43 protein-coding genes and 3 pseudogenes (1 of these 46 running past the window's edge) are annotated in these 57,671 nt (G+C 61.0%); 19 read left to right on the top strand and 27 right to left on the bottom strand.

From position 1 onward, the window contains the following. The 3 genes from NKH28_RS22180 to NKH28_RS22170 form a co-directional block, all read right to left on the bottom strand. On the bottom strand, window positions 1–1,513 hold the 5' portion of the coding sequence (locus NKH28_RS22180; protein WP_352980433.1) for a thiamine pyrophosphate-dependent enzyme. Its footprint begins 200 nt before the window's first position; 1,513 of the gene's 1,713 nt are visible here — the first part of the coding sequence; its start codon is at window positions 1,511–1,513; its stop codon lies off the left edge, out of view. 155 nt (window positions 1,514–1,668) lie between these two features. After that, the gene (locus NKH28_RS22175) at window positions 1,669–2,223 is read right to left on the bottom strand and encodes a helix-turn-helix domain-containing protein (RefSeq protein WP_352980432.1); all 555 of its coding nucleotides are present in this window, start codon (window positions 2,221–2,223) and stop codon (window positions 1,669–1,671) included. Window positions 2,224–2,465: 242 nt separating this feature from the next. After that, a complete protein-coding gene (locus NKH28_RS22170; protein ID WP_352980431.1) occupies window positions 2,466–3,104 on the bottom strand; it encodes a response regulator transcription factor in 639 nt (212 codons plus the stop codon). 346 nt (window positions 3,105–3,450) lie between these two features. Here NKH28_RS22170 and NKH28_RS22165 point away from each other — a divergent pair, with 346 nt between their 5' ends. Next, complete coding sequence (locus NKH28_RS22165; protein ID WP_352980430.1) at window positions 3,451–3,840, top strand: response regulator transcription factor; 390 nt, start codon at window positions 3,451–3,453, stop codon at window positions 3,838–3,840. Here NKH28_RS22165 and NKH28_RS22160 read toward each other — a convergent pair. From NKH28_RS22160 to NKH28_RS22105, 12 genes are all read right to left on the bottom strand, one after another. Then, window positions 3,746–6,127, bottom strand: a complete 2,382-nt coding sequence (locus NKH28_RS22160; RefSeq protein WP_352980429.1) for a PAS domain-containing protein — start codon at window positions 6,125–6,127, stop codon at window positions 3,746–3,748. The genes NKH28_RS22165 and NKH28_RS22160 overlap by 95 nt on opposite strands. A gap of 353 nt (window positions 6,128–6,480) precedes the next feature. Beyond that, window positions 6,481–7,416 (bottom strand): sugar-binding transcriptional regulator, encoded by a 936-nt coding sequence (locus NKH28_RS22155; protein ID WP_352980428.1) that lies wholly within the window; start codon window positions 7,414–7,416, stop codon window positions 6,481–6,483. A gap of 261 nt (window positions 7,417–7,677) precedes the next feature. Next, window positions 7,678–11,646: a PAS domain-containing protein gene (locus NKH28_RS22150; RefSeq protein ID WP_352980427.1), complete on the bottom strand. Its 3,969-nt coding sequence runs from the start codon at window positions 11,644–11,646 to the stop codon at window positions 7,678–7,680. Window positions 11,647–12,180: 534 nt separating this feature from the next. Continuing rightward, entirely contained in the window at window positions 12,181–13,824 is a 1,644-nt protein-coding gene (locus NKH28_RS22145) for a fatty acid--CoA ligase (RefSeq protein ID WP_352980426.1), read from the bottom strand. Between the two features lie 98 nt (window positions 13,825–13,922). Further along, window positions 13,923–14,903, bottom strand: a complete 981-nt coding sequence (locus tag NKH28_RS22140; protein WP_352980425.1) for a 3-hydroxyacyl-CoA dehydrogenase NAD-binding domain-containing protein — start codon at window positions 14,901–14,903, stop codon at window positions 13,923–13,925. A gap of 2 nt (window positions 14,904–14,905) precedes the next feature. Beyond that, window positions 14,906–15,850 (bottom strand): 3-hydroxyacyl-CoA dehydrogenase, encoded by a 945-nt coding sequence (locus NKH28_RS22135; RefSeq protein WP_352980424.1) that lies wholly within the window; start codon window positions 15,848–15,850, stop codon window positions 14,906–14,908. Window positions 15,851–15,925: 75 nt separating this feature from the next. Then, window positions 15,926–16,762 carry an enoyl-CoA hydratase gene (locus tag NKH28_RS22130; protein ID WP_352980423.1) on the bottom strand — a complete coding sequence of 279 codons (837 nt, stop codon included), beginning with the start codon at window positions 16,760–16,762 and terminating at the stop codon, window positions 15,926–15,928. A 19-nt stretch (window positions 16,763–16,781) separates the two neighbouring features. Continuing rightward, window positions 16,782–18,008 carry a CaiB/BaiF CoA transferase family protein gene (locus NKH28_RS22125; protein ID WP_352980422.1) on the bottom strand — a complete coding sequence of 409 codons (1,227 nt, stop codon included), beginning with the start codon at window positions 18,006–18,008 and terminating at the stop codon, window positions 16,782–16,784. Window positions 18,009–18,048: 40 nt separating this feature from the next. Beyond that, a complete protein-coding gene (locus tag NKH28_RS22120) occupies window positions 18,049–18,852 on the bottom strand; it encodes an enoyl-CoA hydratase-related protein (protein ID WP_352980421.1) in 804 nt (267 codons plus the stop codon). Between the two features lie 67 nt (window positions 18,853–18,919). Continuing rightward, window positions 18,920–20,140, bottom strand: coding sequence for an acyl-CoA dehydrogenase family protein (locus NKH28_RS22115; RefSeq protein WP_352980420.1), 1,221 nt, complete (start codon window positions 20,138–20,140; stop codon window positions 18,920–18,922). 453 nt (window positions 20,141–20,593) lie between these two features. Beyond that, on the bottom strand, window positions 20,594–21,946 hold the full coding sequence (locus NKH28_RS22110; protein WP_352980419.1) for an NAD(P)/FAD-dependent oxidoreductase: 1,353 nt from the start codon (window positions 21,944–21,946) through the stop codon (window positions 20,594–20,596). Window positions 21,947–22,078: 132 nt separating this feature from the next. Continuing rightward, complete coding sequence (locus tag NKH28_RS22105; RefSeq protein ID WP_352980418.1) at window positions 22,079–22,822, bottom strand: sensor histidine kinase; 744 nt, start codon at window positions 22,820–22,822, stop codon at window positions 22,079–22,081. Window positions 22,823–23,228: 406 nt separating this feature from the next. Here NKH28_RS22105 and NKH28_RS22100 point away from each other — a divergent pair, with 406 nt between their 5' ends. Then, window positions 23,229–23,534 carry a hypothetical protein gene (locus tag NKH28_RS22100; protein ID WP_352980417.1) on the top strand — a complete coding sequence of 102 codons (306 nt, stop codon included), beginning with the start codon at window positions 23,229–23,231 and terminating at the stop codon, window positions 23,532–23,534. Window positions 23,535–23,880: 346 nt separating this feature from the next. Here the strand turns inward: NKH28_RS22100 and NKH28_RS22095 are convergent, their stop codons facing one another. The 5 genes from NKH28_RS22095 to NKH28_RS22075 form a co-directional block, all read right to left on the bottom strand. Beyond that, entirely contained in the window at window positions 23,881–25,395 is a 1,515-nt protein-coding gene (locus tag NKH28_RS22095) for a cyclic nucleotide-binding domain-containing protein (RefSeq protein WP_352980466.1), read from the bottom strand. A 274-nt stretch (window positions 25,396–25,669) separates the two neighbouring features. After that, complete coding sequence (locus tag NKH28_RS22090; protein ID WP_352980416.1) at window positions 25,670–26,653, bottom strand: HlyD family secretion protein; 984 nt, start codon at window positions 26,651–26,653, stop codon at window positions 25,670–25,672. Continuing rightward, the gene (locus NKH28_RS22085; RefSeq protein ID WP_352980415.1) at window positions 26,643–28,985 is read right to left on the bottom strand and encodes an ABC transporter permease; all 2,343 of its coding nucleotides are present in this window, start codon (window positions 28,983–28,985) and stop codon (window positions 26,643–26,645) included. Before NKH28_RS22085 ends, NKH28_RS22090 begins: the two co-directional genes overlap by 11 nt. Next, on the bottom strand, window positions 28,985–29,956 hold the full coding sequence (locus NKH28_RS22080) for an HlyD family secretion protein (protein ID WP_352980414.1): 972 nt from the start codon (window positions 29,954–29,956) through the stop codon (window positions 28,985–28,987). Before NKH28_RS22080 ends, NKH28_RS22085 begins: the two co-directional genes overlap by 1 nt. A 284-nt stretch (window positions 29,957–30,240) precedes the next feature. Then, window positions 30,241–31,434 carry a patatin-like phospholipase family protein gene (locus NKH28_RS22075; protein WP_352980413.1) on the bottom strand — a complete coding sequence of 398 codons (1,194 nt, stop codon included), beginning with the start codon at window positions 31,432–31,434 and terminating at the stop codon, window positions 30,241–30,243. A gap of 531 nt (window positions 31,435–31,965) precedes the next feature. Here NKH28_RS22075 and NKH28_RS22070 point away from each other — a divergent pair. The 5 genes and pseudogenes from NKH28_RS22070 (at window position 31,966) to NKH28_RS22050 (ending at window position 36,179) form a co-directional block, all read left to right on the top strand. Continuing rightward, window positions 31,966–32,619, top strand: coding sequence for a hydrolase (locus NKH28_RS22070; protein WP_352980412.1), 654 nt, complete (start codon window positions 31,966–31,968; stop codon window positions 32,617–32,619). Window positions 32,620–32,690: 71 nt separating this feature from the next. After that, window positions 32,691–32,978 (top strand): XapX domain-containing protein, encoded by a 288-nt coding sequence (locus tag NKH28_RS22065; protein WP_352980411.1) that lies wholly within the window; start codon window positions 32,691–32,693, stop codon window positions 32,976–32,978. Between the two features lie 27 nt (window positions 32,979–33,005). Next, entirely contained in the window at window positions 33,006–34,895 is a 1,890-nt protein-coding gene (locus NKH28_RS22060; RefSeq protein WP_352980410.1) for an amidohydrolase, read from the top strand. A gap of 15 nt (window positions 34,896–34,910) precedes the next feature. After that, window positions 34,911–35,393 (top strand): annotated as a pseudogene (locus NKH28_RS22055) (DoxX family protein). Window positions 35,394–35,498: 105 nt separating this feature from the next. After that, window positions 35,499–36,179, top strand: coding sequence for a YoaK family protein (locus NKH28_RS22050; protein WP_352980409.1), 681 nt, complete (start codon window positions 35,499–35,501; stop codon window positions 36,177–36,179). 151 nt (window positions 36,180–36,330) lie between these two features. On the opposite strand, the gene NKH28_RS22045 is transcribed toward NKH28_RS22050, so the two are convergent. From NKH28_RS22045 to NKH28_RS22035, 3 genes and pseudogenes are all read right to left on the bottom strand, one after another. Then, window positions 36,331–36,849, bottom strand: coding sequence for an MFS transporter (locus tag NKH28_RS22045; RefSeq protein ID WP_352980470.1), 519 nt, complete (start codon window positions 36,847–36,849; stop codon window positions 36,331–36,333). Between the two features lie 52 nt (window positions 36,850–36,901). Next, window positions 36,902–37,501: pseudogene (locus tag NKH28_RS22040) on the bottom strand (MFS transporter); the annotation flags it as partial. 206 nt (window positions 37,502–37,707) lie between these two features. Beyond that, window positions 37,708–38,310, bottom strand: a complete 603-nt coding sequence (locus NKH28_RS22035; RefSeq protein ID WP_352980408.1) for an NADPH-dependent FMN reductase — start codon at window positions 38,308–38,310, stop codon at window positions 37,708–37,710. Window positions 38,311–38,452: 142 nt separating this feature from the next. On the opposite strand from NKH28_RS22035, the gene NKH28_RS22030 reads away from it, so the two are divergent. Continuing rightward, window positions 38,453–39,364, top strand: coding sequence for a LysR family transcriptional regulator (locus NKH28_RS22030; protein WP_352980407.1), 912 nt, complete (start codon window positions 38,453–38,455; stop codon window positions 39,362–39,364). A gap of 381 nt (window positions 39,365–39,745) precedes the next feature. On the opposite strand, the gene NKH28_RS22025 is transcribed toward NKH28_RS22030, so the two are convergent. Next, the gene (locus tag NKH28_RS22025; RefSeq protein ID WP_352980406.1) at window positions 39,746–40,339 is read right to left on the bottom strand and encodes a type II toxin-antitoxin system VapC family toxin; all 594 of its coding nucleotides are present in this window, start codon (window positions 40,337–40,339) and stop codon (window positions 39,746–39,748) included. Further along, a complete protein-coding gene (locus NKH28_RS22020; protein ID WP_352578990.1) occupies window positions 40,329–40,625 on the bottom strand; it encodes a hypothetical protein in 297 nt (98 codons plus the stop codon). The genes NKH28_RS22025 and NKH28_RS22020 overlap by 11 nt, the downstream gene beginning before the upstream one ends. A gap of 275 nt (window positions 40,626–40,900) precedes the next feature. Between NKH28_RS22020 and NKH28_RS22015 the strand changes: the two are divergent. From NKH28_RS22015 to repC, 4 genes and pseudogenes are all read left to right on the top strand, one after another. Further along, a pseudogene (locus tag NKH28_RS22015) lies at window positions 40,901–42,026 on the top strand (site-specific integrase). 961 nt (window positions 42,027–42,987) lie between these two features. Further along, a complete protein-coding gene (gene repA / locus NKH28_RS22010; protein ID WP_024927411.1) occupies window positions 42,988–44,169 on the top strand; it encodes a plasmid partitioning protein RepA in 1,182 nt (393 codons plus the stop codon). Next, window positions 44,166–45,200, top strand: coding sequence for a plasmid partitioning protein RepB (gene repB, locus NKH28_RS22005; protein WP_352980405.1), 1,035 nt, complete (start codon window positions 44,166–44,168; stop codon window positions 45,198–45,200). Before repA ends, repB begins: the two co-directional genes overlap by 4 nt. A 154-nt stretch (window positions 45,201–45,354) precedes the next feature. Further along, the gene (gene repC, locus NKH28_RS22000) at window positions 45,355–46,698 is read left to right on the top strand and encodes a plasmid replication protein RepC (RefSeq protein WP_352980404.1); all 1,344 of its coding nucleotides are present in this window, start codon (window positions 45,355–45,357) and stop codon (window positions 46,696–46,698) included. 289 nt (window positions 46,699–46,987) lie between these two features. On the opposite strand, the gene NKH28_RS21995 is transcribed toward repC, so the two are convergent. Continuing rightward, window positions 46,988–47,920, bottom strand: coding sequence for a recombinase family protein (locus tag NKH28_RS21995; protein WP_352980403.1), 933 nt, complete (start codon window positions 47,918–47,920; stop codon window positions 46,988–46,990). 284 nt (window positions 47,921–48,204) lie between these two features. On the opposite strand from NKH28_RS21995, the gene NKH28_RS21990 reads away from it, so the two are divergent. The 3 genes from NKH28_RS21990 (at window position 48,205) to scpB (ending at window position 51,141) form a co-directional block, all read left to right on the top strand. After that, complete coding sequence (locus NKH28_RS21990) at window positions 48,205–49,335, top strand: RHE_PE00001 family protein (RefSeq protein ID WP_352980402.1); 1,131 nt, start codon at window positions 48,205–48,207, stop codon at window positions 49,333–49,335. A gap of 157 nt (window positions 49,336–49,492) precedes the next feature. After that, on the top strand, window positions 49,493–50,443 hold the full coding sequence (locus tag NKH28_RS21985) for a DUF1403 family protein (RefSeq protein WP_352980401.1): 951 nt from the start codon (window positions 49,493–49,495) through the stop codon (window positions 50,441–50,443). 2 nt (window positions 50,444–50,445) lie between these two features. Then, window positions 50,446–51,141, top strand: a complete 696-nt coding sequence (gene scpB, locus NKH28_RS21980) for an SMC-Scp complex subunit ScpB (protein ID WP_352980400.1) — start codon at window positions 50,446–50,448, stop codon at window positions 51,139–51,141. Window positions 51,142–51,286: 145 nt separating this feature from the next. On the opposite strand, the gene NKH28_RS34515 is transcribed toward scpB, so the two are convergent. Next, window positions 51,287–51,817: a hypothetical protein gene (locus NKH28_RS34515; RefSeq protein WP_502906651.1), complete on the bottom strand. Its 531-nt coding sequence runs from the start codon at window positions 51,815–51,817 to the stop codon at window positions 51,287–51,289. Between the two features lie 90 nt (window positions 51,818–51,907). On the opposite strand from NKH28_RS34515, the gene NKH28_RS21965 reads away from it, so the two are divergent. The 4 genes from NKH28_RS21965 to NKH28_RS21950 all read left to right on the top strand — a co-directional run bounded on the left by NKH28_RS21965 (window position 51,908) and on the right by NKH28_RS21950 (window position 56,943). Then, entirely contained in the window at window positions 51,908–52,990 is a 1,083-nt protein-coding gene (locus tag NKH28_RS21965) for an AAA family ATPase (protein WP_192250261.1), read from the top strand. Between the two features lie 61 nt (window positions 52,991–53,051). After that, entirely contained in the window at window positions 53,052–55,331 is a 2,280-nt protein-coding gene (locus NKH28_RS21960; RefSeq protein ID WP_352980398.1) for a S8 family peptidase, read from the top strand. Between the two features lie 969 nt (window positions 55,332–56,300). After that, on the top strand, window positions 56,301–56,570 hold the full coding sequence (locus NKH28_RS21955; RefSeq protein ID WP_352980397.1) for a hypothetical protein: 270 nt from the start codon (window positions 56,301–56,303) through the stop codon (window positions 56,568–56,570). 19 nt (window positions 56,571–56,589) lie between these two features. Next, window positions 56,590–56,943: a HigA family addiction module antitoxin gene (locus tag NKH28_RS21950; RefSeq protein ID WP_192250267.1), complete on the top strand. Its 354-nt coding sequence runs from the start codon at window positions 56,590–56,592 to the stop codon at window positions 56,941–56,943. Window positions 56,944–57,671: the final 728 nt, after the last annotated feature.

Raw genomic sequence — 57,671 nt, 5'->3', positions numbered from 1 at the left:
CGTCCGCCTTGGAAACCGTTTGGCCCCAAAGACCGAGCGCTCGTGCAACGTCGCCAAAGTTTGGGTTTTTCAGCCGCGTGAACGTATCGAGCATGCCCTCGGCCTTCTGCTCGATTTCCACGAAGCCGAGCTTGCCATTGTCATACACCGCAATCTTGATCGGCAGTTGCTCCTGGACCACGGTCATCAGGTCGCCGAAGAGCATGGAGAGCCCTCCATCACCGGCCAGACAGATAACCTGGCGGCCTGGCTGAGACTTCTGCAGCCCAATGGCCGACGGCATGCCGCCAGCCATGCTTCCGTGCAGCAGACTGGCAAACGTGCGGCGCTGACCATTGGTTTCGATGTAGCGGACAAGCCAGGCGGCCGGTGTGCCGTCGTCCGCCGAAAAAACCGCGTCTTTCGCTGCGTGGCGGTTGATCGCTTCGGTCAAATAGGTTCCGGGAATGCAGCCGTCACGACCAGCCACGGCCTTCGTCTTTTCCGATTGTCTGGCTTTGGCATAGCGCCGAACGTATTGGTCGCGGAAGGAGGCGTCGGTGCGCTCGACCAGCTTCGGCAGCAATGCTTCCAGGGTTGCCTTGACGTCGCCGACAACGCCCTTTGTGACTGGATGCCGTCGCCCGAGATGCGTCGGGTCGATATCGACCTGAACGATCCTCGCCTTGTCGGGATAGAACTGCCGCCAGGCAAAATCGGCGCCCAGAAGCAGCAGCGTGTCGCAGTCGAGCAGGGCGTGATAGGCGGCCTCGTTGCCGAGCATGCCGGTCATGCCGATATTGTAGGGATTGTCGAACTCGAGAAAGTCCTTGCCGCGCGAGGTATGAGCGATCGGGGCCTTCAGCCTCTCGGCAACGGCCAGGATTTCCTGATGCGCGCCTTGGCAGCCGGCTCCGCCATAGATGGCAAGGTTGCCGCTGCTGTTGAGTATCCCTGCGATCTCATCGAGATCGGCTTCGCTGGGACGAACAATGGGCGCTGAAACGTGAACTGCATAGGGAATGTCGTCGGCCACTGTCGAGGCGGAAACGTCGGCCGGCACGATGAGAACGGCGACACCCCGCTTCGACAAGGCGGTCTGGCAGGCGATGACGGTTTTGCGTCGCGCCTGGTCCGGCGTATGGATCATGTCGCAGAAGACACTGCAGCTCTGGTAGATCTGTTTGAAATCGACCTCCTGGATGAAGTCGAAGCCCAGTTCGTCGCGGACAATCTGGCTTGCAATGAGAATGACGGGCGCGCGGTTTCGGTTCGCTTCAAAAATCCCGTTGATGAAATGCAGGCTGCCCGGGCCGCAACTTCCGGCGACGGCCGTCAAATGACCCGTCAGCTGTGCTTCGGCCTGCGCGGCGAAAGCGCCGGCCTCCTCGTGCCTCACCGACACCCACTCGATCTTGCTTCGCTCGAGCGAACGCGCGATCAGATTGAGCGTGTCGCCGACGACGCCGTAACAATGTTCGACGCCTGCGTTCTGCAGCGTTTCAACGATGATGTCTGCTACCTGCCTGCTCATGCCGCCTAGCACCTGTTAAGACCCTTTTGAGCCCTCAATATGCGGCGTCCCCGATGGCCGATCTTGGTTGGAACTGCGAGGATTTGGAGCGGATTGCTGCGGTGGTCCGCAGTTGCTTTTAAGCGCAGCAACAGGGGTCTGTCGGGCTGATGCAGTCAGCGGCGCCACAGGGTCTCGCGTTCGCGCCGCCAGTTGGCGGGGCTTTCGCCAAAGGCATGCCTGAAAAGCTTGGACAAATGCGCCTGGTCGGAAAATCCGACGCTCAAAGCGATCTCGCTCAGCGAAGCTGCGCTGGTCAGCATCAGGTGACAGGCCTCCTCAAGTCGCCGCCTCACGATGTAGGCATGCGGCGGTTCTCCGAATGCCTGTTTGAACGAGCGTGAGAAGTGGGCTGTACTCCGCCGCGCAACCTCGCTGAGATCACTCGCATGGATCGTTCGATGCAGGTTCCGGTCGATGAAGGAACGGACCCGGGCGATCTGCCAACCCGCCAATCCACCCGTTCTGGAACTGTTGACGCCAGAACGGCGCTCGATCTCCAACTGGAGGATGGATGACGCCGCAGCCAACGAGGTCCTTGCGGCATCCTGGTCATGCTCGAGTTCGCTTTGGGCTGCTTCAAGCAGCAACACGAGGCTGTTCGCCAGCGAGCCAAACTCAAGATCGATTTGAGATGAAACATCTGCAGCCTCGCTGTATTGCCTGTCCATATCGAACCCTCAACAAACATCGGTACCAGCCGGGCCGAACGTCATGCGCCGCCTCTCAAGGAGGGCCGGAGCATGGAACTTTCCGTGGTGACGGGCAGTTTGACGGTCCGCAATGCGGCGATCTATTGCACGCGGGTGGCGCGCAATAGCGTCATGGTCTCACTGGACTGAACTTTGGCTTACACCGGGAATAACCGCAGACCAAATATCGTTGGAGCCACCCCGGTCGATGCGGCTTCGCTTCAGGAGTATTGCGGTTCCTGGTCGGGAACCAGTTGCAGCTTTTCCGCCATTCGGCTGAGTGCGAGAAGCGAGTTGGCCTTCATCTTTCGCATCAGCCGGCTGCGGTGCACCTTCACAGTGGCTTCGGCGATGCCGATATCGCCGGCAATCTGTTTGCTGAGTCGACCGCGCGCGACCTCGATCATGATCTCGCGCTCCCTGGGACTCAGCGACGCGAACCGCTCCCTGAGGACGACCAGACCTTCTTCATTCTCCCGCCGGGCACGATCGCGAGCGAGACCGAGCTGGATGGCATCGAGGAGTTCCTGATCGCGAAACGGCTTTGTCAGGAACTCAATGGCGCCGCCCTTCATCGCCTGCACCGACATGGCGATGTCGCCATGGCCGGTGATGAAGATGATCGGGATCTCCCGGTTCGCCATCGCGAGCTGGCGTTGAAGATCAAGGCCGCTTCGTCCCGGCAATCTGACGTCGAGCACCAGGCAAGTAGGACCGTTCGGCGGATCCGCCTTGAGAAACTCCGGGATTGAGGCAAACAGCCGGGCCTCCAGGTCGAGCGATCGCAACAAACGACCGATCGAGGCTCGCAGGGCCGCATCATCGTCGATGACCAGGATGGTAGCGTTCGCATCCGACATCACTGCTGCTCACGATCAAAGGGCGTGCAAATGAGCCTTTGTCTCGGCTTGCAAGGTTCGCGTGGCTCCTCCGCTGCAAACTTAGTCCCGACCGATGGCCATGAACAGTCTCATTTTCCCTCCGACGTGTGCGCGGGCGTAAACGAAAGTTTATGCGCGCCGCGATCCGCTTGACGGGCATCCCGCCATACGGCGGCGGAATTTGCGTCCCGGCATAAGCCAAAGTTTACGAACACCAGTATTGCTCCTGCCTCACTCTTGGGCGCAGGCTGACCCATCGCATGGGGGGTGCGGGGGCGTTGTCGGGGCGCCGCACCGCAATTCCTGCGCATTCCGGAGCACACCTATGCCGGTAGTGTCGTTGGTCTCGGTCGTCGAAGACGACCAGTTCTTTCGCGAATCCATGAAAAGGCTCATGAGATCGCTCGGTTACGACGTTGCGATCTTCCCTTCGGCAGCCGATTTCCTCGCGTCGCCTTGCCTCGGCAAAACCGCCTGCCTGATCGCTGACGTCAATATGCCGGCAATGACAGGGCTCGAACTCCATAACCACTTGATCGAGGCTGGTTACGCGATCCCGACGATCCTCATTACGGCCTACCCCGATGACCTTGACCAGGCCCGCGCGATGAACGACGGCGTTATTTGTTACCTTCGTAAGCCGTTTGATGAGCGGCATCTGATACGGAATCTCCGTCAGGCTCTCCAGTTCGGTCGTCCGGGTGACGAGAAATAGTGGGTTCCTTGTCTGGGCTGGGCAAGGAGAACCGAAGCATGGCCCCACCTGATGCGTTCTTGTCTGCCCACAGCCGGCCACCGTGGGCATCGATGATCGACCGGCAGATCGACAGTCCCATCCCTACGCCGCTCGACTTCGTCGTGTAGAAAGCGTCGAAAATACGATCAATGTGGTCGGCATCAATGCCAGGCCCTGAATCGCGCACCGACACAAAAACTCCACCGGTCTGGGCTTGGTCAGTGCTGATTAACAACTCCCGGGGCCCTGCCTCGATTGTGCTCATGGCTTCGACCGCGTTCAGGATCAGATTCAGCACGACCTGTTGCAGCTGAACACGATCCCCCTGGACGTCAGCCAGCGCCTCCGTCAGAAGAGTACGGACCGAGACTCCGTTCGTGTTGATCGCGCCCTGCGCCAACCCGATCACTTCATCTATCGCCCCGTTCAGGTCGAAACGAGACTTTCGCGGCGGCGCTTTCTTGATGTGGTCACGTATGCGGTCAATGATATCCCCGGCTCGGTCGGAATCGCTGACGACAGAGGCGAGCGCTTCTCGGATTTCGTCCAGATCCGACGGATGTCTGTCCAGAAAATGCATCGCCGCACGGGCGTTGTTGCGGGCGGCGGCAATCGGTTGCGTGATTTCGTGGGCCAGTGAGGCGGCCAGTTCTCCCATCATGCTCAGGCGATTCATGTGCGCTAGATTCGCCTCCAGCTGACTCAGCCTCTCATGCTCCTCCTGGGCGTGCTTGCGTTCGGTCACGTCGAGGAGTGTGCTGACAACCTCCACAAGGTCTCCACTTGCCGAGAACTTGGGATAGGAGGTCGATTCGATATATTTGATGAGTCCTGCCGGCAGTGCGATTCTGTACTGGAGTTCATAGTTTTTCTTCTGCCGCACCGCTCGCAGGGCCTTTTCGCGCGCCCGTTCCAGATCATCGGGATGTATCCTTCGCTCAACGGCTTCGCGGCTCGGGAGACCGTTGCGCGGATCAAACCCAAAAATTCGATACGTCTCGTCCGACCAATAGAGAATCTTTGTATCGTTGTACGCCGCGGAACCGGTGTGACTCAGGCTTTGCGCTTCAGCCAGATAGGCTTCGCTGCGGCGCAACCGCTCTTCGGCCTCCTTGGCCTCATCGATGTCGACGGACAAGCCGTACCACTGGACGATGCGTCGCTGATGGTCGCGCAGCGGCTCACCCCGAGTATGGTGCCAGCGAAACTCGCCGTCTGCCCGACGCAGACGATTCACAGCCTGGTACGAAGTTCCGGTCTGAATTGCGTGCTGGAGAGCGCTTGCGGTTTCTGGAATGTCATCAGGATGCAGGAAGACCTCCCAACCGCCATGCTTGAAGTCCTCAAATCGCATGCCGGTATAGTCCAACAGGCGTTGATTGAGTTGGGTCGGTTCGCCGGCGGGGTCCGCTGACCAGAGGAGACCTGGTACCGTTTCGAAGATTTGACGGAGCTTGTATTCGCTTTCCCGAAGGGCCTCCTCGGCGTGTTTGCTTTCCGTCACATCGATCTGTGTGCCGATCATCTCGACAAGCTCCCCGCTTGGCGAGAATACGGGTTGGGCGATTGATTCGAGGTGTTTGGCCGTTCCATCGGGCAGTACGATTCTGTACCCGTGCGAGTAGCCTGTTTTCTCGCTGAACGAATGCTCGGCCTTCGCGCGCACCCCGTCCCGGTCGTCTGGATGGATCCGTTGCCACACCGCTTCGCGGCTCGGCATACCCAGTGCCGGATCAAATCCCCAGATCCGGTAAGCCTCCTCCGAAAAATAGAGAATCGTCGACTCGTTGCCAACCGACACTCCGGTATGACTCAGCCTCTGTGCCTCGGCCAGATGGGCTTCGCTACGGCGTAGCTGATCTTCGGCCCTCTTGCATTCATCGACATCGACACACAAGCCGTACCACTGGACAACGCGTCCCTGCCGGTCGCACAGAGGCTCGCAACGAGCGTGATGCCAACGAAACTCGCCGTCCGCCCGGCGTAGACGCGTCAGACCCTGGTACGCCGTGCCGGTCTGAATTGCGTGATAGAAAGCCTTCGCGGTTTCCGGATAGTCATCCGGGTGTACGAATGCCTCCCAACCGCCCTGCTTGAACTCCTCAAATCGCATGCCGCTATAACTCAACAGGCGCTGACCTACATGGGTCGGTTCGCCGTCGGGGCCATTTGACCAGATGAGGCCTGGTACCGTTTCGATGATTTGACGAAGCGTGAATTCGCCTTCCCGAAGGGCCGCCCGGGCTCCGTTGCAATGCTTTGACATAGATCGCTCCATGGCCGGCAGGTAGGAAGCGGGGGCACACACCGTGAGCGTATGCGCGGCGGCTTTGCGACCTAACCTGAAAGACCGCTGCCGGTGGCCAGAACCTTGCGCCTGCTGCCGCTAGTAGCCCGTTGATCGAACGAAGGCCCTGTCGATAGCGTCGAGCGAACGGCCACGCAGACGTGACGGTAACAATCGATTGTAAATTCGTCAATAGAGCTCAATATCGCTCATTTGAGCGGATAAAATGACGCCGAATTCCGGCTCGATATTTCGGTCGGAAGAGGTCCACTGGATTGGATGAAGCTGCTGCGTCCGGAAGAGGTCTGTTGGATTGAATGAAACTGCTGCGTCTAGCTGACTAGGCGTCGCGCAACACCCGCGTCGGTAATGAGCGTATTGATCCAGCGGCCGCGCAGAACCGCCGCAATCGCGTCTGCCTTTTCGAGGCCGCCGCCAATTCCGATGACATCGGGGATATGGCGTATTTGTGCACTGTTGATGCTGAGACCACGGTCGTCGAGCTCGCTTGGGACTTCGCGACCGTCCGCGGCGATCAATGTACCGCAGACGTCGGCCCGCACGCCCGCCGCGATCGCCTTTTCTCTCCATGCCTTCGGAAAGCCGGCCGAAAGGCAAGATTCCTCGGGAATCCAGGATCCCAACCCAATGACCAATACATCGAGGCTGTCATATTTGCCGATGGCGTTTGCCACCGAGGGTTCGTTGCGCAGGCTCTGGATCAGTTTGGGGTCTTCAGACCACATCGGGCTGTAGACCGGATACGCGATGCCGCCGCTTAAGCCGGCAAGGCGGTGTACCAGTTCCACCGGTGTCTGCGAGGTGTCGAGGCCGGCAGGCGTGCCGGCGACCTGTACCACATCTACCTTTGGCAGATGGGTCAACGCCTTGGCCATGGCTGCCAGTGTCCGCCCCCAGGCAATGCCGAGAAGCTGGCCATCGACAAGCGTCTCGTCGAGAAACGAAGCGGCCAAATTGCCGAGCGGTGTGGTCAGAGCGCTGGTCGAAAGGTCGGGCCCATCCAGCACCAGTACGGCCTTGAGGCCATAGATGCGACGGACCGCTTCTCCGAGTTTGGCATTCAAGTCCTCAGGCTCGGAAATGACGAACTCGATGATCTTCTGTTCTATCGCCGCATCGATAAGCCGAGCGACCTTGAAACGCGAGATGCCAAGATCATCGGCGATCTCGGATTTTGTCTTCCGCTCGACGAAGAAGAGCCGAGCGGCTAGCGAAGCCTGAACTCGCTGAAGTGGACGGCGCGGCATTCCGATCTCTCGATCCTGATTCCGATCGACCGAGTGCGAAACGCCTGGACGTCGCCAAGTCAGTCGTAAAATCGTCGTTTCTGCAAGATTCCAACTAACCATCGGCCGTAGAATCCCGCCCGAATGTACCTTGCGCTCGTATGAGCAGCAAGATGCTCACATATCAGAGGCTCGAGAATCGTTAGCACGTATGTCGTGATGACGGGTCGCCAACCCATAGACACTTGATCGAGGCGGGTCACGCGATTCCGACGATCCTCGTTATGGCCTACCCCGACGACCTTGATCAGATCCACGCCCTGAGCGTCGGGGTCGTTTGCTACCTTCGTAAGCCGTTTGATGAGCGGCACCTGATAGGGTGGCTTCGTGAGGCTGTGCAGTTTTGTCGACCGGGCGATGAGAATTCGTGAGCTCCTTGCCATCGACGGGCAAGGAAAACCTAAGTGCGGCCCCACCTGATGCATTCATGTCTGCCCACAGCCGGCCCCCGTGGGCTTCGATGATCGACTGGGAGATCGACAGTCCCATTCCTACCCCATTTGACTTCGTGGTGTAGAAAGCCTGGAAAACGCGATCGAGATTATCCGGATCGATGCCCGGACCTGAATCGCGCACAGAGACGAGAATTCCACCGGTCTGGGCTTGCTCGGTGCTGATCGACAACTCCCGTGGCCCGGCCTTGAGCGTGCTCATGGCTTCGACCGCGTTCAAGATCAGGTTCAGCACGACTTGCTGCAATTGAACGCGATCCCCTTCGACAGGAGACAGCGCCTCCGCGAGGCGGGTTCGGACCGAGACTCCGTTCTCGGTGATTGCACTTCCCGCCAATCCAATCACTTCGTCGATCGCCTTGTTCAGATCGAAACGAGACTTTCGCGGGGGCGCTTTCTTGATGTGATCACGGATGCGGTCGATGATATCTCCGGCTCGGTCGGCATCGTCAACGATAGAGGCGAGCGCTTCCCGGATTTCGCTCAGATCCGGTGGATTTCTGTCCAGAAAGTGCATCGCAGCTCGGGCATTGTTGCGCGCCGCGGCAATCGGCTGCGTGATCTCGTGGGCCAGCGAGGCGGTCAGTTCTCCCATTACACTCACGCGGTTCATATGCGCGAGATCCGACTCCAGCTGGCGCAGCCTCTCATGCTCTTCCTGCGCGCGCATGAATGCTGTCACGTCGGTGCCGGTGCCGCGATAGCCACGGAATTCGCCCTCGGCGTCAAACACCGGCTTGCCGGTCACCTTCACATGGATGGAAGAGCCGTTCTGGCGAGCGGAGTGATATACGAAGTCACGGAACGATTTGCGTGCATCGAGAGTTGCCCGCAAAAGCCGCCATTTCTCTGGCTCGGTTTCAAGATCGAGAGCGCGATCCCAGCACGCCATGCCGATTCGATCAGCCGAGTCCGCACCAAACGCATTGTCGGTCAGGAGCGTAAACCTGTAGTCCGGACCGATTTCCCAAAACCAGTCGGAGGCACTTTCGGCGTAGTCGCGGAATTTCGCCTCGCTCTCGCGCACTGCCTCCTCGGTGCGCTTGCGTTCCGTCACATCGACATTTGTGCCGATCACTTCGGCAAGTTCTCCGATCGTGGAGAACAGGTGATGGCTGGTTGCCGCCAGATGTTTGACCGTCCGATCGGGGAGCACAATTCTGAACTCGCCCGAGTAATCTTCCTTGTGGCGCAACGCCTCCTGGATTCTTGCCCACACTCCATCTCGATCGTCTGGGTGGATCCGCTGCCACAAAGCGTCGCGGCTCGGAAGGCCGTCCCGTGGATCAAACGCCCAGATTCGGTAACTCTCGTCCGACCAATAAAGATATTGCATCGTTGTCGTATTAAGGGCCCAGGTACCGGTGTGGCTCAACCTTTGCGCTTCCGCCAGATAGGCTTCGCTGCGCCGCAACTGGTCTTCGGCTTTCTTGCGCTCCGTCACATCGATCTGTGTGGTGACAATCTCAGCCAGTTCCCCGCTTGGTGAGAACACAGTTTGGCCGATCGTTTCGAGGTGTTTGACCGTTCCGTCGGGCAGCACGATCCTGTAGCCGATCGAGTAGCCTCTCTTCTCGATCACCGCGCGCTGAACCACTTCGTTCAGTCGGTCGACGTCACCCGGATGGATCCGTTGGAACACCGCTTCGCGGCTCGGAACACCTTCCGCCGGATCAAACCCCCAGATGCGAAAAGTCTCGTCCGATCCATAGAGAATCTTCGTCTCGTTGTAGGCCGAAACACCGCTGTGACTGAGCCTCTGTGCTTCCGCCAGATAGGCTTCGCTGCGACGTAGCCGGTCTTCGACCTTCTTGGCTTCATCGATGTCGACAGACAGGCCGTACCACTGGACAATATGTCCCTGCCGGTCGCGTAGAGGTTCGCCGCGCGTATGGTACCAGCGAAACTCGCCGTCCGCTCGACGGAGGCGGTGCACAGCCTGGTACGACGTTCCGGTCTGAATTGCTTGTTGGAGAGCCCTTATGGTCTCGGAAGAGTCGTCTGGGTGCAGGAAAGCCTCCCATCCGCCATGCTTGAAATCCTCGAACAGCATGCCGGTGTAGTCCAGCATGCGCTGATTGAGTTGGGTGGGTTCGCCGGCGGGGTCCGTTGACCAGAGCAGGCCGGGTACCGTTTCGAAGATCTGACGGAGCCTATGTTCGCTTTCCCGTAGGGCGTCTTCGGCTCTCTTGCGTTCCGTAACATCGATCTGTGTGGCGACAACTTCAACAACAAGCTCCCCGCTTGAGGACAACACAGGTTCGCCAACCGATTCGATGTGTTTGACCGTTCCGTCGGGCAGTACGATTCTGTAGCTGTGCGAGTAGCCTATTTTGTCGCTGAGCGCGCGTACGGGCTGTGCGTGCGCTCGGTCACGGTCGTCGGGGTGAATCCGTTGGGTCACAGCACCAAGAGCCGGAATGCCTTGTTCCGGATCGAACCCCCAGATGCGGTAAGTCTCCTCCGACCAATAGAGAATCTTTGTCGCGGTATAGGCCGAGGCGCCAGTATGGCTCAGCCTCTGTGCTTCAGCCAGGAAGGCTTCGCTGCGCCGCAGTTGGTCTTCGGCTTGCTTGCGCTCCGTCACGTCCATGTTTATGCAGAAAAACTCGACAATCCTTCCGTCCGAAGAAAAAACAGGACGGCCGATTGTGTCGAGGTGTTTGACCGTTCCATCGGGCAGCACGATTCTGTACTCGATCGAGTAGCCTCCTTTCTCGGTGTACGCGCGCTCAGCCGTTGCGACCACCCGGTCCCGGTCGTGGGGGTGGACCCGTTGCGTCGCCGCTTCGAAGCTGGGAAGACCCCGTGCCGGATCAAACCCAAAGATGTGGTAAGTCTCTTCCGACCAGTAGAGAAGCGTGGTGTCGTTGTAGCTCGTGGAACCGGTATGGCTCAGCCTCTGTGCTTCAGCCAGGAAGGCTTCACTGCGGCGCAGACGGTCTTCGGCTCGTTTGGCTTCGTCGATGTCGACAGAAAGGCCGTACCACTGGATGACGTTTCCCTGTTGATCTCGCATAGGTTCGGCACGGGTATGGTGCCAGCGATATGCGCCATCCGACCGACGCAGACGGTGCACAATCTCGTAGGAAGTTACGGTCTGGATTGCCTGCTGGAAAACTTTTGCCGTTTCCGGACGGTCGTCGGGGTGTATGAATGCCTCCCAACCACTGCCAATAGTTTCTTCAAATGGCGCGCTGATATAGTCCAAGATGCGCTGGTTAACATAGGACATGTTGCCGTTGGGTTCGGCCAACCAGATGAGTCCTGGCACTGTCTCAAAGATCTGACGGAGCTTGTATTCGCTCTCCCTAACGGCCTCCTCTGCGTTCTTTTGATCGTCAACGTCGATGAGGACGCCGTACCAGCGGAGCACGCGGCCGTCGCTGGCCTTCAGCGGTGCTCCCCGCACATTGAACCAGCGATGCTGGCCATTGGCTCCGCGAAATCTGCAGACCACATCGGAAGGACTTTTGGTCTCGAGATTTGCGAGCCAATTCTTCACCTTGAAAGCGACGTCATCCGGATGAACTCTATCCACCCATCCCCAGCCGGTGATTTCGTCCAGCGGCGCGCCAAAATAGTCGAGCACACGCTTGTTGACGTACTCGATATTCCCCTCGGGCTCGGCTTGCCACACCAGCGTCGGAAGCGTTTCCACCAACAGGCGAAGCTCTTGCTCGCTGCTGAATGGAGCCGCTTCGGCTCCGTCACCGTCCTTTGACACGGGTCGCTCCATGGCCGGCCTCCAGATTCGGACCTGCCTGTTGCCGGAGACCATGTAACAGAGGACCGCTAACGATCCGGCAAAGGTGGCACGGTCACCTTATCTGCTGCGCCGGAGACGGACTATCCCCTCGCCTCATTCGGGCGATTGGCGAGCTTCAGGAGTTTTCGCCTCTCCTCCCAGGCCACAATCTGCAAGCTGGTATTGGCAAATCCAGCGAATGCGTTCGAGAAAGACGATCTCACATCGTCAATCCATATATGTCTGCAATGAGGGGCTTGTTCGACATGCGGCCAACCATTCATCCACTGCTGGCTTGCCTGTGGTGAGCCTTCCGAAAGATTGCCTGAAAAACGGTCCATACGGTGTCGGAATATTAGCGGAAGCTTAGCCGGGAGGGATGTCTGTCGCTTGCATCCGCATGCTGCGATTTGGTTGTTTCTGCGCACTCTGCCGCCACGCGCAAGGCGGCCCAAACGGCCCTCCCTATCTCGGATTGCGGTGCCGCGCGGCGCGCGCCGCGGCGTCCGCGGGAACGATTGTGACCTAGTGTTCCCTGTATTGCTCTCTGAGCTTCTTCTTGTCGAACTTGCCAACGCTTGTCTTGGGGAGCGCATCGACAAACAGGATTTTGTCCGGGATTCCGAATTTCGATATCACGCCGGCATCAGCAAAGGTTTTCAAATGCGCCTTTATCTGCGTGTCGGTGACATCGCCGCCTATGCGAGCATCCCGGATGACGAGCGCCAGCGGTCGCTCCCCCCATTTGTCGTCCTTGACGCCGATGACGGCTGCTTCCGACACACCCTGGCACTGCGACAGGATATCTTCGAGCTGCAGCGATGACACCCATTCGCCACCGGTCTTTATGACATCCTTGATCCGGTCGACGATGCGGACGTATCCGTCAGGCTCGATGACGCCGATGTCGCCGGTGTGCATATAGCCGTCGGCCCATAACTGCTCTGACGCTTCGGCGTTGTCGACATAGCCCTGCGTGAGCCAGGGCGCGCGCACGACGATTTCGCCCGGCGTTTTCCCGTCATGCGGCAGCTCGCTGCGGTCCCTATCGAGCAAACGGATATCGACCAGCGGCGCGGCCATGCCGGCCTTGGTGCGGATATCGATCTCCTGATCGGAGCCGCCTGCCAGATCGGCGGATTTCACCTGCGCCAGGCAAAGCAGTGGTGCACTCTCCGACATGCCGTAGCCCGCATAGACGTCGACGCCGAGCGCCAGCGCCTGTCTGGCAAGCCCCTTCGGCAGTTCGGATCCGCCGATCACCATCTTCAGGCCGGCGAGATCGGTGTTTGCCGCCGTGGCCGCGCCGAGCAGCATCTGCAGGATCGTCGGCACGCCGTGCGTGAAGGTTACGCCTTCGGTCTTGATCAGCCCGAGGAGCACGGCGGGATCGTAGCGTCCCGGATACACTTGCTTGACGCCGGACAGCGTCGCCGTCCACGGAAACCCCCAGGCGTGGACATGAAACATCGGGGTGATCGGCATGTAGACGTCGTCGCGGCAGAACCGGCCTTGTTTCGCAGCGCTGCCCAGGAAGGCCATTTCGGCGAGCGAATGCAGAACCAGCTGGCGATGGCTGAAGTAGACACCTTTCGGCGCACCCGTTGTGCCCGTCGTATAAAAGGTGGTGGCAATCCTGTTCTCGTCGAAGTCTGGGAAAGCATAGTCGGGCGAAGCGCCGCGCAGCAGCTCCTCATATTCGCCGGCGAAGGAAAGCCCACCTGTCTCAGGCACCGCTCGATCCGACATCAGGATCAGCGTCTTCACTTTGGGCAGTTGCTGCTTGATGCCTTCAAGAACCGGGACGAAGTCGTCATTGACGAGAAGCACCGACGACCCCGCATGATCGATCATGTAGGCGATCTGCTCCGGCGACAGACGCACGTTCACCGTCTGCAAGACCGCGCCCATCATGGGAACCGCGAAATAGGCTTCCAGGAACCGGTTGCTGTCCCAGTCGAGCACGCCGACGGTGTCGCCGGCGCGTACACCAAGCCTGTCGAGACTGTACGCCAGTCGCCCGATGCGCTCGCGCAACTGGCGGTAGGTAAACCGAGTCCTGTCCCGATAGACGATCTCCTGATCGGGTGCCTGCAGGAGCGGCGTATGCCACAGCTGCTTGATCAGCAGCGGATACTGATATGCGGCGCACGCGGGTCTCGCAGCCATGGCGGCGTCCTCGGGATATGTCGCTCGTCAGCGCTCGATGGCGAGGACGCCGGCCAAATGGCTTGATGATGGCGGGCCTCACCTGGCCCGCCTCGGTTCTAGGCGCCGCGATTGGCCTTACTCGACCGCGCCGCTTCCGCATTCGCCTTGTTTCGCAATTCCAGAAGTCCAAGCAGGACCTCGTCGCGCTCGGCGGCGAGATCGTCGATCGACCGCGAACCCACCTCGGCGTGAACACCATCGATCAGCTTTTTCTGCAACTCGGGCGTCAGTTCCGGCGAACCCAGCACCTTCCACCAAGCCGACATCGGACCGGTGAATTGCTGCAGGAAATGCTCCATGCCGCCCTGTCCGCCGCCGAGATGGTTGAGCAGAACCTGACCCATGATGCCCCACCGCAGCCCCGGTCCCCAGGAGACCGCGGTGTCGGCGTCGGCGACGCTGACGACGCCTTCGCCAACCAGATAATACACCTCGCGGGCAAGCGCTGCCTGCAGGCGATTGGCGACATGCCCGGGCACTTCCTTGTGCAGGCGGACCGTTTTCTTGCCCAGACCGGTGTAGAATTCTGACGCGCGCCGGATTGTCTCCTCTGACGTCTTGGCGCCGCCGACGATCTCGACCAATGGCACCAGATGCGGCGGATTGAACGGATGCGCGATCACGCAGCGTTCCGGGTGGTTCGGGCACCCCGACTGGATTTCGCTCATTGTCAGGCCGGACGAGCTCGAGGCGATGATCACATCGGCCGGCAGCAGTTCGTCGAGCTGGCCGTACAGCTTCTTCTTGAAGTCGATCCGCTCCGGTCCGTTCTCCTGGACAAGATTGGCGCTCTTGAGGGCCTCCGGCAGGTCGGCGTTAAAGGCCAGCCGCATCGGCGAGGCCCCCGGAGCGAGCCCCAGCCTGTCGAGCGCCGGCCAGGCCGCTTCGACGAAGCGCCGCAACGACGCTTCCGCATTGGGAGCGATATCCGTCGCCACGACATCCAGGCCCTTTGCCAGGAATTGTGCCGCCCAGCTGGCGCCGATGACACCCGTACCGATAATGGCGACCTGAGAGATTTGCTTGCTGCCAGCCATGGTCATTTCTCCTTCGAGGGGATTTCGGCGTAGGCGATGCCGGTGAGGTTACCTTGGGCGAAGAGAAACGCCCGGTTCTTGGAACCATCGAGCTGTGCGACATAAACGGAGCCGGCGAGGTCGGTGAAGAACATCCGATTGCCTGGAACGTCGAGCGCGATACCGATGCCTTCCATCAGATCGCCGACAAGGAGCTCAGGTCCATAGCCATTTCTGGCGGGCGCATCGATCGAGGCACGATTGACCGTGTTGCCGGCCGGCGGATTGCCGCGATCCGTCCAGTAGAGAAAGCGGCTTTCGAGATCGAGCTCGAGGTCGATCGGCTCAGGCAGTTCATCGAACCATGTTTCGATGTCCGTGCGACTGGCGGCGTCCTCGCCCCTGGGTATGTCTATACCCGCCCGAAAGATGCAGCCGAGGCCGGCATTGTCCGGACCCTTCTGCGTCCAGTAGATTTGTCCACGCACGGGATCGAGCGTGATGCCGACGCACCATTTGGTGGCGTCGCGGCTGTCGTCTTCGCCCTCGCCTGTCTGGACCAACGTCTCGATGTCGGTGCCGTCGAGATTTGCGCGCATCACCCGCATGCCCTCGCGGTCGCACCAGTAGAGCTTGCCGGTCCGCTTCTCCAGGTGGATCTGCTTGGGCGTGTGGGTGACGCCTTTGGGGACGATGACCGTGCGATTGCTGCCATCAAGGTCGGCGCGTTCGATGGTGCCGTCGTTGAGGTTGGGCACGCCCATATTGGTCCAGTAGATATGGCCGGCCTCGACATCGACCACGATGCCGTCAGGAACACGACAGCCGGTGACGATGACCTCCGGGCTGGAGCCGTCCGAATTCATCGAGTGAATGCGCCCACCACTCGCCTCGAGAACGAACAGTCGGCCAACCGTGTCCTTGCTGCCCGATGTTGATTTCGATTTCGTCGCGGAAGCGTCGTTCATGGATTTCTCCTTCGCGGCCTGGGGCCTCGATGCCAAAGCGCGGCATCACTCACATTCGATCGCAAGCCAACCGCTCTATGCGGCCGCTGCAGGTTTCCTGGTTTTGGTGAAGTCAGGCGGGCGCTTTTCCAGAAAGGCAGTCAGCGCTTCCTTCGCCTCCTCGGAGCGGACATGTACGCTGAACGCCTCGTTTTCGGCCCGCATCGCCGCCTTGACCTGTTCGCGGAAGGAACGCTTCAGAAGTCTCTTGGACGCTTGCAGCGCACCAGCCGGTTTAGCTGCCAGCTTCCGCGCCGTTTCGCTCGCCACCGGCAGCAGGTTCTCATCGAGCACGACCTGCGTGACCAGTCCCAACTCCGCGGCGCGCCTGGCATCGAACGCCGATCCCAGCAGAATCAACTCGGCCGCGCGGATGTGCCCGATCGCAGCCGGAACGGCGTAGCTCGAGCCAAATTCAGGCACCACGGCAAGGTTGATGAAAGGCATCTGAAACCTGGTGCTTTCGCCCGCATAAACGAAATCGCAGTGCAACAGCACGGTGGTTCCGCTACCGATTGCGGCGCCGCGCACGGCCGCAACGATCGGCTTGCCGAAATCAGCCAGCGCGTTCATCAGTCGGGCCTGGGGAGATTCTCCAGCGCCTGGAGGGTTCTTCAAAAAGTCTTGGATATCGTTGCCTGCGCTGAAAGCATCTCCCGCGCCGTGCCAAAGCACCACGCGGACGCTGTCGTCCTTGCCCGCGTCATTGAAGATATCGGCGAGCTTCGCGTACATGCTCGAAGTCAGCGCGTTCTTCTTTTCCGGCCGGTTCAATTCGACGCGAAGTATGCCTTCGGACCGTTCCGTCACTATCTCGTCCATCGTCTGCAACTCCCGTCCGTCCAGGATCTGTTTAAGCTCGGCAAAGCTCAAGCAGCTGCGGTACTTTACTCTAGGCGGCACGTCCTGGCGCTTTCGGAACCGTGCCGCCGGCGTGCAAGCTGTCTATCTCGCCGGTGTTGAAGCCAAGCTGCTTCAGGATCTCTTCGCTATGCTCACCTAGCTCGGGCGCGCGTCGGGCCGGAGCCTTGGTGACGCCATGCACCTGCAGCGGGCTGCCGATCGTGAGGTTAAGGTTGCCGCCGGCGCCTTCGAGCGGCACGACAATGTCGTTTGCCCTGAGCTGCGGATCCTTGATCACGTCGGCAGGTGCCTGCACCACGCCAAAGGTCAGATGGGCGTGTTCGAAGACTTCGATCCAGTGCGCCATCGGCTGCGCGGCAAAGGTTTGATCCAGGATCGCGGTGAGCTGCCCCGAATTCGCTGCCTGTTTCGCAGGGTCCGCGAAACGGGCATCCGTCAAGAGATCCGGACGGCCAATCGCATTGGAAAGAGCCGGCCATTTGTCGGGCGTCAGCACGATCAGGAACCATGTGTCGTCAGCCGCCCGATAGACATTCAAGGTCGCGTTCGGCGGGTTGGCGCGATCGTGCAGCGGGAAGAACGTAGCTTCGGCAAGTGCTGCCTGTGCCATGACTCCGGAAGCCCAGATGCCTGCAGCGAGCAGCGAAGTGGTGACGTACGAGCCCTTTCCGGTGCGTTCGCGCCGGTAAAGCGCGGTGACGATTGCCGAATAGAGGCTGACCGCCGTCGCATGATCACCGCTGCCGGTAACCGGGAAGGTTGGTGGGGCACCGGCATCGCGCGTCAGCGACAGCAAGCCGCTTCGTGCCCAGTACGCCGTGAGGTCGAAGCCCGGGAGTTGGGCGTCAGGACCGTTATCGCCATAGCCGGTGACATCCGCATAGATCAGACGCGGGTTCCATGCTGCGACATCGTCATAGCCGAGCTTCAGTTTTTCGCGCGCCGGGTGCGGTGTGTTGACGATCAGAACATCCGCCCACACGACTAGCCGCCGCAGGACTTCCTGCGCTTGCGGCGACTTCAGATCGAGCGATAGTCCACGCTTATTGCGATTATTGAGATGCCAGGGATAGTTGTCTTTTGACCGCGGTTGCGGCGGAACCTTGTAGCCAATGCGCCACGTGTCGCCGGTTGGCGGCTCGACCTTGATCACGTCGGCGCCGAAGTCCGACAGGATGACCGCGGCGGCTGGCCCCGCGATGAAGCTAGCCAAGTCGACCACCTTCAGTCCGGCGAAAATGTTGTCGGTTGCCATAGGGCTGTCCTTTCTGAATTGCCGTGTGCGTCGGGTTTCTTCAGCGTCCACGGAACTGTGGCGCACGCTTTTCCAGGAAGGCGGTCGTGCCTTCCTTCTTGTCCTCGGTTGCGGCGCACAGCCCGAAGTAGGCGGCCTCAAGCAGCAGGCCTTCGCCCTGGCTCGTCTCCATCCCCTTGTTTGCCGCTTCGAGCGCGAACCTGATGGCGACCGGGGCGTTGGCGGCGATCTTGTGCAGGATCGCCTCTGCGCGCGTGATCAGATCGGCAGCCGGAACGATCTCGTTGACCAGCCCGATGCGGTATGCCTCTTGCGCTGTGATCATCTCGCCGGAAAGGATGAGCTGAAGGGCGCGGCCCTTGCCAACGAGCCGTGGCAGTCGCTGCGTTCCGCCGCCGCCAGGCACCAAGCCCAGTGCCACTTCCGGCTGGCCGAACCTGGCCGTTTCCACGGCGATCCTGATCGTGCACGCCATCGCCGTCTCACAGCCGCCGCCAAGAGCGAAGCCGTTGACGGCCGCGACAACCGGCTTGCCCAGATTTTCGATGAGGTCGAGCACTCCTTGCCCGAAGCGGCTGGACTGCTCGGCCTCGAATGCCGATACCTGCGCCAGCTCGCCGATGTCGGCGCCCGCGATGAACGCCTTGTCGCCGGCGCCGGTCAGAATGACGCCGCGTATCGCTGCATCGTCGCGGGCATCCTCGAACGCCTTTTTCAGATCCGACCACGTCGGCGTGTTCAGCGCGTTGAGCACCTTCGGGCGATTGACGGTGACATAGGCGATTGCACCCTTCTTCTCATAGAGAACGTTTGCGAGCGCCGGGCCCGCCGTTTCCACGGCCATGATGATACTCCTGTTCAGGAAAGGGCGGCGAGCCAGGGTGGGGGGAGCGACCCCGGCTCGCCGCTGCTCAGACGAAGGCGCCAAGGCCGGTAATGGCTTTGCCGACGATCAGATTCTGCATCTGATATGTGCCCTCGTATGAGTAGAGCGCTTCGGCGTCGTTGAAGAAGCGCGCCACATTGTAGTCGGCAACGATGCCGTTGCCGCCGAGCAGCTCGCGGCCCCATGAAACAGTCTCGCGCGACTTTGCCGTGCAGAACGCCTTGGCCAGCGAGGCGTGGTGGTCGGCAAGCTTGCCTTCGTCATCCATCTGCGCCAGGCGAACCATCAGGCACTGGCAAGCGGTCAAATTGGCGAGCATCTTGGCCAGGATATCCTGCACCATCTGGAAAGAAGCGATCGGCTTGCCGAACTGCAGGCGCTCCTGTGTGTATCTCAGTGTCGCCTCGAACGCGCCCATCTGAATGCCGGTCGAAGCCCAGCCGACCATGTAGCGCGTCATCCGCAGCACCCGCGCTGTATCGCGAAACGAGTTGCCGCCCTGCAGGCGGTCGGCTTCCAACACGCGGACGTCCTTCAGCGTAATAACGCCGTTCTGAACGACCTTGAGCGCGATCTTGTGCTCGATCTTCTCGACGCTGAATCCCGGCGTCGTCTTGTTCTCGACGATAAAACCCTTCACCTGGTTGTCGTCGAGGTCACGCGCCCAGATGATCGAAACGTCGCACCACGTCGCGTTGCCGATCCAGCGCTTCTGTCCGTTGAGGAGCCAGGTGTCGCCCTCGCGCTTGGCCGTCGTGGTCAGCCCGCCGCTCGTGCCCGAACCGACCAGCGGCTCGGTCAGACCAAAGCAGCCGATCTTTTCCCAGCGCGCCATCGGCGGCAGCCACTTCTGCTTCTGCTCCTCAGAGCCGTCGAGATAGATCGAGCCCATAGCCAGGCCGCTGTGCACGCCGAAGAAGGTGCAGAACGAAGCGTCGACGCGGGCCAGCTCCATGGCGACGAAGCCGAACAGCTTCTGGCTGCCGCCGGCGCAGCCATAGCCCTCATAGCCGAGGCCGCCGAGCCCGAGCTCCTTGAACGAAGGCAGCAGCTCGAAGGGGAACGCGTCGTCGGACCAGTATTTGTTGATGATCGGCTGGACCTTGCTCTCCATGTAGGCCCGCACCTTCTTGACCACCGCCAATTCGTCTGGATTGAGGAGATCGGCCAGCTGGTAGAAGTCGCTGTTCGGCGCCGGCAAAGGCTTTGCCTGCCTCTCGTCCTTCGCTGCGGTTGCCACTGCCATCCTCGTTCTCCTGCTCGATTGTCCGATCTTTCGGAATGAAGTGCGTGAGCAGGACTATGGCTTCGGGCGGCGCTTTCTTCTTGGAGAACTCTGCGGCGGGTAGGACGCCTGTGCCCGATCATGCGCATCTGGATTCGTATGTGGAGTGCCATCAATCGTGACCCACAAACGGGGAGCCAAACGGACGGCGAAGACCTCTCGCCCTTTATCGAGGCGCCACCTGTTCCACGACGAGACCGGAAACGGCAATGGTTATGTCACGCAGCTTGGTGGCAAGATCCGTACTCACCAGCGTCAGCAGGTGGGTGCGGAGTGCCGGCCTGCTGGCCATGAACTCCACCAGCTGCTGCCAGTCCCACTTTACGACAGTTGCGTGGCCGCGAGCCGTCCGCGCCACGCCCCGTCAGCGACGCGACGGCTTCGAGAAATCGCCGCTTGGCGCGCCAGACAGAGTCACGGTGCTGTGGTTTCCTTAATCGGAACTGCACCACCCGCCAGTGGAGGCGGTTCGGAGATCAGCCGCGAACTGCGCTGGCCGGTCAGGTAGGACCACAGCCATTGCGATTGAACCCGCCAACGATTTTGAAGTTGGGGGAGAGCCAGCAGATGAACGAAAGCCCATATGAACCAGGTCAGGAAGCCAGCCATTCTCAGATGACCGGACTCCAGGATGGCGTAGTTCTTGCCGACGACCGCCATGTTGCCCTTGTCCCGGTAGCGAAACGCGCGCTTTGGTTCGTGCCCTTTGATTTTATCGGAGATCAGGCGGCCGACATAGCGCCCTTGCTGGATTGCCGCCTGCGCGACGCCGGGCACGGGTTGCCCGTTCTGTTGCTGTATGGACGCCGCGTCGCCGACCACGAATATGTCGGGTTGACCCGGCACATTGAGCGAAGGCTCGACCAGCGCCCTGCCCGCGCGATCCGCCTTGGCACCAACCATGTGGACGACCGGCGATGCGGCCATGCCTGCGGTCCACAAAACAGTTGCACTGGGAATTCTTTCGCCTCCCGCGATGACGCCCTCGGCGTCGACACTGTCGACCTTGACGCCGAGCAAGACCTTGACGCCGAGCTTGGCAAGGTGTCTGGCGACCTTCTTTGAGAGCGACGGAGCGAAGGTCGGGAGAGCCCGATCTCCTCCCTCGATCAAGGTAATCGTGCTGGTTGCCGGATCGATCCGCCTGAAATTCCCACGCAGCGTCACCCTAATCATTTGTGCGATCGACGCCGCGAGCTCGACACCGGTCGCTCCGGCGCCGACGAGCACGAAATTCATCTGGCGCGCGCGCTCATTCTCGTCATCGGTCGCTTCGGCCATCTCGAAGGCGCTCAGAATTTTGTTTCGGATCGCCTCCGCGTCGGCGAGAGTCTTAATCCCCGGTGCAAAGGCTGCGAACTCGTCATGGCCGAAATAGCTCGGGCGCGTGCCCGTGGCGACGACGAGGAAATCGAAGCGCACCTTGCGGATACCGATCCCGGGATAGACGGTATCGACGGTGCGATGGGGCAGATCGACGCCGACGATGTCGGCGAGCATCACATCCAGATTGGCCTGCTTTGCCTCCAGCTGCCGGATCGGCGCGGCGATCTCGGACGGTGCCAGCACGGCGGTCGCCACCTGGTAGAGCAACGGCTGGAAGATATGATGATTGCGGCGATCGATCAGGACCACGTCCGCATCGGATCGCTTGAGAGCCCTTGCCGCTGCAACGCCGGCGAAACCGGCACCCAGGATAACGACTCGCGGCCGCCTTGTGTGCGAACCATTGGCGTCAATTTCAGAGGGATCAATCTCGGCCAACATCGCTCATCACCTCATGACTCGTGCATCTGGCCGATCTGACGGCCATACAATGCGATACCTTCCTAATGCACATCCTGCTTGTACCGACGTGTCGCGAGCGGAATGATTTTGCGGCGTTCGGATGGTGGCAATTCACGTCACCGGCAGCCACAGATCGACGGTCGTGCCGCGATGAGGCGCGCTGACGATCGACAGCCCGCCGCCCTGACGTTCCATGACCTGCCGGACGGTGGCCAGACCGAGGCCGGTTCCATTTGTCTTGGTTGAGAAATGAGGCTCCCCCGCCATTTCCAGCGTGGCCTCATCCATTCCGCTGCCGGTGTCGGCGACGGTCAGGCGGATCATCGAGTTGCCGCCGCGCACCGGACCGGCGGGATAGCAGTCCTGTGCAACCGCGATGGTCACACGCCCGCCTTCCAGCATCGCGTCACGCGCATTCAAAACGAGATTGAACAACACTCGGTCGATCAGTTGCTGGTCGATGAAGGCCTTGGGGAGATTTTCGGCGATGTCGAGATCAAGACGAATGCGTCCCGACAACAAGCTTGCAAGCGGCGCCTGAAGCCGTCGCAGAAGGCTGCCGACATCGACCGCGGCAAGCTTGACCGGTTGGGGGCTCGCAAAATCCACAAGTTGCCGTGCGAGTGTCTTGGCGCGGAAGGCACAGTAGATCGCGCCGTCAATCCTTTTCAGCTGCCGCCCCGTTCCCGCCCCGCGACCTTGCATCTCCTCCAGGACCGACACGATCGGCGTCAGCAATATATTGAAATCGTGAACGATGGAGGCAAGCAACATGCGCGGATCGGGAACTGCAGCCAGGCAAATATCATCGTCAGCGACGCGCTGTCCCGATGTCATGTTGAAATTGTCGGCCATGGCTTCTCTCCATCGAGAGCGTCGGAAAGTCTGGTTTCCCTGAGCTGCATCTGATCACGTCTCAAGAGTCGGAGCTTGTACGCAGCATCCGATCCTTTGACGTTTCTCGCGGGATCTTCCCGGCCGTCGGGCAAGCCCGGCAATGCTCCGGTGGCATCGGCGTCACAATCGACATGCCGACGGGGTCGGTCACCGTTTCGGCAACCGCATGTCGGGCCGCCAAAATCCTTCAGCGCCACGCTATCGCTGTTGGAGCATGAACATGCAGCCGACGCAAAGCCGATACAATCAAATCGAGTTGGTGCCAGTAAGCTCCTGGCAAAGGCGATCAGCGACCGAAGCCCGAAAGGAACGACGTCGGGGCATCGAAAAACTCACCATCGAAATCAGATCAAGGAGACCATCTATGAAGACGATCGCGACGCTTGTTGTCATGAGCGTTCTTGCCACGCACGCGGCAGCGACCGAGCGGCACGACACTTTGCAGATGTCGTGCAATGCGATCGGCTCTGCCCTTGAACTGGAGCAAAGTTCCATTCTTCGACACCCGTCGTCACGCGTGGAGAACCTGATGCTTTCCGACCTGTATGTGCGTGATCGTGAGTCCTGCGGTCCCGATCAGACAGCTGTGCCGGCGTGGGTTCTTGCCGAGGGTGGCCCATGCAGCGTCTACCGATGCGCAACGGTCACCAAGACATTCAAGCGCCTCTGAAGCGCCCCGCGAACATGCCGGCGCAGCTGAACGCCGCCGGCGGCGTGGCGCACGTCACCTCGCGCCCGGTCGACTGATGCTGATCAACAGGGCGGATATCGCGCGTGCAGGCAGGTGTCACGACGCCTTGGCTATCACGTGCAGTTTCTGGTTCACGCTGAGCCTGCCCGGGTGAATGTCCCGCTCGCGCCGACCGGTGAAGCGATTCCTGATGACCGCGGCGATCGCGGTCGGCCTGTCGTTGGCGCTCGCCTCCCCGTTCGTGACCTCCACCCCGCAATCAACCGATCCGACCGGAGCTGCGCGATAGTTCTTTCGCGCCGTGATCGCGATTGGTCCCGTAAGGTCACAGCTTGAACAGCTGCCTGATGCGCGCCCGCAAGGGCGGTATCGTCGACGCGGCGTTGGCTCCGTTGCCTCGGCCGAGCCGAAGCTGCTCCGACGCGTTCCTCTTCGCGAGGAGCAAGGCCAGTTCATCGGCGATCGCGGGGCGATCCCGCAACAACGGCGCGAGGCCCTCCTGTGTGATCTCATAGACGACCACCAAGGTAAGAGCCTTGACGCTGCCTAATTCGCCGGCTTCCGTCAGAAGACCGCCTTCACCGAGGCAGTCACCGGGCGCAAGACGCCCCAGTACCATCTCGCTTGCGCCGTCGCGCCGGTTGACGGTCACAACGCCGCTGCGCACGATCATCAGCGACTTCAGCACCTCACCTTGCTCCGCCAGGGTCTCCCCCTTCCGGAACGTCCGGCGCGTCATCGTCGAAGCGAGCGTTTCCTTCTCGTCCTCGGTCAGCGGGGCAAACAGCGGGATCGCGTCCAGAAGCCGCCTCGGTGTCGTGTGGAAGCCGAACGGCATCTCGACCTCATTCGGGTTTGGGGATTGAGGGCCAATAGATCCCAAAGGCGCGGCAAGACTGAGTCCGGCCGCCTTTGCGTGGCGGAAGATCAGGTCGAAGATCTCGCTCTTTGCCTTGCCGGCAAGTGCCCTGTCGGCGACCCTGAAGGTAAGCTCCAGCTCCACCGCGCCTCCATCCAGCGACACTGTTTGGACGCTCGGCTCCGGTTGCGCCAATATCGAATTGCTGCTCAGGAGAACCGCGCGCATCACGTCAGCCATCGTCGACGGTGCGGTGCTCGACCGAAAACGGACCGTGAGCGTGACGCCATGGCTCCGCTCGGGACTGCTGAGATTGGTGAGTCTTGCTTTCGCCAGGTCGCTGTTAGGGACAACCACCAGGTCGTTTGCACCCGTTAGAAGGTGCGTGGCCCGCCAGTTCGTCTCGACCACCGCGCCTTCGATGCCGTTGCCCAGCACAAGCCAGTCGCCGATCCCGTAGGGCTTGGCAAGATTGAGCGCTATGCCCGAGAAGACGTCGCCCAGAGTGCTCTGCAGGGCAAGGCCAAGTACAATGGCGACCGCGCCGGATGTGGCGATCAGCGTTCCGACCGGAGCGTTGAAGACGTAGGCGATAATCGACAGGACCGCTGCCACATAGATGATGCCGACAACAAGATCCTGAAGAAGCCGCCCTTCACGGGGCTTTTGTTCGAGGATGAGAAAGACGCGGACAACGCCGATCAGCGACCATGCGGCATTGATCCACCAGATCACCTTGACGATATCAAGGAATACCCGCTCCAGCGTAGAGACATCGGTCGGACCGACCGCGTACGGGAGGATTCCGTGATAGAGCAGCAGCGCCGTAAGCGCCAAAAAGAATGCCAGCTGACCGACCAGGCGCAGCGTTGGTCGGCCGCGAAGCAGAATGCCCGTGACCAGCGCGCCGCTCGCCGCGACCATACCGGTTTGAACGATGGGATCGGCAATAACGTTGGATAGATGTGCGTAATCAACCATGGGATTGGGAACCACATATTGTTCAACGATAAGGGACCTCGGTGCGAAAGTCCTGCTATGCAGGCTTGCCACGAGGTCGGCGGTGGCGGCTGAGACTGCCGCTCGAATTGGACTGGAAGTCATTTTGCGGGCAGTGAAGAATTGCTTGTTGAAGAAGACGATCGCATGCGCCAGGCGCCCGCGGATTATGGCCCTCCTGACCTTGGCGCAAAAGCCGACGGCAGCTTTGCCGGTCTTCCTGCCGCGGCCACACCAAACTCATCCGACGAACCCTTCAAGTCCCAGGTTGCGTGCTGAGCCAGACGGTCATGCCGGGTTCCAGCCCTTCGGTACTGCCGTTTGGCTCAAGGCGGAGACGAAAGGAATTGAGATCGTGATCGCCGACGGCGCGGGCCGCGCGCCAGGTTGCGAATTCCCCCAATGGACGCAGTTCCGTCACACGAGCATCGATCTGGCGCCCGTCCTGCACCGTCAGCACCAGCGTTTTGCCGAGCGTTATGTCGTGCAGATCGTCTTCACGCAGCGTGAAAGCGAACCAGGCCTGACCATCCGCCTCCATCGTCATCACCGGCTTTCCCGGGCCGATGATCTCACCTGGCTCGGCAACGCGGATGCCTATTGTGCCGTCCGCCGGTGCGATGAGTCTGGTCTTGTCCAACTGGACCTGAATATCCCTGACTGTCGCCTCGGCCAGCGCCACCTGGGCATCGGCGAGAGCACGCTCCTCGGCGGTGGGACCGGCGCTCGCTTCTGCAGCTTGCGCCTGTTTGAGATCGAGGTCGGCCTTCGCCTTTGCAAGCGAGGCCGAACTCGTGTCGAGCGTTTGTTTGCTGGCGAAGTCCTTGCCGGCAAGTGCCGAGGCGCGGTCATACTGTTGCTGGGCGAGTACAAAGTTGGCCTGGGATGTCTGAATGGCCTGGTTGGCGATTGCCACCTCTTCCGGCCGCACTCCCGAATAGACGTTATCCCGCTGTGCCTTGGCGCTCGCCGCGGCGGCTTTGGCTTCACCGGCAGCTGCCGTCAGTTCCGGATTGTCGAGCACGGCAAGAAGATCGCCCTGATGGACATGCTGGCCCGCAATGACAGCCACCGTCGCCAGTCGCCCCGTAGCGTCGGGGGCGACGCGAATCTCGGTCTGCCGAACCATGCCGGCGATCGGCGGCTTTGCCTGCTCTGCCGAGGCTTCGCAAACGAAGCAGATTATCGCACCTGCCGCGGCCAGCGCGACTGCCGAACCATATCGCGACCTAACGAGCATCGGACACCCTCCAGCCCATGGTGATTCTGGCCGAGGCGATAGCAAGGATCGCGTAGACGCCGGTCAGCACCCACAGCCACATCCAGTCTTTCGAGACATCAGTCACCGTCGCTCCCATCTGGTTGATCCGCACCAGGCCGTCGATCCCGAAGGTGCTGGGAAGGATGAAGCTGGCGGTGCGAAGTATTGGCGGGATTGCTTCCAGCGGCCATGCAACGCCGACCAGGAAGAAGATCGGAAGACTGATGGCAATGAGCAGGAGAACCGAGGTTTCGCGCCGCTTGAACCAACTGCCGACGAACTGGCCGAGCAGGCTGACCGAGAGGATATAGGGAATGGCCAGGACGATCAGGTCGAGCACATGATCGCTTGCCGAGAAACCGTAGACCCTCGACAACACGACGAGGAACAGAGCGTAGCCTGGCAATGCAAGCAGCAGGTGGGCGAGACTTTGACCAATCACCGCCGACACGGTGCCACGACGGCGGCGCGCATCGTGGCCGCCCTGCTCGTAGGCCACCCCACCCAGCGTCGCCGACCCCATCAGCAGCGTCTGCTGCAGGATCAACAGGAAAGCAGCCGGAACGACGTAGCTGCCATAGCCGCCGGTGGGGTTGAAAAGGGGCTGGTTCAAAATCTCCACGGGCGAGCTTTTCGCGAGCGCCGCCCGGTAGAGGCTTCCATCCGGCCGGGCGCTGCGCGCCGCGAGCTCCGCTGTGACTGCGCCCACACCTTCCTGAATGCCCTGCAGCGTGCGGCTGTAGAGCAGGAAATAGGTTGAATCGACATAGGCAGGCAGCCTTGCCTGATCGCCCTTCAGTATCTCGCGCTCGGTTCCGGCCGGAATGCTCAATATGCCGAACACTTCGCGGCGAGCGAGTGCGGCCTGTGCTTCTGCCAATGTCGTCGGTCGAAGCACCACCTTCACCGCTTCGTCGGCATTGACAGCCTGTATGATCGTGCGACTGACATCGGAGGAATCATCATCCACGACGGCAATGGGGATGCTCTTGATAAGTTGGCCGAGATAGGGTTGCGGGTAGAATAGGCCGTAGATGATCGGCGCCAGAACGATGAGGCTGAAGGCGCTGCGGTTACGTATGATCCGGCCATATTCGTTCGTGAATGCTCGAACAATGCCGATCCTTCCTCTAGCGCTGTCTTGTTCAGGGGTTCCAACCGGCTCTGGCCGCGGATGCCGAGCAACAGATCGCAACCTCAGCCAGGCCAGACCGAAATAGAGGACCGCCAATCCGCCCAGCATCATGAAAGGCTCGGCGGAATTCCCTGCCGGTACGCCGCGAGCCGCCTGGTCGAACAGGATCTGGATGTACCAGCGTAGCGGCAGCATCGCACCCCAGGCACGGGAGAAGCCGTTCATGGCCAGCACGGGAAAGCCGACGCCGGCAAAGCCGAATGCCGGCGAACAGATGATGCCGGTCAGGCTGAGACCAAAGGCAAGGTTCCTGACGAGAAGCTGCAGAAGCGCCCCCAACGACAGATAGGCAATGATCAGCTGGCAAGCGCCGGCGGCCACTAGCACCGGGTCGCCGCGGAAAGGTATTTCGAAGATGCCGTGAATGGTCCCCAGCCCAACAGCCATCATGACGAGGAAGATGCCGAAATAAGGTGCCAGCTTGCCGACGAGCGCGATGAGCATGCTATCGCCGGCCGTCGCCAGCCATTCCCGCATGTTGCGCGACCCGAACTCGGAGCCGACCGCATAGCCGGCGGAAATTGCGGTCACGATGTGGAGCACGGTCGGCAGGATGGCGCGCAAAAGGAACTGCGCGTAGTTCAGGGCGGGATTGGTCAGAACGTATTGCTCGACGGCAAGCGGACCCGGCGCGAAGGCGGCGCTGCGTGGCCCTGCCGGCAGGTCGGCAATTGCTGCCGATATCGCCGCCTGCAGCGAATTCGAGGCGACGTTGCCGGGGGTGAAGAACTGCTTGTTGAAGAAGATCACGACCTGCGGCCGGCGCCCCGCCGCGATATCGCGTTCGAGATTCTGTGGGACATAGACCGCTGCAATGGCCTCGCCGGAGCGGACGGCATGCATGGCTCCGTTAAGATCGGAGGAACGTCTCGCAAGATTGACGCCCGGTGCCGAGTTGATCGCCTGCACAAAGGTTTCGGACGTTCTCGACCTGTCCTGATCGACCACGTCGACCCGCAGATCACGGATGACGGCATTGCTGAACGTGGCGGCAAGGATCGCAAAGGCAATCAACGGGATACCGACAACGAGAAGCAGGGCGACCTTGTCGCGCCAGATCCAGATCACCTCGCGGCGAGCGACATCGACAATGCCGAAACGACGCCCGCTGGCCATCAGTGCACCCCGTTCCAATCGGCGTAGGCGCTCATGCCAGGCCTGAGGATGGGGAGCTTGTCGACCGGATAGGCCCGCACCTCGAAGGTCCTGAGATCGAAGTCGCCAGTCGCACGCGTTGCGCGCCACCCGGCATACTCGCCGCGGGTGGCAATCGTCCGCACCTCGACGGTTATGGGCATGTCACCAAGTGCAGGGATTTTGACCGTGAACCTGTCTCCTATTTTCAGACCCTTCACCAAGTCCTCACGGAGATCGAAATGCACCCAGACGTCGCTGAGGTCGACCAGCGAGAGCAATGGCACACCAGGCGAGACATATTCGCCAACCTCCGCGCCGAGCTGATAGACCTGCGCTGCAATCGGCGCCTTGACGGTCATCTCGTCGACCTGTGCCTGCAGGGTCGCGATCGCGGCCTCGGCCTTGGCGACCGCGGCCTGTGCCACGCCGCGTTCCTCGGCTGTGTAGCCAGCGACAGCTTCCTGATAGGCGAGCTTTGCCTGTTCCGAGGTTCGCGTCGCCACGTCCAGCGAAGCGGTCGCCTCGTCGAGCTTCGCGACCGACTCGAAGCCGCCCTGGGTGACCTGCTTGACGCGGTCGTAAGTCTGCTGGGCAAGCGTCAAGCTGGCCTGCGCCGAGGCGACCTCGGCCTTGCGTTCCGCCACCACTTCGGCGCGCGTACCGATCTGGATGCGCGTGAAGTCCGCCTGGGCGACGATCCTTGCTGCCTTCGCCTCGTTGAGCTTCGTCAACAGCTCCGGATTATCTATCGCCACCAGCAGTTGCCCGGCCGTGATGTTGTCGCCGCGCGACACCGGTCGCTGCCCTACCCTGCCGTCGATACGAGCCGCAATGTCAATGCGCGTGGCATCGGCCTCGCCTTGCACCAGGAGCGGCTGCGGCCGAACGAGATACCACAATGACAAACCAACGATCGCCAGCACGCTGAGCACGACGATGGCCGCCGCCATTTTCGAGGTTCTGGGCGGCTCAGCCGCAGCGGGCTCGACTGATGCGGGCGCTAGGCGATCCGGCAATTCATCCCGTGTCGCATTCGCACCGACCGCTGCGACGCTCCCCCGCAGCGACTCGTCAGTCGAAACTGATGTCTTGCTCATCGGGTCACGCGACATATCCGGCACCGTATGTCTCCCTTTGGTCTGGACAATGCCTGATGGCGATTGTCATCTTGTCTCGACCTGCTCTTCCAATGAGTTTGCGCTCTTGTCGGAGGCTTTCGAAAGCTGCCGACGCATCACCGCCCTTCATCGGAAGGCTCATCAAATCCAGGCGGCGTCTTTTTCCACGACACACCGTCATGGCCCATTTCATAGCCCTTCGCGTACAGCGCGCGCATGAACCTGTTGTCGAACGGGCTCTTCGCCTCCACCGTGAAGTCCGCCGGGATGTCTATGGCGTTGAAGTCGATCCCGTCGCGTTCGGCGATTGCGTAGAGCCGGTAAAGGTCGCCAATGGCTTGCGTCTTGATCAGCGACGACACCGCCTTCTCGGCGATATCCGGCAGGGTGGCCTTGACCGAGCTGTACTCCGGCGTGGTTCGACCATTGCGGATCACGTACAGCCGCGCCTTGACCCTGGTGTGGAAGGTCTTGTCGAGTTCGCCGAGCGTCAGGCCGGCAGGCATGAGGAAAACCTCGTTGGCGGTGCCGCCGTCGACGTGCATCTCGTGATAGGTCCTGCCGCCTGCAGCCACTTCCAGGTCGACTGGTGGAAAGATGCCTGGAATGGATGTTGAGGCGAGGATGACCTGGTTGAACAGTTTCCTGCGATCCGGCCGCCCGCTTGCCGCGATGGCTCCCATATCCCAGATGACTGCCCGGTCTGCATCGAGATTGGTCGTTCCGACAAACAGGCGGCGCCCCTTGGAATACTCGCTGGCAATCTTGGCCAGCATGGCGTCGGTGATGTGTTCATCGAGCATCTTGGCAAGCGGCGCGTTGCTGGTGAACGAACCGCTGGAGAGTGCTCCGAGAAGACTGTGTCTGGTGTAGATGTTGGCGTCGGTGACCTCGGTGAACCCTGCCTTGAGTTGGTCGTCATAGGCCGGACCAAGAAAGGCAAAGGGCGCGATCAGCGCGCCGGCGCTGATCCCGGTGACGATATCGAATTTTGGTCTGGTTCCAGCCTTGGCCCAGCCGGCAAGAATGCCGGCTCCGAAGGCACCGCTGCTGCCACCGCCCGACAGTGTAAGGGCGTTCAGTGCTCTGACATTGATGGACGGATCGCCCTTCGACGCCTTCAGCCTCTCATCGTGGAATCGGACAAGTCGTGCGGCCGGATAGCTGGCATAGGAATCGCCCCAGATCCGGATGTCGCGCTGGTAGCCGGGCGGCTCGGCGGCCGACGCCAATTGCTGTGGGACGCTGTCGCGGGGGGCGGCCGCAATGCATCCTATGAGCTGGCTTGCGCACAGGCCAAGCGCAATCATGCTGGCCCCTGCCCTTCGGGAGCGATTGACGAGGTTGCTGCCGCGCTGAAGGATGCGCATGGCGACGGGAGAACATGCAGTCGTGCGGCGAGAGAAGGACCGGGACCAGCTGCCTTCCGGTGACCATGAGGTCCGGACTGTCGTCATTGACCTTTCCTCATTCAAGCTAACGCGTAGCGAGAGAGGCTGGCAGCAGACTGCTCCTCAACCGTCTCGACACTTCTGCTCACGAAGCATCCTTCGACCACAGGCCGGTGTCCGGGGCTTGTACAATGCGCTGGGTTTTTTGACGTCTCATGCATGATCGATATCGGAACTCACGCCGTCCGACGTAGCCGCCGGTAATCCCGCGATAACTGTCAAAAGCGCGGACACTTCCTACAAGCCCTGAATTTCAGCGCGTGGTCAGGTGCGAACCACGGAAACGAGGCCTCCCGACCGACCCTCTCGATAGCGCGCTGCGTGCAGGTACACGCACTCGCCGGTCAAGGCTCCGCACCGAACATCAATCCATTGCAAACGAGGACGACCATGCCGACAAATGCCACTCCTACACCCGGTTCCGAGCTGATTTCGCCGAAGGACCACACGCTGATCATGATCGACTTCCAGCCGCAAATGTCCTTTGCCACCAAGTCGATCGATGCCGTCCTGTTACGCAACAACGCCGCGCTGGTCGCCCATGCCGCCGCCGGCTTCGGCGTTTCGACCATCCTCACCACCGTCGCCGAGAAGACGTTCTCGGGACCGATGTTCGACGAGATCACAGCCGCCTTCCCCGGCCAGCCGCTGCTCGACCGCACCTCCATGAACACCTGGGAGGACGCCGCCGTCATCAGCCAGGTCAATGCGATCGGCAAGAAGCGCCTCGTCCTGTGCGGTTTGTGGACCAGTGTCTGCATCGTCGGCCCATCGCTTTCCGCGCTCGATCAGGGCTTCGAAGTCTATGTGATTGCGGACGCATGCGGTGACGTCTCCGACGAAGCGCATGAGCGCGCCATGCAACGGATGATCCAGGCCGGCGTGCGGCCGATGACATCGCTGCAATATCTGCTGGAGCTGCAGCGCGACTGGGCGCGCGGCGATACCTACGAGCTGACGACGGGAACCGCCAAAAAGTTCGGCGGCGCCTACGGCCTCGGCGTCATTTACGCCAAGACCATGCTCGGCGCGCATGAGGGCTGAACCGTCCGCAGTGGCGCTGGCGAAGTCGCCGGCGCCGCCAGGCAATCCCTTCCATTCGCCCGGAGCGCCACATGAAACCCTATCTCATCTCGCTTGCCGCTGGCCTGCTCGTGGGCGTCATCTATGGACTGTTGAATGTCCGCTCCCCGGCCCCGCCGATCATCGCGCTCGTCGGCCTTCTTAGCATCCTCGTCGGCGAGCAGATTCCGCCGCTCGTCAAGAATATGTGGCGCAGCCAACCGGCAGCACTTTCATGGCTGCATCAGGTGCGCCCGCATGTATTCGGGCATTTGCCGCAAGGCGGCATGCCATCCGAAGCGTCGGAAGCCCGGCGCGCAGACAAGAGCACACAGGGTTGAATTCCAACATCTGCGAGGCAGCGAACCATGGTTGAAGACACCATCGCCGACCTGATCCTGCATCATGGGCTGATCACCACGCTTGACCGTTCCAACCCGACTGCGAGCGCCGTCGCCATCAAGGATGGCAAGATCCTGGCTGTCGGCCACGACCAGGACATCATGGCATTGGCTGGCGCCGGCACCAAGATTGTCGACCTCAAGGGCAAGCGCGTGCTGCCCGGGCTGATCGACAACCATACCCACGTCGTCCGCGGTGGGCTGAACTTCAACATGGAACTGCGCTGGGACGGTGTCCGCTCGCTGGCCGACGCCATGGCGATGCTGAAGCGGCAGGTCGATATCACCCCGCCGCCGCAGTGGGTGCGGGTCATCGGCGGCTTCACCGAGCATCAGTTCGCCGAAAAACGCCTGCCGACCATCGAGGAACTCAACGCCGTCGCCCCCGACACGCCGGTGTTCATTCTCCATCTTTACGATCGCGCTTTGCTCAACGCCGCAGCACTGCGCGCCGTCGGCTACACCAAGGACACGCCGAATCCACCCGGCGGCGAGATCGCACGCGACGCGACCGGCAATCCGACCGGCCTCCTGCTTGCCAAGCCGAACGCCGGCATCCTCTATGCGACGCTTGCCAGAGGTCCGAAGCTGCCCTTCGACTACCAGGTCAATTCCACCCGTCATTTCATGCGCGAACTCAACCGTCTCGGCGTGACCGGCGTCATCGACGCAGGCGGCGGCTTCCAGAACTATCCAGAGGACTACGCGGTCATCCAGAAGCTTGCCGACGACGGCCTCATGACGGTGCGGCTTGCCTACAATTTGTTTACGCAGAAGCCGAAGGAGGAGAAGGACGACTTCATCAAATGGACTGCCTCGGTCAAATACAAACAGGGGTCGGACTATTTCCGCCACAACGGCGCCGGCGAAATGCTCGTCTTCTCGGCCGCCGATTTCGAGGATTTCCGCGAGCCGCGTCCAGACATGCCGCCGGACATGGAAGGCGACCTCGAAGACGTCATCCGCATCCTTGCGCAGAACCGTTGGCCCTGGCGGCTGCACGCCACCTATGACGAGACCATCAGCCGGGCGCTCGACGTCTTCGAGAAGGTCAACCAGGATGTTCCGCTCGAGGGCCTGAACTGGTTCTTCGACCACGCCGAGACGATTTCGGACCAATCGATCGACCGGGTCGCGGCGCTGGGTGGCGGCATCGCCGTCCAGCATCGCATGGCCTACCAGGGCGAATATTTCGTCGAACGCTACGGCCTGGGTGCTGCCGAGGCGACACCGCCGATTGCAAAGATGCTGGAGCACGGTGTGCGCGTTTCGGCCGGCACCGATGCCACTCGCGTCGCCTCCTACAATCCATGGGTCTCGCTCGCCTGGATGATCACAGGGCGCACGGTCGGCGGCATGCCGATCTACCCGCGCCGCAACTGCCTCGACCGCGAGACGGCGCTTCGCATGTGGACCGAGAATGTCACCTGGTTTTCGAACGACGAAGGCACGAGAGGCCGGATCGAAAAAGGCCAACTCGCCGACCTCATCGTTCCCGACAAGGACTTCTTCGCCTGTACCGAAGACGAGATCTCCTTTCTCACCTCCGAACTCACCCTTGTCGGCGGCAAGGTGGTCTACGGCGCGGGTGATTTCGCCAATCTCGACGAGAGCGCCGTTCCGCCCGCAATGCCGGACTGGTCACCGGTCCGCGTCTTCGGCGGCTATGGCGCCTGGGGCGAAGTTGACAGAGCCGGGCGCCATGCGCTGCGAAGAACCGCGATCACCTCCTGCGGCTGTTCGTCCGCCTGCGGCGTGCACGGTCACGACCATGCCGGCGCCTGGACCTCGAAGCTGCCGGTGTCCGACATCAAGGGTTTTTTCGGTGTGCTCGGCTGCAGTTGCTGGGCTGTCTGATCAGGGGAGCCGCCCATGAATACGAACACTGTCTTCCCGGGACAAAGTCTCGCCGGCCGGCTATTCACCGCGCCTGCCGCGCGCACTCTGGCGTTGCTTGCCCTGTCTGCCGCCTACATCCAGGCGCCGATCGTCAAGCTCCTCGATTTCGGCGGCGCCATCGCCGAGATGGAACATTTCGCGCTTCTGCCGGCACCGCTTTTCGCCGCCGCCGTCATCGCCTTCGAACTGGCCATGTCGGCGCTGATTGTGACGGGATACTGGCGTTGGCTCTGAGCGCTGGCACTCGCCGTCTTCACACTTGCCGCGACATGGATCGCCCTGCGTTTCTGGGAGCTGCCGCCCGGCCCCGCACAGTCCATGGCCATGAACGCGTTCTTTGAGCACATCGGGCTTGCCGGCGCTTTTGTCTTCGTTGCCGGGAACGACCTTGCCAGCCGTCGAGGTCCTGCCAAATACGGCTCTTTTCGGAAAAGATGCGGCTCCCGACATCCATAAGGGGTAGCCAGGTGATAAGGATGGTTCGAGAACGATCATTGCCATTGCACCCGCGCCGCATTCGGAGTGAATCGCCAGAGGAATATTGCGCAAGCGGAGAGCTTCATGACCAGACCGTCGCTCGGCATACTTCTCAGTTTCAACGGCGGTTATGTCGACACGATGGGCTTCCTGGCCCTTGCCGGCCTGTTCACCGCCCATGTCACCGGAAATTTTGTGACGCTCGGCGCCGCGCTCGTCTTCGGAACGACAGGAATTATCGCGAAGCTGCTCGCATTGCCGGTCTTCTGCATCGTCGTCCTGCTCACGAGTGTGCTGTCGCTGCGCCTCAAGCTTGAAGGACGAAGAGCCATCGTCACGCTCCTGTCCCTCATGTTTGTGCTGTTCACGATTGCCGCTATCGACGCATACGTTCATGGCCCTGTCTCGAATGGCGACTCGGTGGCTGCGATAGGCATCGGGATGACTCTTGTAACGGCCATGGCAATCCAGAACGGGCTGCATCGGGCCCATCTTTCCAAGCTACCACCAACAACGCTGATGACCGGCACGACGACGCAGATCATGATCGATCTCGCCGACCTCATGTCCGGCACAGCAACCGACCACATGCGCGAGGTCAAGGAGCGCCTGAAACGCATGGCAGCCAGCCTCTTCTGCTTTGCAATTGGTTGCGCTGCCGCGGCACTGGCCTTCGTCGCCTCCCCGACTTGGTGCTTCGTCGTGCCTGTTGGCCTGGTCGCCATCAGCCTTCTGACCCAGTCCGGCGAACCGTCCGAGGCGTGAGCTCGGCAATCTCAAGGAACACGCCGCGCAAACCAAAGGACTGAGCGGTTTTCTCACCAGTCTCAGAATGGCGGGCCGGATAGCAGGTTCTTCACCACAGCGCCGCCTTGTTGACCCGTGGCGCCGGTGACGACGACGGTAAGCTTTTCGCTCATGATCCAACTCCTTGACCTAGCCGCTCAGACCCGTCCGCCTCGATATCCCTGCCCGGCTGAAAAAGCCGGCCGTGCTCAGCAAAGGCCACCACTGCCAGGGTGGCGAGGCCGCAGGCCAGAGTACCCACCAAGAGTGGAACCACTGTCCCGTCGAACGCCTGGCCGATGGCGAAGCCGACAAAGGCCCCCACGACCATGGTAATGAAGCCCTGAGCCGAGGCGGCAGAGCCGGCGATGTGACCCATGGGCTCCATCGCCAGGGCTCCGAAATTGCCCGCCATCAAGCCGAAGCAGAACATCCACAGCCCCTCCAGCACGAGGAAACTGACCAGCGTCTCGTGGCCGCTTAGACCAACCACCAGGTGGACGGCCGCGACGGCGATCGAAACCGCCAAAGCGCCCTCGCCCAGTAGCCGGGCGCCCAGCCGCGGCACCAAGAGCGCGTTCAGCAGGGACGCGATGGCGGTGAATACCGAGACCGCACCGAACCACCAGAGCGAAGTCCTCGCCAGCATGGAACGTGTCGTTGATCACCTGCGAGGCCGACGTGATGAACCCGAACAGCGCGGCGAAAGCGAGGGCGCCGGCAAGGGTGTAGCCCATGCCCTGCCGGTTGCGGATCGTCATGCCGAAGGCCGCCAGGACCTCCTTGGCGTTGATGGCCCGCCGATCTCGCGGATGCAGCGATTCCGGAAGACCCGCGCCAAGCCAAACCGCCAGCGAGAGCGCCAACAGCGCCAGCGCCGCCAACAGCCAACGCCAGGACGCAAACGCCAGCACCGACTGGCCCAGCGCCGGGGCGAAGACCGGGCTCGCCATGAAGACCAGCATGGAGATCGACATGACCTGGGCCATCCTTGGGCCATGGTAGCGGTCCCGGATCACCGAAACCGCGCCGACCCGGGCCGAAGCGATCGACACACCCTGAAGCGTGCGCGCCACAAGCAGTATTGGCAGGCTCGTCGCGACCGCCGCAAGGGCGCTGGACAGGGCGAACCCTACGAGGCCGGCGAGCAGCACGGGCTTGCGGCCATAGCGATCCATCAATGGCCCGTAGACGATCGTGCCCAAACCGATGCTCAAGCCATAGACCACAACCACCAGCTGGCTCGCGTTGGGTGAGCGGATGTCAAGATCGTGCGCAATCGTCGGGAGACTTGGCAGCATGCCGTCGAGGCCGAGGGCCCCAAGCATCATGAGCGCAGCCATCATAGCGACAAACGCGGCGAAACCACGATCGGGCGGGGATGGGGCGGTGTTTTCGGTCATGATGGCAATCTTTCCAAGAGCGTCCGCAGTCCGCTCCAGCTCGAACGAAAAGCACATGTTCGTTCGACCTGAAGCTCAAAGGCCTGTTGCGGCGGGTCAGGCGTTCAGTCGAGCGACGCCTGTGCGGACGTCGCCTGCCGCCCGGTTTGCAGCGTTCGGCTCCACCAGGACAGGTCATCCAGCAGAGCGGCCGCCGCCTGTTCGAGATGCGGATAATCCGCGAAATCCTTGCCCTGCTGCCAGATGCCAAGGAACTCGGCCATGCCGATGTTCACAGACTTGGGGACCGGCGCCATCTGAAGCTCGACGGCAACCAGGCGCAATTGCTCGATGGCCCGTGCGGCGCCGACGCCGCCATATCCGACGAAGGCTCCCGGCTTGCGATTGAATTGCTGGAAGGCATAGTCCAGCGCGTTTTTCAGCACCGCGCTGTAACCGTGATTGTATTCGGGTGTCACGAAGACGAACCCGTCGAGCTCGGCCAGCTTTGCCGCCCAACGTTCCGCGGCGGGGTCCTTTGGCGGCACCCAGGCCGGCGATGCCGGCTCATCGAAGAGCGGCATCGGGTAGTCGCGCAGGTCGACGGTCTCGAAGCTGAGATCCGTACGCCGAGCCGCAATCATGTGAAACCACGCAGCCGCACGCTCACTGAAGCGGCCCTGTCGCGTCGAGCCGATGATAATGCCGATATGCGGGTTCTTTGCCATGATGACGTTTCCATTCCGGTTGATCGAAGCAACGGGACTGGACTGCAATTCCCGCTGTCCCCGAAAGGTGGTCACCACATATTTGGTTGATTAGATGGGGATATTGGATTTAACTCCCCCATTTTTTGGAGGAATATCAACTGTGCTCGACCTCAACGACATCGGCCTGTTTGTGCAGGTTGTTCGCTTCGGCAGTTTCGCGGAGGCCGGACGTCGCCTGGGGATTCCTGCCAATACGGTCAGCCGGCGCATTCAGGAATTGGAAGAACAACTCGGCGCCCGGCTGATGCAGCGATCGACCCGGAAGCTGAAACTCACCGATGCCGGGCATGAACTCTACGGCAACAGCGCCGCGGCCGTAGACGGACTCGAACAAGCGGGAGAGGATCTGATTGCTGGCGCGCGAATACCCAGGGGGTTGATCCGTGTTGCAATGCCCGCCGACTTCTTCGACTTCTACAAGATGGAATGGGTGGCCGAATTCCTGGCCGCGCACCCGCAGGTGCGCATCGAGTTCGTCCTAGGCGACGCCACTGTCGATCTTATCGAAGAGGGCATCGATGTCGCGTTTCGAGGCACGCAGACGCGCAGTCCCAACCATGTCGTGCGCAAGATCCAAAGCCGGTCAGTCGGACTTGTTGCCAGCCCTTCCTATCTCGCTGCGCGCGGGACGCCGGCCACGCTGCAGGACCTGACCCGCCATGACTGCCTGTTTGTGCCACAGGCCAGGGATTATACGACCTGGCATCTGCAGGGCCCCGACGGGGTCGAGGAAGAAGTGACGGTCACCGGCCGCGTGATGGCGAACACCGCGCAAGCGATCCGAAAGGCGGCAATTGCAGGTCTCGGCATCGCATTGGCTCCGATCGCAGGGACGGCCGATTTCGCGGCGGGCCGACTGGTGCCGGTGCTGCCGCAATACGCGCGCCGCAATCTCTCCATGAGTGTCGTCTACCCCAGCCGGACTCATCTGCCATTGGCGGTTTCTGCATTCATCGATTCCGTCATCGGCAAAATGCGCATCGAAATAATGAGCGCACAAGGATTTCTGTAATCCGAAGCGTCAGGCCGCTTTGCAGCAATTCCATTGCCTGTGTTCCCTCCAGGTAAGGCTAGCCGCAAAACAGTGGCCTCGTAGACGCAGGCGAGAGCGGGGTGCTGCACCGCTTTGACTTCATCGCCTCAAAATTCTGCTCCCCCGGCCGGATTCTTGGTCCGACCGCGCGCCCGTCCTTGGTGCGGAAGCCGGCGTAAAGAGCTGCGCCATCAAAAGAGGCACTGACCTGGCCCAACCCAGCTTTTGTGCCATCACGAGGTCGGCCAACCACTAGCCGAGCAGCTCGGCGTCGGAACGCTCGGCAAGAACGTGCGCGACAATCGCCACAGCCGGAGGGTGGACGATCACGGTGCACGGGCATATCTGCCACAGACGCTTTCAACCCTGCGGGCGCAAGTCTGTCACCGGCCGGTAGAAGATCACACGCACCGACGGAACAAGCTGGTTGAGGTAGTCGAAATCCCGAACATTGCCGGTCAGGACCGTCGCGCCCAGCAGACCGGCCTGGTGAAAGATCAGCGCATCGTTGAGGAAGCGGCGTTCATGCCCCTCCCCTTTCGGCAGACGGCTCAGCCGGAACAGCAGACCGGCAAGCATGCCGGCGCGTCCCCAGGCTGTGGCGTCGGGTGCATGCAGCCGGCGCACTGGGATGTCTTCAATCGTGCCTGCAACCACTTTCAAGACCGACTTCGTCGTGGGGTGCACTGGCTCGAGCCGGCCGAACAGGTGGCTGAGCTCGGCAAGGCAGACGGCCGAGTGCTGACAGAGCCGATAGGTCAGAAGGTCATCGACCACTTTGGGCGTGCGGCCCTGAAGGACATCCAGATAGACGGTCGTGTCAAGAAGCAATGCACCGCCGACAGGCGGCTGGTCCCCTGCCCAGGACAGAGCGGAATCCGGCCGCCGTTCCAGCCCCCCGGCACGCCGCTGTGGTTTGAGGGAACGCAGTGCGCTCCCGAGATCAAACGCCAAGATCAATGTCTGCGGAGATGCTGCCCTTTCGGCGGACGAGCCGGGCGCCAAAATCGTCCTCGAGGGCCAGCCGCGACAAGGCGAGCTCCAGCAGCTCAGTGTCGGAGGTCACATGAGCGCGCTTCTTTGCCGCCTCGATCAATTCCGACGGCACCCTGCCGGAAAGGCGTGTGTTCTTGGCCGCGCCGAGAAGGCCGACCGCCCTCGCCTGCTCAAGCACCAGACGGTTCCGGGTGTGGGCGATCCGCTCCTCGCTTTCGGCTGCCGTTGCGCCACGTACGCTCATCCTGGATTCTCCTGTTGAACGAAACATAAGGGATGTTGAACATGAAGGCAAGGATCGGCACTGAGAAAGAGGGCCCTAGGAGGGTCAACACTGGATCGGACATGGTCCGTCGCCCGGTCATGCTATAGCACGACCCAGCGTGTGGTCGTACGCGTCCGGCGCAAATCTCGGGAGCTATTGGTCAAGCACCTCGCGGTGGACAATTGGGCGCTTTGGTCGCACGTTGGGGCTCTCACAATCGCACCACTGTGGCATTCAAATGATCGAGAGTTTCGATGGGCAGTCCCCGTAATTTCATGACGCCCATCGACGCGGTCGACACCAGCGACCTGCCTGACATTGTCGACGTCGTCATGGAAATGGGGCACCCGGATGAGGCTCCCTCCCCTCCCACGCGGGTCCTCGACTCGCGACAAGCATCACTGCCTGCGCATCTCGAAGAGCTGGCCGACCGCGCGCGCGATTACGTCGAGGCGGCGAGTTCGGCAAACACCTGTCGCGCCCATGCCGCCGACTGGAAGCATTTTTGCGCCTGGTGCCGGCGCCAGGCGTTTGATCCGCTGCCGCCAGATCCACAAGTCGTCGGCCTCTACATCACAGCCCAGGCCTCAGGATCGGAACGGGACAAAAAGTCTGTGTCGACCATTGAGCGCCGCCTGTCGTCGCTGACCTGGAACTATACGCAACGCGGTCAATCGCTCGACCGGAAGGACCGGCATATCGCGTGCTCGCCGGTATCCGCAATAAACACGCCTCCCCTCCTCGTCAAAAGGAAGCCATCCTGCGCGACGATCTTGTCGCCATGCTGGAAACGCTCGATCGTGGCACGCTGCGCGGACTGCGCGGCCGCGCCATGTTGCTTTTGGGCTTCGCCGGCGGCTTGCGCCGCTCCGAAATCGTGGGCCTCGATGTTGCGCGCGATGAAACCGAGGACGGCTGCGGCTGGATTGAATTTTCCCGGACAAGGGCGTCCTGGTTACGCTGCGAGGCAAGACCGGCTGGCGCGAGGTCGAGATTGGCCGCGGCTCGTCCGATGCCACCTGCCCGGTCGTCGCCCTGCAGACCTGGCTGAAGCTGGCCCGCATCGCGCATGGCCCCCTCTTCCGCCGCGTCACGGGGCAGGGCAAAGCTGTGGGCGCCGAGCGGCTCAACGATCAGGAGGTGGCGCGGCTGGTCAAACGCGCGGCCTTGGCCGCCGGCGTGCGCGGTGATCTTTCCGAGGGCGAGCGCGGCCAAAAGTTTTCGGGCCACTCGCTGCGTGCCGGCCTCGCGTCCTCTGCCGAGGTTGACGAGCGCTACGTGCAGAAGCAGCTTGGTCACGCCTCGGCAGAGATGACACGCAAATACCAGCGCCGGCGCGATCGCTTCCGCGTCAATCTTACTAAGGCGTCAGGATTGTAGAGTGCGGTACGCCCCCAGCCGCAGGTGACTCTGGATGCGCCAATCCACCCCGGCGCCACAGATCCAACCATCAAGTTGATGGGTTTCTAAGGTTTATTGGTGCGGCGCAAGCCTCCAACTTGAAGAGCTGTTCCCAGCTGGGAACTCAAAGTACGGGTTGTGCGAGAAGTTTGCTTTCGATGAGTCTCCAGGATCCTTCGCCGACACGCAGGAGCCTCTTCCACGACGCTGGAGGAAAGTGCGCCTGGACAGGACCCCCACGTGCCAAACAGTGCTGATTGCTGTCAAATCGCGTGGTACGCTTGGCGACGGATCCTAGCCGCTTAGTTGCCATTCGCGAGAGTCGCTCGGCCCGGAAGGAATGCCTCGCTGCAGGGTAGGGGCCGTGGGGCGTCTAACTTGTCAGCCTGGGGGCGATCACCGAAGTGACATCGGAAGCGGCGCGGCATGGCTGCATCACAAACACAACCCATCGTCTCGGACGCAAAGGATGGTGACTCCCCTAGGAACTGCGCGAGCTCAGTGCCTCCTTCACAACGGGAATTTCGCCGCCGCGCCAATGTGGGGGTATCTTTCCATGCGCCGAAACCTACCTGCGCTTCTGTAGGTTGCTCGCCGCCGTACGCGGAAGCCCGAGGCCAACTGGTACACCAACGTCGACTATCTACGAGAACAAAACGGGAAACGGGGCTCGCCCGTGCCCCATGCTGCGTGACCAACTTCATAGCTGTCTTTTTCAATGCCTGATGCGCAACTTTTACGGCACAGGGAAGCCAGCGATAGCGAAAAGTTCCCAGCTGGGAACTGCCCTGTGTCCATTTGCTCGAATTCTCCGAATCGGGCATACCTCCAGTAACGGAAAAACCGCGTAATTCGAAAAGTTGGCGTAGTTGGCGTGGCGTTAACAGCTTGTTAACCACAGTCGCTATCAATAGGCGCTGGGTGCAAGAGGAGAATCTCGGTGACGCGGCATCTAAGTAGCCTTCAGTTCATGAATACCTTTTCGACGAAACTCGAGAAGGCACTCAACAATCTTTCGCTGGCTCAGTATCCTCCTGATGCGATTCGTACCATGCGCAAATTCACTTCGACGGAAGTGGCAGCATTGCTAGGAGTGACCGAAGCTTACATACGACAGGTCTCCTTAAAAGGGCAGGGACCTGAGCCAGAGACAACGACCACCGGAAAGCGCCTATATTCTGTGGAGCAGGTGCTGGACCTTCGGATGCACCTGGCGGAAAAGGCACGGAAGAAATGGATCAATCCTCGTCGTGTTAAAGGCGAGGATTGCCAGATCATCGCGATCACGAACTTCAAAGGTGGATCGTCCAAGACAGCGACCACTATTCACTTGGGTCATTGGTTGGCACTACGTGGATATCGCGTTCTCGCAGTCGACATGGATCCCCAGGCGTCGTTAACAAGTCTGCAAGGAGCGTTACCCGGATTTGACTACCGAGAAGGTGACACCCTTTACTCAGCGATTCGGTTTGATGATCCGGTGCCAACGGAAAAGATTATTCATCAGACGCATATCATCGGATTCGACGTCATCTGCGCCGGTCTTGAGCTGACAGAATTCGAAACGGCCGTTACCCTTGAGATGCGCAAGAGCGGTGGAACCAGTTTTCTGCTTCGAGTGTCACAGGCCCTCGAACAGATCGTCGATAGCTACGACATCGTTCTTCTCGACTGTGCGCCGTCACTCAATTTCCTGACGCTTTCGTCGCTCACTGCCGCTACCGGAGTCCTAATCCCGGTCCCAGCGCACATGCTCGATGTCGACTCCACAGGGAAGTTTTTGGAGCTGGCCGCATCTTATATGCAAATCCTGGATGAGGCTGGTGCAGGCGCACGTTGGGATTTCGCCAAATTCCTCATCACAAAGTTTGAGGCCAACGACCACCCGCAAGCCAACATGCAGGCCCTAATGCGCCAAGTGTTTGGCGAGGATTTACTTCTGAATTCAGTCTCCAAATCCACTGCGGTTGCGGACGCTCTCACTTGGAAGCAGAGCCTCTATGAAGTGCAACGATCGAGGTTTTCGGCACCTAAAACTTATGATCGTGCAATCGAATCGATCAATGCCGCGAACGCGGAAATAGAAAGCCTCATCACAATGGCATGGAGGCGTGAACAGTGAGCCGTAAAGATTCTAAGGGCATGTTTGCTGCTGTTTTGGGGCAACTCGGGGAGGACAATTCGGAGGAAGGCGTCAGCCGCCGCACGTCATCGCCGCACCTGATGAAGGTGGCGGCTGGTGTTCGCCAAATGCAAGAGCGTAGCGATATCGCCGACAAGTTACTGAAGTCAGGCGAACAGATCATTGAACTCGATCCCGACAAAATACAGCCGTCGTCTATCACCGATCGATATGATGACGCCTACGAGATTTCCGCCATTGCTGAGATCACTGAATCCATGCGGGAGCGCGGTCAAATTGTGCCTGGATTGGTTCGGCCAGTACAAGGCAAGGATGGCGAGTTTCAAATCGTCTATGGTCGCAGAAGATTAGCGGCAGCTAAGCAGCTCGGGATCGGATTCAAAGCGGCCGTCCGCGAGTTAACTGATGAACAAGCAGTCATTTTCCAAGGCGAAGAAAACACCGCTCGAGAGGATCTTTCATACATTGAGAAGTGCGCTTTTGCGCTTGCACAGCAGGAAGCGGGATACAAACGGGACACCATCTGCGCTTCGCTGTCGACAGGAAAATCGCATGTCTCCGAGATGATCAAAATCGCCTCATCGGTAGACAAGGAGATACTGCAATCGATTGGTAAAGCTCCCGGGATTGGTCGAGGACGATGGCAGGAATTCTCGAACCGCTATTCCATAGACGGCTCACTCGCAAAAGCTTTCGATCTTATTCGCAAAAACAAATTCCGCGAGGCAACGTCCGACGACAGATTCATTATTCTGCTTGAGACGCTTCCATCGGATCAAAATGCGATCAAAGAAGCTGCGGGTCCGGCCAAGCCATCAAAGCCCAAGATTGCTATGAAATCCTGGGCTGCTCCAGACAAAACAGTCAGCGTCAGCCTCAAAGACAACGGAAAAACTACCATGATTGCCGTGGGAGAGGCTGAAGGATCGCGTTTCGCAGCGTTTATCGCCGGACAACTGGACGACCTGTTTGAGGCCTTTCGGAAGTCCATCACGAAACAAGGAGTCTGAAACCGCAAAAGAAAAAGGCCCCCGAACGGCAAGCCGTGGAAGCCTCTCTCTGAACTAAGCACTCTGAGAATCGCATCTCCACGAATCACTGTCAAGAGTCATTGGCGTCGTTTTGGCGAGCAGGTTTCTTTTGCCTAATCGAGGGTGAAAGAAAATGGAGACGAATATTGCGACGACGCCCTTTGGGCGGCGGCCGATGACGCTTGGCATGATTTCAAGCCAAGTCACCGCAAGGGCCATGGCGAAGGACGCGACCGTCCACAAATGGCATGTCTTCCAAGATATCAAGGACGCCAGGATCGCTCTGGGCGCCACTGATCGCGCTTTGGCTATTCTCGACGCGCTGTTGTCGTTCCATCCGGACACGACGCTTTATGGCGACAGCGAGCTGGTTGTATGGCCATCCAACGAGCAGCTGATCCGCCGCGCCAATGGCATGCCCCCAACGACCTTACGGCGACACTTGGCGGTTCTGGTCGAGTGTGGATTGATCATCCGTCGGGACAGTCCAAATGGCAAGCGCTTCGCCCGGAAAGGGCAGGCGGGCGAGATCAAGCAAGCCTATGGCTTTGACATCTCGCCGATCGTGGCGCGCGCTGAGGAGTTCAAGGATCTTGCGGATGCGGTCAGATCTGAGAAGAAGGCATTTCGTCTCGTTAAGGAGCGGCTAACCATATGCCGACGTGATATCGTCAAGATGATCGACACCGGCATTGAGGAAGGCGTGCCGGCGAACTGGGGCAGGGTTCAGCAGGCCTACCAGGCGATTGTTGGTCAGATACCACGCACTGCACCTAGGCAGACTCTCGAGGTGATTGCCGAAGAACTTGAAGGCCTTTGGGCTGAAGTGCGTGAGGCATTGGAATCATTTGTAAAAACACAGAAAGTGGACGCCAATGAGTCCCAAAATGGGCGCCACATACAGAATTCAAAACCAGACTCTAAATTTGAATCTGAAACCGGCCCTGGAAATAAAGATGAAGCGGGCGGCAACGTTGCGGACACCGACAACGTACGGAGCCTACCGAAACGCGAACTGCCGCTAGGGATCGTGCTGGATGCCTGCCCGAACATGCTTTGGCTCGTGAAGGGCGGCGGCGGAATCCGCAACTGGCGTGAATTTCTGGCCGCGGCCGAGGTTGCCCGACCGTCCATGGGCGTCAGCCCGAGCGCCTGGGAGGAAGCGCGAACGGCAATGGGTGAGCAGCAGGCGGCGATTACCATTGCCGCGATCTACCAGCGGCAGGACCAGATCAACAGCGCCGGCGGCTATTTGCGCAGCCTGACAGATCGAGCAAAGGTCGGAAAGTTCTCGGTCTGGCCGATGGTGATGGCCTTGTTGCGGGCCAAGCTTGACGCGTCGAAGACGACCGGAACCGGAGCTGAAGCCGCTGCCGTCGATTTGGAGGCGGCAGGCAAGGTTGTGCGCACCGAATCCCGGCTGGAAATCAGCGACGCGTTGCGCCGCAGCCTCGACAAGCCAGGGCGCGGATCATGATCAGCCGGGCGGGTTTCGATCCGTGGACGGTGGCTGCAGCGCTTGTCGGGACGAGCGTCTTATGAGAGCATCGAAGGCATGAAAAACCAACACGACCAGGAACCGACGCCCGATGAAACCGCCGGAATGGTGTGGTGGAACTCACTCGCCGAAACCGATCGAGCGGCTTGGCTGACGCGGGCCGGCAGCGCTGTTCCAGCTGATGCCTGGGCCGCGTACAAGCGGCTCGGGAATGTCGAGCGTCAGCCAGGGACCGCAAACTGAGGACTGTTGTGCAGCGGGATGACGGTCAGCTCGCGGGTAGTTCGGCGACGAGTCCAAGCCGGCGGGCTCGATCGAGTAGGTTCTTGACTGAGGAGGCAGACCATTTTGCGCTTCCTCGTGGGGTTCGCTCATGCAGGCGCTCGAGCTGGCCAGCGATGTCGCGGAGCGACAGGTCTGGGTTAGACTGCGAAATCCCTGCCACAAGAGTCATCAGGCGATCTTCGGGAGGCAGAGGAGACGCCCGCTTTAGCAGTGTGGATTCGGCCAGGTGCTGGGTGACGAGCCACCTCACTGCCCGCCGCAGTCGTTCAGGCGTCCAGTCGAGGCCGCGCTGCTTCAGGACCCGAGCGATGTCGTCCCAGTTATGGTCTGGTCGCATCCGGCGGACCGTCGGAAGCCACTGGTTCATAGTTGATTGTAGCCGTCGGCCATAAGCCGCCTTTTGTATCGCGGTCATTTTCGCCAGGGCTTCGGGCCTGCGCTCCCGGATACCAGGATTGCCTGGCAGTCGCCCCTTGGATCGCGCAGCGATGATGCCGGCCTTTGTCCGCTCCGAAATAAGCGCACGCTCGAGCTGGGCAACGGCACCGAGTACCTGTAGCGAAAACATGCCCTGTGGCGTCGACGTGTCGATTGGATCTCGGAGAGATCGGAAATGCGCGCCCTTCTCAGTCAGATCCTCGATCACCTGAAGAAGATGGCTGACCGAGCGCGCAAGGCGATCGAGACGCACGACGACCAGGACATCGCCGGCGCCGATGTCGCTCATCAACCGCAGTAGGGCCGGGCGAGCTCTCGACGCACCGGATCCATGTTCCTGAACGACGACGTCACAACCGGCCGATCGCAGCTCAATCTCCTGCGCTTCCGTCGCTTGTTCGTCCGTCGACACGCGCGCGTAGCCGACTTGCCGGCCTCTTGGTCGTCCGGAGCGTCGATCTTGCGCTTCACGGGCCATTTGCGGCGTCTCTCAGTATGGGAAATTGGCGTTTGTACAAACACCGAAGATATCAACAAACGATCGTTTGTAAACGTCTCTAGCCGCCCTTTACATCGCTCCTGCCGCTTCGATGAGCCGGTAAATCAACGTTTTCCGGCATCCTGAGCGTCCCAGGGCGTAGCGCTGTACAGTCCCGATATGAGGTCATTATCGATAGTGTTTTTTCTTCCCGAAGAAACACGACGTAAGTCCAGTGATAACCTCACTAGCTTGACTAATGCGAATCAGCCATCATGAAAACAATGGCTTACGACATCAGCGACTTGTCCCTGAACACCCTGATCGGGCCGGTTGCCCGCGCGACCGAGGTTTTGGTCCGCCTCGACGAGCGGGTCGCCCGCTCTCCCGTCCGCGACGGCTTTGTCGAGCGCCAGCATTTTGCCGACGCGGCTTCCGCGCTCTGGCTTGAGGGCGAACTCGTCCACCTCGAGGACCTCGTGCTGCACGACGCCCACATGGACATTCGCACACCGACCCACGAACTCACCCGGGCGCACGCGGTGCTGCGAACCCGCCGGCGGATTTTTGCGCAGAAGCCGGACTGGGCGCTCAGCCGCGACGGGTTTTTGGCGCTGACCGGCCGCGGCGGCGCCATGCCGGCCTCGGGGCCAAAAAGCCGGGACGGGGAGGGGGCTGGAAGCAGCACCGTTAAAGCCGACGGTCGCGATGACGCCGAGGCCGACCTGCTGGCCGAAGAATTTGCCGAGATCGATGCCGTCCTGGCGCGCTCATCCAGGATTCTGAATGGCGCCAACGTGCCGGCGAAAGCGGCGCCCCCGGACGACCGGCCGGAGGCTCAAAACGGCCTGATCTACGATCTCGACTGGGACGAAGAAGAACGGCTGGCCGAATGGCAGGTTGTTGTCGCCGACACGCGGGAGTGGCCGTCGGTGCTGCGCGCCGCAATCCTGCTCGAGGCCTGGTCGGACATCGAGGTGCTGCAGCATGCCGCCTGGCTCGGGCCGCTGCTCGTGGCCGCACTGCTGCGACAGGAAGGTCTCGCCGCCAACCATCTCGCTTGCCTGCATCTCGGCGCCAAAAACATTCCGCGCGAGCGGCGGCGGGCGCGCAATCGCGGCGATCGGCTGCTCGCCTTGCTCGATGCCATTCACGACGCAGCGCTGGCTGGCCTGAAGGAACACGATCGGCTGGTACTGGCAAAAAGTCAGATGGAGCGGCGGCTGCGCGACCGCCGCGCCAGTTCGAAACTGCCCGACCTGGTCGAGCTGGTGCTGTCGCGGCGGCTCGTCTCGACGGGCATGATCCAGGAGCGGCTAAAAGTGACAAAACAGGGGGCGCTCAACCTGGTCGGCGAGCTCGGCCTGCGCGAGATGACGGGCAGGGGAAGGTTTCGCGCCTGGGGAGTAGTCTGAAGCGAGGATCGAGAGGTTGCAGCCCGTGTGTGGGCAATGACAAGGGACTAAGCTACCGACAATGCAAGATTATCAATCGTTATGCATAAGCGACAGGCTGTGCGTTTTGACGTGAAATTTATGGCAAAAAGCGCACGGGCACTTTACCCTCGAATTCATGATTCGCCTCGATCCCGCGACCGCCAGCCCCACCGCGCCGCCGACCGTCCCGGCCTGGGCGCTCGCCGCTGGCGGCGCGCCGAGCGACGCCGGCGCCGCCTTCCAGGCCGGCGCCGCCCTGAGCGCGCTCGACAGCCTCGCCCGGGGACAGCCTGCCTGGCCCGGGGCCTGGCGGCAGCGGCTGGCGCTTCGCTGTGCCGCCGCCAGCATGCGGCTCGCCGGCCGCTCAGAAGATGAGGCCGCCCTGCGCGACGCCTGGTACCTGCGCCCGGCCGGCGCCGAACCCGGCCCCGCCGGCGCCATCTTTGGCGCCTGGCGGCAGTTTTCCGTGCAGCCGCTCGTTGCCAACGCCGATCGTTTGGAAAAGATCGTCGAGATGCTCGGACTCCACTTGCATGGCGCGGCGCTGGCCACGCTTTGCGTGGAGGTCAATACCCTAGCGGAGTCGCAGCGGCCGGCGCCATTCGCCGCCGCGGCGATCGCCACTTACGTGGTCACCGTGCGACCGGATTGCGAGCTTCTTGCGTGGTGGCTGGCCGACCTGGTGCTGGCGCAAAGCCTGCGCTGGCCGCGGCCGCTGCCGCTGCTGATGGCGCAGGCCTTTGGTCCGGCTTTTCGCCGCGATGCCGGCGGCCGCATCCGACCCGGGGACGAGAATTTTGAGCGGGCGGTTTGCGTCGCGCTTGTTGCGGCCGCGGCCGGCGCCTGCCGGTTGGCCGCCGATGTGTCGCGTCGTGCGGAGCGGCTCATCGCCGTCACACCGCAGCTCAGGGCAAAGGGGGCGGGCGATGTGATCCAAACACTGCTCAATGAAGACGCCGTCTCCGGCTCGCTGTCGACAAAAAACCTGTCGCGCTTTGCGGCGCGGCGCCTGTTCGACCGGCTGCAACAACTGGATGCCGTGCGCGAGCTCTCCGGCCGCCCCACATTCCGGCTGTTCGGGCTGTAGAGATGAGCGAAGCGTCTGCCCGCCGGAAGCCAAACGTTCAGCCGGCTTTGCTGGATACCGAGCTGGAACATCTGCCGGCCGAGCTGCGCTGGCGCGAGTGGATGGGCCGCGTCGAAGCGGTGATTTTTTCCGCCAGCGAACCGGTGACACGCAGTGTCCTCGCGCGGGTGGTGGGAAAAAACTGCAATATCGAGCTGATCATCGACGACATCCGCGCCCAGCTCGCCGGCCGCCCCTACGAGCTGGTCGCGGTCGCCGGCGGCTGGCAGCACCGGACCAAAAAGGTTTTTGGCGACGCCATCCGCGCCGCCTTCGGTACCGCGGCGAGCGAGGGGGCAAAAGAACTGTCGCAGGCGGAGGCGCTGGTTTTGATGTGTATCGCCTATTTTCAGCCGATCACCCGTGGCGAGCTGTCGGGCTTCTTCGGCAAGGAGGTGTCGCGCGACCTGATTGGCGTGCTGCGCGCGCAGGAGCTGATCGCCTCGGGGCCGCGCAGCCCGCAGCCGGGAGCGCCCTATACCTATGTGACGACCAATTTTCTGTCGCAGTTCGGGCTCGACACGCTGCGCCAGCTGCCGGATTTCGAGGCGCTCGAGGACGCCGGGCTGCTGTCGAAGGAGAAGCTGCTCGCCGGTAACATCATCCCAGGGTTCGCAGATATCGACGATGATGGCGCCAGCGCCGCGCTCGACGAATAGAGGACCCCATCACGGCGGGACAATCCACGCGATCTCGCCGCTCGTCGGATAACAGATTGCGCCACGCACGGCGTCCGGTCTCGCCGCCTGGGGTCCTTCGCTAGACGGAAGGGAGGGGCGGCACGCGTCCGCATGTCGATGAAGGTCACGCAAGATTGCAGTTTTTTGGAAAACTGACGGTATTGGAGCTGGCAAGGCTGGATCGCTCGGTGGTTGCGACCATGCGCGACGTCCCAGAAATAGCGGAGTCAAAGGAGAGCTCATCGAAGCTGCGAAGGCTGAAGGGCATGCGCTGCAGGTCCTTGAAATGGGCGTCGCCGACGAGGGATCGGTCAATTCGGCGATCGACTATGTGATCAAGCAGCACAAGCGCCCTCGGTACGTTGAATATGATCCGATAGGGGACGAGATGATGAGCATACTGTACCAGTGTCACCGCAATTGGCGGCCGCAGCGGAACCGCATGGCGCGCCCCGTAGGCAGGGCGCGCTCGACCTGATCGGCGCGTTTGGGCTGCGCGAAATGACGGGCAGGGGACGATATAAGGGCTGAGGGATCGCATAATTGGACTCAATCTCAGCGCATTGATCGTCCAGAGCGCGATTGCGATACTGTCGGGAACCGGCAGCATAATGTGCAAATTATAAGTGGACCATTTGTCGATGAGGCTCGGCATGCTGGTCTGTTAAGGAAATCTGCCTATAAACTGGCCGCGGGCGCTGATTTGCCATGGTCGTGTCGGTGGGGGTACGGGAAGGTAATTGCGATGGCATCGGCACAACAATTGATAGGGCTTGTGAAGAGCCACGCCGAGGGCGACGAGAAGCGCTTCTTCGACCTTGCGATGCAGCTAGCGGTCGCCGAGGAACAGAAAGGGCATGGGCGATTGGCTGAGCAATTGCGGCAATGGGCCGAGGCGGGTCAGCAGCCGGAAAAGCCAACGCGCGTTGTACCCACCCCGATCGTTGCACCGCGCGGCGACCTGGCCGGATTTCTTAGCGCCAGCTATCCGACGACACGGCTCAACGACCTGATTTTGCCGGTCCACATCGCCGATGAGCTGACCCACATCGTTACCGAAACCCGCATGACCGAGAGGCTTGAGGAAAAGGGCCTGCGACCACGCCGTCGGCTGCTCCTCGCCGGTCCACCCGGAACGGGAAAGACCCTGACTGCCGAGGCGCTCGCCGGGGAACTGAAGTTTCCGCTGTTCACGGTCCTCCTTCACGGCCTGATCACGAAGTTTATGGGTGAGACCGCTCAGAAGCTGCGGTTGATTTTCGACGCGATCCGTACCAATCGTGGCGTTTATCTGTTCGACGAAATCGACGCACTGGCCGCATCACGCGGATCTGACAACGACATTGGGGAGGCTCGGCGAATCCTGAACTCGTTCCTGCAATTCCTGGACGAAAACACGGGGCCATCGATCGTCGTGGCAACGACAAACCTGCCGGAAATCCTGGACCGAGCGATCCTGCGCCGCTTCGACCTGGTGCTCCCTTACCAATTGCCAGATGCCGAAGCGATCGGAAAGGCGATGCGCAGGCGGCTGCGCGGGTTCGGCGTCGAAGCTGTAAACTGGAACGATGTAGTGCAACATGCGGACGGACTGTCGACGGCCGATGTGGTGGCTGCAGGGGAGGATGCCGCAAGACGGGCGGTCCTGGGAAATTCGAACGAGATCAGGACGGCTGCCATCGTCGCGTCCCTAGAGCGCCGCCGGTCGCTGCACAGCATAGGGGCCGGAACGCATGCCCAGGGACCGAAGGCACTTCATACTCAACGAAATCTCCGCCGCAAACCCGTTCAGGCCAAAGGGCGGCGGGTCGGCAAAGCATCCAAGTAACGTCGCCAACAGGGCAGCGCACGCCCAGTCGCTTCTCAATGCTCTGGATCATCTGCCCGACGTGAGCGCCGCTTCGCTTCCAGGTGTCTATCTGGAGGTCGAGGGCAGGGCGGGCGAACCGATGGTCACGTCAGGCCTCAACGCCAGCGATCTGACGCTTCTCCGCAGCGAGCCGCCGCGGCCCGCAGCAAATCAACCCGGGCGCGCGACCGTCTTCGCAACAGAAGACGGCGTCGCAAAACTACGGCGGAAGGTCGAGGATTTCGCTGCGAAGGACAGGAAATCCGGCCGGCCATACAATGCCGACCTGATTCAAAGCATCGGCGCCATCGTCGAGGCCGGCTTGCGAGCCTTGTGGCGCAGTCCGCCTCAACGATTTCCAGATCAGAATGGAGCTGTGCCGTGGGAGGTCTGGCTCGACAAGACGCAGGCGGAATCGTTCATCGCCGACGCGCCAGAGCTCGGTGTTGCGATCGGCGGCGATCGGCTCGAATTTCCAGAAGACCTGGTGGTCATAACCACAGCCACACGTGACGCGCTCGCGTTGGCGGTGCGGCGTCTTGCCGGCGTACGCGCTCTGGCCGCGCCCACCGTCACGGCCGACTATTTTGATGCGATGGACCCGGACGAGCAGGCCGAGTGGGTCGACAGTCTCCTTGGCCGGACGACCTATGAGGCAATCGATGACCCGAATTATGTGACCCTGCTCGATCGAGGTGTCAGCCGCTCACATCCGCTGATCGAACCAGCCCTTGCCGTAGCGGATAGGCACGCCGCAAATCCCGCTTGGGGGATCGAGGATATAATCGGCCATGGCACACAGCTGGGCGGGCTATCCCTGTTCGGCGATCTGACGCCGGCGCTTCAGTCCATGCTGCCGATCCAGCTTCGCCATCGCCTGGAATCGGCAAAGATCATCCCCGATGCAGGTCACAATCCTCATCACCTTCTCGGGGCAATGACGCGGGCCGGCGTTAACGCTGCTGAGACGGCAGGCGTTCGACGCCGGACATTTGCTCTTGCCAGCACGACCGAGGACGACTCCCCACATGACGGTGCCCCGACATCGTGGTCGAGCGAACTGGATCAGCTTACGGCTGGCGTGTCGGGACACGTCGCGACGCCTCGTCTGCTTCTCGTGTCGGCTGGAAACAGCGACCAGAACAGATTTGGTAACAACGACTATCTCGCTGCCTCCGATCATCCCGACAATGAGGTCGAGTCGCCGGCGCAGGCATGGAATCCGATCTGCATCGGCGCCTACACGGAAAAGGACGTCCTCCCGGGTGGTGAGCCCGGTACTCCCCTTGCGGTGGTGGGTGACCTTGCGCCATCTTCGAGAACCGCAAGCTGGTCCTCGCACTGGCCGATAAAGCCGGACGTGGTGATGGAAGGCGGCAACTGGGTCGTCAACGGTCCGCCGCCCCCGATGAAGCATTCCGCTCTTTCATTGCTCACAACCGATCATCGATACCCGCTGCGGGCCTTCACGACTGTGGGCGAGACGAGCGCCGCGACTGCACTTGCTGCCAGGGCAATTACCGAATTGTGGTCGGACTATCCAGAGCTCTGGCCGGAGACGATCCGTGCCCTCTTCGTTTCCTCGGCAAGATGGAATGCCCAGATGCGGTCGCATCTGCCTGTAAATCCCGGCAAAGGCCACTACGGTCCGCTCTTCAAACGCTATGGCTACGGCGTGCCGGACATGGAGCGCGCCCGGCGCAGCGCCTCCAACGCCCTGACGTTGATCGTCCAAGACTGGATCACGCCCTATCGTGAGAGCGATTCAGGCGGCGCGGATCACGTGCACAACGAGATGCGGTTGTTCGAGCTGCCGTGGCCGGTCGAGGCCTTGCGTGCGTTGATCGCTCATCCCGTTACCTTGAGAGTCGCCCTCAGCACCTTCATTGCGCCGAACCCATCCGAGCCGGCCCGAGGCTCCAAGTTTCGCTACGCATCTCACAATCTGCGTTTCAAGCTGAACCGGCCCAATGAGGACAGGGCCGCGTTCATTGCTCGTATCAGCAAGGTCGAAGAGGAACCCGAGGGGCCGGCCATCGACGAAAATGATGGCTGGACGTTCGGTCGCAATCGCCGCGACGTCGGCTCGCTGCAGATCGACGAGCTGACCTGTCCGGCTTCCGATCTCGCCCGTCGCAACTTGCTAGCCGTCCACCCAGTGGCGGGATGGTGGAAGACGCGAGCTATCCCGGATCCCAATGAGAGGTCGGTTCGATTCGCTTTGATCGTCGAAATCGATGCGAGCGAGATCAACGCCGAACTTTATGCCGAGGTACAGGCTGCGATAGAAGCTTCCAACGTCGCCCAGGCCGCTGTGTAGTCGGACGCCTGTTCCGCGATGGACGCCGGTGTCTCCAAAAGGTGAAGATTGCCCGCGGACGTCGGATTGTCACCATTGCCGCCAGCGCGGTGATGGCCAACCGGCCCTCACAGCTTTTGGCAAACGGGTGGCTTGCATTGTGTAATGATGCGCATTACACCATGACAATGGATAGAGCGATCAGACAGTGGGCCGACCAGCTAGCCCCCCACATCTACCCCGGCCTTCCGAACGCGGGACCGCTTTCAGTGGAGCATCGCGTTCGTTCAGCCCTCCAACCGGACGAGCCGGCCACGTCTGCGCTCATCCTGGACGCTTCTGCCCGCCGTGCCCAGATCGACTGGATTGGCACCGATATCGTCTCGTCACTCCGGGGCAATCTAACGTCCTGGCTTGATCGGGACGCCCCAGCACCGTCGCAGCGACAGTTCTGGAAGCTCTTCGACATCATTCGACAAACGGACGACCTCAGGTCGGCCGGACCGTCGTTCTGTTTCACACAATTCGTCCAGTCGTCCATCGATAGCGCCAAGCCCGAGGACTCGTTCCCGAGCGCCGCGGAAATCCTGACACGCATCGCTGCGATCGACATCGACAGGCTGTTTGTAATCGATGGACAACACCGGTCGCGCACATCCGTCGGGCTGGTGGAAGAAGCGCTTTCCCAACGTGCCATTCGCGAGATCTTTCAAACGCTGCTCACGAGAATCGATGAGTTCCCTGAGTATCCGAGCACTTCCCTGCTCACCGACATACGCTGTTCCCTGACACAGGAAATTGCGAGCCGGATCCGGATCAAATGGAAGTACAGACCGGCCGGTGTGCTCCTCTTGGCATCGCCTCAAACTCGCGAATGGGTGCTGACGTTTCAGCTGCGTACCGGCACACCTCCTCCAGCCTCCATCGATCGACGCCCGGGCGCCGATCGGGTGCCCGCGGCTTTTGTCACGGCCCCCCGGAGGTTGGAACATGGAACGCTTCGCAGACGAAGTTACGGAAGAAATCTACTGGACGCGGTTCGCACCGCATCTCGATCAGCATCTTTCAGTGAAGGCGCACAAGATTCTGGGGCCGCTCGTGGCCGCACGCGGCTTGCAGGACGTTGGAATCTTCGGACCTATCCTGCGCTTCAAGAATGCGCCCGGGCGGCTGGGTGTCGAGGTCGAAGGCAAATGGTATCTTACTTTTGTTTGGGTCGAGGGGGAGGGGCCATTCGAAATCAAATTCGAGAGGCACTGACCGAATGGAGGGTCGGTGCATGACGATCCAGCAGAGTCGCTACGTGCCAGCGCCTCCGGTAGCACCGGGCGAGGTTCTTCGTGACCAACTTCTTGGTCCGCTTGGCATTACCCAAGACAAACTGGCGTCGGCACTCCAGGTCTCGCGGTTTTCAGTGAACCAGATCATCAACGGACGCAGGGCGATAACGGCTGAGATGGCGTTGCGTCTGGCCCAGGTAACCAGCACCACCGCGCAGTTCTGGCTGAATTTGCAACGTGATGTGGATGTCTATCAAGCGCATTCGAAGCTCCGGAAGGTGCTTCCGACCCTGAATGTTTTGCGCAAACCGCAGTCTGAAAGTGAACTCATTGTCGACTTTCAAGGCGAGTAGCCACCCCTCGGGGGATCCGCCGGCGGATCTGATTTGTACAGGCCTGTTTTCGGTGAACTTGAGTAAGAGAGGTGACCGGGCGCGGGAATGTTCTGACCACCTGGCCCGGCGCGCTGTCGGAAGAAGAGCGGCTACAGTGGTTCCGGCGCGCTTGATGCACCTCCCCGGCGAAACTCCGGTAGCGTTGCCTTGGCCAGGGCATAGATGGCCCCCATACCGATAAGTGGGTTCATTCCCCGGTCGGCCCAGTCTACTAGGGCCTCGAGCACCAGCATGTTTATGGGCGCCTCGTCTCCAGCCAGGTCGATGATGTCGAAATCCGGCAGGATACATTCTCGCTTAGATGCGGCTGAATCGCCTCTGCCAGCTGCCGATAACTCTCATCGCCTTGGTTGGGCGCCACGGCGACGACAGCGCCGGCGATCTCAGCGCTGTGTTTCGACAGCGGACATTTGACGCATAAGACGAGATGCCCGTGTGCGTCAACGGATCGCCGCAAAGGCAACTGGCACGTCAAGGTCATTCTGCTCTTTTCGGAACTCTCGTACTGACGCAGAAATCCGGAAAGCAAGTTGTAGGTGAAGCACCTCCTTGCCAATCCTAGATTGATTCATCAATGAAATGAGTACGCATCCGGTGAAGACCGCAGACGTGCGCATCCGGCAGCCAGGAGAACCTGAGCACCGGAGTGCTGGGGTCAAGCTTTCTTTGGGGAGACGCGATGATAT

It is taken from the genome of Mesorhizobium sp. M1227 (genome assembly GCF_040318315.1).
Classification (GTDB): domain Bacteria; phylum Pseudomonadota; class Alphaproteobacteria; order Rhizobiales; family Rhizobiaceae; genus Mesorhizobium.
The sequence above is the reverse complement of the archived record's forward strand: the minus strand, read 5'-3'. Positions and strand labels throughout refer to the sequence as shown.

Bases quoted from the DNA above. Each gene is read 5' to 3' on its own strand.
- NKH28_RS22175 (WP_352980432.1), bottom strand. From the start codon at position 2,223: ATGGACAGGCAATACAGCGAGGCTGCAGATGTTTCATCTCAAATCGAT.
- NKH28_RS22170 (WP_352980431.1), bottom strand. From the start codon at position 3,104: ATGTCGGATGCGAACGCTACCATCCTGGTCATCGACGATGATGCGGCC.
- NKH28_RS22165 (WP_352980430.1), top strand. From the start codon at position 3,451: ATGCCGGTAGTGTCGTTGGTCTCGGTCGTCGAAGACGACCAGTTCTTT.
- NKH28_RS22160 (WP_352980429.1), bottom strand. From the start codon at position 6,127: ATGTCAAAGCATTGCAACGGAGCCCGGGCGGCCCTTCGGGAAGGCGAA.
- NKH28_RS22155 (WP_352980428.1), bottom strand. From the start codon at position 7,416: ATGCCGCGCCGTCCACTTCAGCGAGTTCAGGCTTCGCTAGCCGCTCGG.
- NKH28_RS22150 (WP_352980427.1), bottom strand. From the start codon at position 11,646: ATGGAGCGACCCGTGTCAAAGGACGGTGACGGAGCCGAAGCGGCTCCA.
- NKH28_RS22145 (WP_352980426.1), bottom strand. From the start codon at position 13,824: ATGGCTGCGAGACCCGCGTGCGCCGCATATCAGTATCCGCTGCTGATC.
- NKH28_RS22140 (WP_352980425.1), bottom strand. From the start codon at position 14,903: ATGGCTGGCAGCAAGCAAATCTCTCAGGTCGCCATTATCGGTACGGGT.
- NKH28_RS22135 (WP_352980424.1), bottom strand. From the start codon at position 15,850: ATGAACGACGCTTCCGCGACGAAATCGAAATCAACATCGGGCAGCAAG.
- NKH28_RS22125 (WP_352980422.1), bottom strand. From the start codon at position 18,008: ATGGCAACCGACAACATTTTCGCCGGACTGAAGGTGGTCGACTTGGCT.
- NKH28_RS22120 (WP_352980421.1), bottom strand. From the start codon at position 18,852: ATGGCCGTGGAAACGGCGGGCCCGGCGCTCGCAAACGTTCTCTATGAG.
- NKH28_RS22115 (WP_352980420.1), bottom strand. From the start codon at position 20,140: ATGGCAGTGGCAACCGCAGCGAAGGACGAGAGGCAGGCAAAGCCTTTG.
- NKH28_RS22110 (WP_352980419.1), bottom strand. From the start codon at position 21,946: ATGTTGGCCGAGATTGATCCCTCTGAAATTGACGCCAATGGTTCGCAC.
- NKH28_RS22105 (WP_352980418.1), bottom strand. From the start codon at position 22,822: ATGGCCGACAATTTCAACATGACATCGGGACAGCGCGTCGCTGACGAT.
- NKH28_RS22100 (WP_352980417.1), top strand. From the start codon at position 23,229: ATGAAGACGATCGCGACGCTTGTTGTCATGAGCGTTCTTGCCACGCAC.
- NKH28_RS22095 (WP_352980466.1), bottom strand. From the start codon at position 25,395: ATGGTTGATTACGCACATCTATCCAACGTTATTGCCGATCCCATCGTT.
- NKH28_RS22090 (WP_352980416.1), bottom strand. From the start codon at position 26,653: ATGCTCGTTAGGTCGCGATATGGTTCGGCAGTCGCGCTGGCCGCGGCA.
- NKH28_RS22085 (WP_352980415.1), bottom strand. From the start codon at position 28,985: ATGGCCAGCGGGCGTCGTTTCGGCATTGTCGATGTCGCTCGCCGCGAG.
- NKH28_RS22080 (WP_352980414.1), bottom strand. From the start codon at position 29,956: ATGGCGGCGGCCATCGTCGTGCTCAGCGTGCTGGCGATCGTTGGTTTG.
- NKH28_RS22075 (WP_352980413.1), bottom strand. From the start codon at position 31,434: ATGATTGCGCTTGGCCTGTGCGCAAGCCAGCTCATAGGATGCATTGCG.
- NKH28_RS22070 (WP_352980412.1), top strand. From the start codon at position 31,966: ATGCCGACAAATGCCACTCCTACACCCGGTTCCGAGCTGATTTCGCCG.
- NKH28_RS22065 (WP_352980411.1), top strand. From the start codon at position 32,691: ATGAAACCCTATCTCATCTCGCTTGCCGCTGGCCTGCTCGTGGGCGTC.
- NKH28_RS22060 (WP_352980410.1), top strand. From the start codon at position 33,006: ATGGTTGAAGACACCATCGCCGACCTGATCCTGCATCATGGGCTGATC.
- NKH28_RS22050 (WP_352980409.1), top strand. From the start codon at position 35,499: ATGACCAGACCGTCGCTCGGCATACTTCTCAGTTTCAACGGCGGTTAT.
- NKH28_RS22045 (WP_352980470.1), bottom strand. From the start codon at position 36,849: ATGCTGGCGAGGACTTCGCTCTGGTGGTTCGGTGCGGTCTCGGTATTC.
- NKH28_RS22035 (WP_352980408.1), bottom strand. From the start codon at position 38,310: ATGGCAAAGAACCCGCATATCGGCATTATCATCGGCTCGACGCGACAG.
- NKH28_RS22020 (WP_352578990.1), bottom strand. From the start codon at position 40,625: ATGAGCGTACGTGGCGCAACGGCAGCCGAAAGCGAGGAGCGGATCGCC.
- repC (WP_352980404.1), top strand. From the start codon at position 45,355: ATGGAGACGAATATTGCGACGACGCCCTTTGGGCGGCGGCCGATGACG.
- NKH28_RS21995 (WP_352980403.1), bottom strand. From the start codon at position 47,920: ATGGCCCGTGAAGCGCAAGATCGACGCTCCGGACGACCAAGAGGCCGG.
- NKH28_RS21990 (WP_352980402.1), top strand. From the start codon at position 48,205: ATGGCTTACGACATCAGCGACTTGTCCCTGAACACCCTGATCGGGCCG.
- NKH28_RS21985 (WP_352980401.1), top strand. From the start codon at position 49,493: ATGATTCGCCTCGATCCCGCGACCGCCAGCCCCACCGCGCCGCCGACC.
- scpB (WP_352980400.1), top strand. From the start codon at position 50,446: ATGAGCGAAGCGTCTGCCCGCCGGAAGCCAAACGTTCAGCCGGCTTTG.
- NKH28_RS34515 (WP_502906651.1), bottom strand. From the start codon at position 51,817: ATGCCGAGCCTCATCGACAAATGGTCCACTTATAATTTGCACATTATG.
- NKH28_RS21965 (WP_192250261.1), top strand. From the start codon at position 51,908: ATGGCATCGGCACAACAATTGATAGGGCTTGTGAAGAGCCACGCCGAG.
- NKH28_RS21955 (WP_352980397.1), top strand. From the start codon at position 56,301: ATGGAACGCTTCGCAGACGAAGTTACGGAAGAAATCTACTGGACGCGG.
- NKH28_RS21950 (WP_192250267.1), top strand. From the start codon at position 56,590: ATGACGATCCAGCAGAGTCGCTACGTGCCAGCGCCTCCGGTAGCACCG.